The following is a 57,073-nucleotide window of genomic DNA, read 5'->3' as shown; positions in this document are numbered from 1 at the left end:
TCGAGGCGCCGGGGCGCCAGCCGCGGGGGAGGAAGGCTTGGGGGCTGCTCGGCTATCTGTTGCTGGCCGAGCGGCCACCGAGCCGGCGCCGGCTCGCCGAAATGTTCTTCGCCGACGCCGAAGATCCGTTGGGCGCGCTGCGCTGGACGTTGGCCGAGCTCCGCCGGGCGATCGGCGTACCGGAGCTGCTCACCGGGGATCCGGTGGTGACGACGCTCGACGATGCGACGCCGGTGGATGTCTTGCGACTCGAGGAGGACTCCTTGCTGACGTCGCGAGGCGAGCTCTTGGAGGGCGTCGAGCTGGGGTCGTGTCCCGAGTTCGAGTCGTGGTTGCTGGTCGAGCGTCGCCGGGTGGCGGCCGCGATCGAGGCTCGGCTTCGGCAGCGAGCGATCTCTTTGCTCGCGGCCGGTCGCGCCGCGGACGCGATTCCCTTTGCTGCACAGGCCGTTGCGGCCAACCCACATGAACAGGGCAACCACGAACTCCTGGTCCGCAGCCTCGCGGCCTCCGGCGATCGGGCCGCAGCGCTGCGTCAGATAGCGCTCTGCACGGATCTCTTCCGGCGTGAGCTGGGCGTGGAGGTCACGTCCTCGCTGCAGGAGGCCGCGACGGCAACTCCGGATCCAGCTCCGCCTTTGAGCGGCCGAGCGGCCGCCGTGAGCCAGCTCCAAGCGGGCCGGGCCGCGATCGTCGCTGGTGCTGTTGACGCCGGTCTGCAGTGCTTGCGTCAAGCGGCCGCGTTGGCGGTGCAGTGCCATGACAAGACGCTCGAGGCTCGAGCTCTCGCGGCTCTCGGCGGCGCCCTCGTACACGCGATCCGCGGGCATGACGAGGAGGGCGCGATCGTCTTGCACGAGGCGTTGCTGGTCGCCGAGGAGGCCGGCGAGCGGGCTACGTCAGTGCTCGCTCTGCGCGAGCTCGGCTTCATCGAGGTGCAGGCCGGGCGGCGGAAGACCGGCGAGGACTCGCTGACCAAGGCGCAAGCGCTGGCCGAAACCGATGCCGAACACGCCGCGATCCTTGGCGTTCGGGGTATGAATGCCTCCGACCGGTCCGACTACGCGGCCGCGTTCGAGCACCTCGGGGCTTCGGTCGAGCTCGCGGCCCGCTGCGGCGATCGCCGGCAGCAGGCGTGGTCGCTGTCCCTCGTCGGGCGCGCACATTTGCTGCGCTCGGAGTACGACGAGGCCGCTTCGGCGCTGAACGAAACGCTCGACCTGGTGCAGCAGGAACGCTGGATCGCCTTCCAGCCTTGGCCGCAGGCGCTCGCTGCCGAGCTCGACCTGTACGCCGGGAAGCTCGACACCGCCTTCGACGGGTTCGAACAAGCGTGGGCGTTGGGCTGCCAGTTGGGCGACCCGTGCTGGGAAGGTATGGCTGGTCGTGGTCTCGCTCTGCTGAACGCCAAGCGCGGCGACCATCCCGCGGCGGCGCAATGGCTCGACCTCGCCTTGACGCGAGCCAGCACCGAACCGGACCGCTACCAGTGGGTCCATGCCCACGTCCTGGACGCCGCGATCACCGAGGCCCTCGCCCGCTCCGACCACGAACGTGCCCGGATTCTTGCCGCTCAGCTCTCAGCACTGGCCGCCCGGTGCGACCTCCGCGAACTCCTGGTCCGCGCGCAGCTTCATCTCAGTCGCCTGGGAGATCCCCGGGCCGCAACCTCGGCCCGCACCCTCAGCACCACCATCGACAACCCTGCATTGCACTCAGTCGTAGGCGGCGTCGGTCAGCAGTTCTGAGCTGCGGTCCGGTTCGTTCAGGACCGCACGGATCACGTGGCGCTGGTCCCAGCGGCCGCTCGCCCACGCCAGCGCCTTCGCCAGGCCGTCGAACGTGGCCGCGTGGGGAGCGCCCTCTGCATCCACCCACCACGACACCTCGACACCGTCGACCATGAGCTCCTCGTGTTCCCACCACGTCGGCGGAACCTCGGGCACCAGCTCACGGACGATCGCCGGCACGTCGGCCGCCGTACCCGCACCGTCGATCTTGCCCTCGGCAACTTCCTGCGCCATCGGGACGTCGAAGAGATCGCTCAACCCGTCCGCAGCGGCGCCGGAGGCCACCACGAAACCGCCCAGATCCGCACGCTGCAACCACATCGGGCCGTCGACGACGACCGCGCGGCCGGCCTCGATCACGTGGGTCAGGCCGTCGTCCGCGAGGACCCGGACGTGCTCCGGAGCGTCGCCCGGGAAGAGCGACAGCGTGCCGAGGTGCCGCCAGAGACGCAACAGATCGCTCTCTTCCACCTCTCGTTCCGGCTCCGCCAGTCGTTCCAGCAGCAGACCGATGCCGTCGGCATCGAGATCGCCGACGTCGCGGACCAGACCGACGGCCGTCCGCACCTCGGGGTCGAGCCCGGCCGTCCACGGCGGAGCTTCGTCCAGGAACTGCGCCAGTACCGGCTCGGCCTCCGGATCGGCCCTTCCCGCCAAGGGTTCGCCGTCTTCCAGGAGCACCCGGTCGCGGATCCACCAGGCCGCGTACGACGGTACGCCGAGGGGACGGTCGTCCGGCCCCACGACGCGGACCTGGGTGACGAGTGCGCGGCGGAGATCCGGCGACGCACCGAGCAGTTCGAGGACGCGCGGCCAGGCGTCGTCGGTGATCCAGTCGAGATCCCGGATGGCCATCAGCTCGCCGACCGTCGCGCCGTACCGCGATCCGTCAGGCGCGACGTCGTACGCCCAGTCCTCGATGCCGTCGAGGTCTTTGAGTGCCTCGGGCAACTGATCGAGCGCGACGTCCGAGGCCGTGACGAGACCGAGTGATCCGAGGACGCCGACAGCCTCGAGTGCGGGTTGTCCGTGGCGATCGAGCAGCTCGCGGGCGACCGGCGCGACCTCCTCGTCGTCGAGGACTTCCTCAGCTCCCGATCCGGGAATGACGAGAGCGTTTGCCGGGACGAGGTCGCCGTCGGCGTCGCGGAGTCCCAGGTCGGAAAGCCACCAGAGTCCCTCTGCTTGCGACGGGTCCGCGGCGACCAGGCTGAGGACCGCGTGCGCGATGGCATCGGGGTCGTCGGCCTCGATCGAGTGCTCGACAGCCGTGCGTACGAAACTGTCCTCGAGCAACGACCGCGGGGTCGCGGAGAGCGCTCCCAGCCTTTCCAGCGCCGGGTCGACGGCTTCCGGGTGAACGACGCGTACGCCGTACTCCCCGAAGGCGGCGAGGATGTCGGTGGGGATCTCCGGACCCGGCAGCAGCAGACCGCGGGCGCCGCGGACGAGTCGGCCGTCGGCGAGCGGGACGGGCAGGGTGCCGAGAGACTCACGGAGCAAGGCATCCGTCACCATGCCGGCCAGCGAGGAGTAGAGGTTGCGCCACCACTCCGGCGCCTCGTCCGCCGCCACTCCCCCGAGCTGATCCACGACCTCAGCCAGCTCGAGCCGCCGCACGTGGAGCGCGTCCAACGCCAGCCGATCCTGTCGTGTCGACCGGATCAACCCGCGCACGATCGGCGCGAGGACGGCGTTGAAGGAATCGTCCGCGCCCTCGACGACCACAGCATCAAGCGGCCGCAGGAGAGCGCGATCCTCGACCGCCCGCACCATCGGCGTCCCGGGAAGCACGGCGAGGATCTCGTCCCGGATCGCCCGATCCAACGCCCCCGCCGCCAGACCGGTCGGCACAAGATGCAGCACGTCGGCCCCGTCTTCAGCCCGCTCCCGCAACAACTCCCCGTAGGCCACCCCTGTTTCCCGCACAACGCGATCCGCCAGGGCTCCCTTCGCCACATGCCTCCGCGTCGGATCCAACGGAAAACTTGCCAATAGCAACGCAGGCAGCGACAACGCCTCGTCGGTCGGCGTCGGTGCCTGGACCACGCCTGGAAGCTCAGTGGTGTGATCACGCGGGATTGCCCAGACGACTGACCAGCTTGGCCTGGTGCGTTCCTCGGTGGGGCGGTCGGCGAGGAGTCGTTCGCGTTCTTGCTCGTCGAAGACTCCGGCGGCGCGGTGGACCCACCAGCGGGACTCGGCGTCGGCGAGAACCCTTCGGCTGTCCTCGGTTTCGATCTCGATGCGTTCGAGACCTGGGAGCGCGAGCAGGAGCGCATCGCCGGCCTCGTCCAGCAGACGGCGCACGAGTGCGGCCGCGGCCTCGTCCCGCAGCGGCAGGATCACCGCGGTGTCGTACCCCTCCGGCGGCTCGCCCTCGGCCTCGAACGGCAGCCGCAGTACCGGTACCTGACCGTCCCGCCGGCGTACTTCGGTGTCGAGCCCGGCCGATCCGAGCCCCGCGATCGCGGCCGCCGTGTCGGCCTTCGAGAACCGCACCCCACCCGTCCGCGACAGGATCACCGGCTCGTCGGTCACCGCGAGTACGGCGGAGAACCCCACGCCGAACCGCCCGATCGTCGGCTCGTCCCGCTTCGCCGAAGCACGCAGCGTCGCGAGTGACTCGACGCCCTCGGCCGACAACGGCGTACCCGTGTTGGCGACGACCAGCGTGCTGCTACGGAACTCGTACAGGACGCGTCCCGGCACACCAGCCCGCGCGGCCGCATCGGCAGCGTTCTGGGCGAGTTCGATCACGAGCCGATCGACGTACCCACCGAGCGCCAGGTCCTCCTCGGCGTTCGCGTCCTCCCGGAACCGCACCGGCGCCGCCGACCACCCGGCCAGCACCCGCTCGCGAATCCCCGCCGTACCGAACCCGTCGTCGCTCACCGGTGCAGTATGCCCCACCCCTCGAGGTGGCAGGTCGCGGATATCGTGGTGCGGTGATCTCACCCGGAAGTCGGTACGTCGCCCTTGGCAGTTCCTTCGCGGCCGGGCCGGGAATCGACCCGATCGTGCACGCGCCGGCGGGCCGATCGGGTAACAACTACGCGCACCTGGTCGCGGCGGAGCTCGGCCTGGAGCTGACCGACGTCACCTACTCCGGCGCGACCACGGCACACGTCCTCGACACCCGGCAGGACGAGGCCGCCCCGCAACTCGACGCCGTCACCGCGGACACGGCGCTCGTCACGATCACGGTCGGCGGCAACGATCTCGAGTACGTCGGGACCTTCATCCGCGGGAGCTTCCTGAACACGTTGGCCAAGCCCGCCACCATCCTCGGCCGCCGCGTCGCGAACCGGATCCGCGCGCGGGTCAGTTATCTCAAGGACGAGGCGGCGTACCAGGCGGTCGCGGATTCCCTGGTCACCGTGGTCGAGAACGTGCGGGAGCGGTCTCCGGGCGCCCGCATCCTGCTGGTCGACTACCTGAGTCTGGTCGGCCCGAGTACCCGGCCACGTCTCGACGTACCGCTGAACGAGGAACAACTGCCGAGCGTTGCGATGATGGCCGACGGCCTGGCCGCGGCCTTCGCGAAAGCCGCGGCCACCACAGGCGTCGAGCTGATCGCGGCGTCGGCCGCGAGCCAGGATCACGCGATCGGCTCGGCCGAACCGTGGACGACCGGGTTCACCCTGCGCCCGCCCAGCCTGGGCGGCGTCGTGCCGTACCACCCGAACGCGGCCGGCATGCGCGCCGTCGCCGACCTGGTCGTGCGAACGCTGCGACGATGACCGAACAGGTGCGCCAGGCAACGGAGTCGGACGTCGATGCGGCCGTCCAGACGCTGACGCGGGCGTTCGAGGACTACCCGATGACCCGGGCCGGGCTCGATCCGGACGACTACCTCACCCGGCTGACGCAGTACAACCGCCGCGTCCTCACCGGCATCGGCCTGCCACACGGCCGCGTCTGGGTCACCGACGACGTCAGCGCCGTCGCCATCTGGACCACCCCGGCCACTCCCCCGGATGCCTTCTCGCAGCACGCGGAGGTCTTCAGCGAGCTTGCCGGATCGCGCGCATCCCTCGCCGCCGAGTACGGCCAAGCGATGGGCATCTTCCGCCCGCGCGTTCCGCTGTGGCTCCTCGCGATCCTCGGCGTCGACCCCGACCGCCAGCACCAAGGCCTGGGCCGGGCGGTCGTCACACCCGGCCTCGCTGCCGCGGACCGCGCGCATCTGCCGGCGTTCCTGGAGACTCAAGACCCCTCGAACCTCATGTTCTACGAGTCTCTCGGCTTCACCACCATCGCCGAGCTGCAACTCCCCCACGACGGCCCGATGCACTACGCCCTCTACCGCCCACCCACCTGAGCTACGCGCGTCACTTTCGTACGCACGTCAGGACGGGGTGTGGACGTATGGCGTCGTGGTGGTGACGGCCAGGAAGCCGAGGCGCTGGAGGATCGGGGAGCTGTCGTCGGAGGCGTCCACATGCAGGTACTTGTGGCCGAGTTCCGCGGCGCGGGCGGCTCGGACTGCGACCAGGGCCTTGTAGATACCTTTGCCCCGCCAGTCCGCGAGGGTCGAGCCGCCCCACAGGCCCGTGAACTCGGTGCCCTTCTTGTAGACGGCCCAGGCGGCGGACACGACTTCACCGTCGGCTTCGGCGACGTAGATGTCGGTCAGGCCCGTGGCGTGGCGGCGCGCGAGGTCGTCGGCGAGCCAGGACCAGTTCTCGTTCCAGACCGTCGACTCCATCGCGGCGATGCGCTCGAAGTCCGCCCGGTCGCCGGCGAGACGGATGGTGACGCCGTCGACGGACTCACGGCCGCGCAGTCGCTCGACGATGTCGGCGCTCTCGGCGACGAGAACGGTCTCCTGCTCCTCGGGCTCGAACCCGGCAGCGCGGAGCCGCTCCGGCAGGTCGGCCGGCTTGTCGTGACCGCGCAGCTTCCACTCGACCGCCTGGCCCTTCGCGGCGAAGAAGTCCCGCTGCCGCGCGATCAGCGCGTCGATCTCGGCACTGTCGAGTCCATCGAGAGAGCGGTAGCTGACGAACCCACGGCTCGGGTACTCGACCCGGATCACCGGCCCGTCCATACTCGTCGGCACGTCCGCGCTCTCACTCGTTCCCCGCAGCTGGTCGTCGTACACCGCCAGCAATTGCCGGGCTTGCTCGTCCTTCGAAGCATCAGTCACGGGACGACTCTTACACGCCCAGGCTCCACTCCGCGTCCCATTTCGTCGTACTCACGCCGGAGTCTCAGCTCTGCCGGGCGTCCTTGACGAACACGATCCCGTCGTTGCCGGTCAGTTGCGCCGGGTCCAGCGGGGCATAGCCGTACCACGGGGACACGCGGGGGGCGGGTGTCACGTCGCCGAGTATTGCGGCCAGTCGGCGGGAGTCGACGACGCACTGATCCTCGGAGAGCGCGTACAGGAGTCCTTCGATGGTGCTCGGAGGCGGGGTGTCCACTCCCTGGTGGCGGATCGTGCCGAGGGCCGTAGCCAGGAAGGCGTACCCCTCTCCCAGTTGCGCGCTGACGATCGCGCCGGCGCTCCACCACTCCACCGGCAGGTTGCCCATCCGCATGGTGCTCTTGTCCCGCTGGAGGTGGCCGTTGTGGGCGTTCACCAACGTCGGGCCGCGTTCGGCGAGAGCGAACAGGTTGGCGGCCATCATCGAGTCCCGTACCCCGAGCAGCCACGCCATGCGGCTCGGTGACGCGTCCGCCATCCAGAAGTGGTACCGCAGCAGTCCGGTAGCAGTGCGCCCGTACAGACGTGCTCGGTCCCAGTCGTCCGGTGCGGACGTCGCGATCAGCTGTGGTGTGTACGCGTCGAGCAGAGCCACTAGGTCGTCTGCGAGCAGCCGGAGCTCTTTGGCCTCGGGCGTCTGGCCCGCGGAGCGGGTTGGGTCCATCATCGCGGCGGGGTTGGTCCACTGGTCGTCGGCGCCGAGCAGGCGATCGAGCGTTTCCGCGGTGCACGGGAGCAGGTCAGCCTCCACCCTGGCGGTGAGATAGGCGTGGAGTTCAGTGAGGGCCTGCCGGGGGCTCGCGGCACCGGTGATCTCCAGCGGGCCGTCGAACCCGGCGAAGCGCAGTTGCTCGGACGCGGGCCGATCCTCGTTGTACTCGCGCATCCAGCGCACCAGCTCGCGGTTGCCGGGGAAGGCGCCCCACTCGTGGCTGAAGCCGCGCTCCATGACCTCGTCGAGGACGCCCGTACCCGAGGTGACGTACTCGTCCACGACCCGGCCCATCAGGCAGTCGCTCTCGATCGCGATCGTCCGGTAGCCCTCCCGCTCAACGAGCTCCCGGAAGAGCTCGTTGCGCACGTCAAGCAGCCCACTCTCGCCATGCGTCGGCTCGCCCAACGCGAGCACCCGCGGTCTCGCCGGAAGCAAGCTCATGACGGCAGCAGCGTCGACGACATGGACGGCGTCTGTGATGGCAGCATTCATACCCTCAACGCTATCGTTGAACCAATTATGAAGACTTCAAAACGATCCGTCAGCACCACTGCAGTGCGAAACCTTCAAAGCCACGTACGCCTGCACATCCAAGTTCTGCCAACGGGCTTCCTTCACTCGGCTTGACGCATGCCGATATGGGCATATGATGGCGGTCATGGCACGAGCAGCGACGACGTCGGACGTCTTCAACGCGATCGCCGAGCCGCAGCGCCGGGACATCCTGGCGCTGCTGCGGGCGGGTGAGCGGCCGGTGACGGAGTTGGCCCGGGAGCTCGGAATGACCCAGCCGGGTGCGTCCAAACACCTGCGGGTGCTCCGGGAGGTCGGGTTGGTGCGGGACCGCAAGGCAGGCAAGCAGCGCCTGTACGGCCTTGACGCCCGCGGGCTGCGACCGATCCACGAGTGGACCGGTGGGTTCGAGCGGTTCTGGAACGAGAGTTTCGACCGGCTGGACACGTACGTGCAGGACCTCAAGCAGACACGGAACGAGGAGTAGTGGATGAGCGCGACAGAACAAGGAACGCCGGCGCAGTCGGCGACGGCCGACCGGGAGATCGTGATCTCCCGGGTCATCGATGCCCCGCGGGAGCTGGTGTTCGAGGCGTTCACCGAGACCCGGCACCTGTCGCGGTGGTGGGGACCGGAGGGGTTCAGCACCACCACGCGGTCCTTCGAGTTCCGCGTCGGCGGGGCATGGGACTTCGTGATGCACGGACCGGACGGGACGGACTACACCGAGTGGATCTCCTGGACCGACATCACTCCGCCGGAGCGGATCGAGTTTCTGCACGGTGAGTCCCGCGGCGACCCGAACGCCTTCGAGTCGGTCCTGACCTTCGCGCCCGACGGTGCGGCGACCCGGATCGAGATGCGCACGGTGTTCCCCACCAAGGAGCTGCGCGACGAGGCGGTCGACAAGTACCACGCGATCGAGGGCGGCCGGCAGACCCTGAGCAACCTGGCTACGTACGTCACCGAGATTGTTCGGAAGGGAGTTGAGGGCTGATGGCCGGAAAGGTGTTCTTCGGCGTGTCGATGTCGCTGGACGGTTTCATCGCGCCCGAGTCCCCCGAGGAGTTGATGGGGCAGCAGTGGATGGAACTGCAGCAGTGGATCTTCCCGCTGCGGTTCTTCCGGGAGAACCTGAAGCTCGGCGAGGGCGGCGAGGAAGGGCGCGACAACGACATCGCGCGGGAGACGCATCTACGCACCGGCGCGAGCGTGATGGGCAAGCGGATGTTCGACGCCGGCGAGAAGATGTGGCCGGAGGAGGCGCCGTTCCACACGCCGGTCTTCGTCGTGACGCACACCAAGCGTGACCCGTGGGAGCGGCCGGGCGGCACGACTTTCCACTTCGTCAACGACGGCATCGAGACCGCGCTCGACCAGGCCCGCGAGGCCGCCGGCGACCGGGACGTGCGCATCGCGGGCGGCGGCGCGACGATCCTGGAGTACGTGAACGCCGGCCTGGTCGACGAGTTCTCGATCGCACTCTCCCCCGTCCTGTTCGGCTCCGGAATCCGCCTCTTCGAGGGCGTGGACGCGGCCCGCGTGGCCTTGGAGCAGGTCCGCGCGGAGTCGTCGCAGCGCGTAACCCACCTGACCTACGCAGTCCGGCAGCGGTAAGCGTCTGGACCTCAGCGCTCCCCCGCCGAGTCGGTTCGCCAGTTGGCGAACCAGAAGCGCCAGCTGATCTGGCTGCGGGCCGGCTTTGCGTGGGCGTTGGTGCGGCCGCGGCCGGCGGGCTCGCTGAGGCCGTGTTTGTGTTCGCGGTTGGCGTTGGCGAAGTGGCTCAGCGACACCATCAGGTTCAGCGGTTCCATCGGTCTGTCCTCCGGTTGCTCGGTGCGTACAACCAGAGGTCGGACCAGACCGGCCGAACTTGACATACCGCGCTAAGAATCCTTCTCGGTAACCAGGACCAGGCGCCGGAGAAGCTGGTCGAGACGGGTTCGGTCGGTCGCGGGCAGGTGGTGGATCAGCTCCTCCTCGAGCCGCAGGATGTCGCTGATGCCTCGCTCCCAGAGCTCGCTGCCGGCGCGGGTCAGCGTGGCGACGACCTTGCGGCGGTCGTCGCGGTCGTGGGTGCGCTCGACGTACCCACGTCGCTCGAGAGCGTCGAGCCGGTTGGTCAACGCCGCCGGCGACATACCGAGCTGCCTGGCCAGCTGGCCCGGCGTCGCGCGGTACGGCCTACCGCCGCGACGGAGCATGTGGAGCGTCTTGAATTCCCACAGCTGTAGCCCGTACGCCGCCAGCACGGCCTCCCGCCGGCGTTCGAGATACCGCGTCAGGACCTGCAGGCGGACGGTGATGCCTTCGACGTCGCGGTCGAGATCGTCCAGCTGTCCGGCCCAGAGGTCCACGTGCGCATCCACGAAATCCTTCACCCGTCCAACTTTTCAGCCAGTGAAGCTTAGTTGTCAAATATTTCGGCGTCGAAATACCGTTGAGGTATGAGCCACCTTGTAGCCGCCGCTGCCGTCACGGCAGCCACCCACTTGATGCGCGCCGGCCAGTGGACCGCCGCCACCGACCTCTTGACCGCCGTCCAGACCGACGATCCCGCCGAGCGGGCCGAACTCGCCCTGGCGCTCGCCGAGGTCGCCGTCGACCAGGACTTCGGTCACCAGACCGATCACACCCCGGCCGCTCTCGCCGCCGCCGAAGACGCCGCCGAAGACGCCGCCGACGCCGTACTCAATGGATCGTGGGACCTGTCGATGCTGAAATTCCGGAAGGACTACTCGATCGCGCTGTCCCAGTCAGGTGATCGAGATCTCCGCGAGCGCGCGCTGACGCTGATCGAGGAGGCTCCGGACGAGGCCCGGCGGGGCACGGCCAGATTCTGGGCCGGTGTGATGGCCGACAACGTCTACGAGCGGCCCGCGGAGGCCGTCGAGCACTACGAGGCCGCATTGGAGTTGGGTGAGAAATGCGACGACGAGTTGCTGATGGCGCAAGCGCTACGGCACCTCGGGCACCACGCCCACACTGCCGGCGATCTGGCGCTCGCGCGGATGCAGTGGGAGCGGTCGACCGAGCTGCTGCAGAAAGTCGGTCACCTGCGCCCCACGCTCGCCCAGCAGGCCGCCCTCGCGGTCCTGTTGCGCGACGAAGGTGATGCCGCGGGATCACGGGCCCTGGCGACCGAGGTCAACCGGTGGGCAGGTCAGTTGGGCATCCCGTTCATCGTCCAGGAGACCGCCGAACTCATGGCCTGAGCGGTACGGCGAACTCCGCGGGGACGCCGGCGCTGACGGCCGCATGGTCCGGTGGGCGGTCGGGCGGCGTGAGGCCCACGGACCGGAGCAGGGCGTCGGCGTCCAGGGACGTGAGGTTCGCGGCGTGGAGGATCCACGGTGGGTGGTGGTTCGGGAGGTACCAGGTACGGCCGGCGCGGTGGACGTGCAGACCCCAGCGCGCGGTGAGGAAGTCCTCCAGCGGGCCGATCGGGAGTTGCGCGCCCATGTCGACGGCGACTGCAGCTTCCACGGGATCGCCTGATCGACGCAGGGTCGAGGTGTAGGTGTGGTGGTCGCCGTTGCGTTCATGATGCATGCGGGCCCAGCGGTACGGGAGGCCGAAGACGGTTCGGGCCGCGGCGACCACGGCCAGGCGGTTGGCGTCGAGGCTGAGGAAGACGACGCCGCGGCGGCCGGTGGTGTCGATGGAGTACAGGCGGATGTTCGTTTCGAGGAACGAGCCCAAGTACGGTACGGCGGGACCGTGGGGCAGGCCGGTGTCGACCATGCGGAACGGGATGAGGCCGACGTACGTACGGCCTTCGAAGGTGTCCGGGTGGGTGCCTGGCGGGAAGAAGTGCGCGACCTCGGCCGGGTCGACGGCCCAGTGCAGGAAGGTGAGATCCAGCCAGCGCTGTCGCAGGATCCGCGGTCGATTCAGCTCAGGCGCCGCCGGCCACGTAGCGTCCAAGAGTCAGTCGGCGGTTGGGTGGACTTCGCAGGCTGGCTTGCCGTCGTTCAGTTCGCAGACGAGGTACGGCGTACTGCCCGGCTCCCCCGGGCGCCACGGCATGACCGCGTCGCCGCTGAGTAGCGCACCGAGGGTCTGGAGTTCCGGGTCGCGTTGCTCGGCGTGATGGCGGTACCCGGCGCCGCCCAGGGCCAGCGCGATCGCCATCCCGAGCAGGTTGACCTCGGTCGGCTCCTCCGGAATCACTGCGTCCGCAGCCGGCTCGAGCTTGATGCCGTGTTCCGGGACCTCGACGATGCGCGCGACGTACCTGCCAGCAGTCATGCCACCGAGAGTAGCTCCAGAGGTCAGCAACTGTCCGCCACTGCGAGCCCTGGAGGTCCCCGAGCTCGTGGTCGGGGACCTCCAGGACTTCTTCGCCGAGTTCTAGGACGAGAAGGCGGCGTCGAACGAAGCGGTCGGCGGGTCGAAGGCGAGTGAGCGGACGAACTGGACGGCCTCGGCGGCGCCGACCAGGCGGTCCATGCCCGCGTCCTCCCATTCCACCGAGATCGGGCCGTCGTACCCGATCGTGTTCAGCATCCGGAAGCACGCCTCCCACGGGACGTCGCCGTGGCCGGTGGACACGAAGTCCCAGCCGCGGCGCGGGTCGCCCCAGGCGAGGTGCGAACCCATCCGGCCGTTGCGGCCGTTGCCGACCTGGCGCTTCGCGTCCTTGCAATCGACGTGGTAGATCCGGTCCTTGAAGTCCCACAGGAAGCCGACCGGATCGAGGTCCTGCCAGACGAAGTGCGAAGGATCCCAGTTCAGCCCGAACGCCGGGCGGTGACCGATCGCCTCCAGGGTCGCGGTCGTCGACCAGTAGTCGTACGCGATCTCCGACGGGTGCACTTCATGGGCGAAGCGAACCCCGACCTCGTCGAACACGTCCAGGATCGGGTTCCACCGGTCGGCGAAGTCCTTGTACCCGGCCTCGATCATGGCCGGCGGGACCGGCGGGAACATCGCGATCGTCTTCCAGATCGACGATCCGGTGAAGCCGACGACCACGTCGACGCCGAGCGCGCGAGCGGCCCGGGCGGTCGTCTTCATCTCCTCGGCGGCGCGCTGCCGGACGCCCTCGGGGTCGCCGTCGCCCCAGATGTGCGCAGGCAGGATCGCCTGGTGCCGCTGGTCGATCGGGTCGTCGCAGACCGCCTGCCCGAGCAGGTGGTTCGAGATCGTCCACACCTTCAGGTTGTACTTCTCCAGGATGTCGCGACGGTCGCGCACGTACGCCTCGTCCTCGGCAGCACGCCGTACGTCGAGATGGTCACCCCAGCAGGCGATCTCCAGCCCCTCGTACCCCCAGGACGAGGCCAGCCGGGCCACCTCCTCGAACGGCAGGTCGGCCCACTGGCCGGTGAACAACGTGATCGGTCGAGCCATGTCCTCTTCTCCTCCTCAGACTTTCTTCTGGTACGTCGTCCAGCCGGGGCGGGCTGTACAGGCGAGGGCCGGGCGGGCCGGCCGAAGGGTGTCCCCGGCGGCGCCCGGAGCGCGGGGCGCCGCCAGGGACGGCCGCCGTGGGAGATCCGCTGCCAGGTGCCCTGGATGGGGCCGAACCAGCCGGGGCGGCGGCAGGTGTACAGGTGCGATCTCCCACGGCGACGTCATCAGGTCAGCCGTGACTTCAGGTCTTGGCCGACGGCGGTGAGCAGCGTCCGGGCCGGTACGTCGCGGACCGTGCGGGCCTGGGACAGGAACAGGTCGAGTGCGACGGCGGCGACCAGTCGGCGGGTGGCACGGGATGCGATGCCGAGCTGGACCTTCATCACGGTGGCCGTTGCCAACGGCAGCTTTCCGGCCGCCCGGTAGCGATCGACCAGCTTGACCGCCTCGGCGTACGACGCCACCACGGTGAACGGCACCGTGGTCACCGAGCTGTTGCCGGCGGCATCGGCCGCGGTAGCAGTCAGCGTATGTACGCCGAGACCGAGCAAGGCGCCGTCGAGTTGCCCAGTCGTCGGCCGACCGTCGACGGCGAGGGTGACGCCGGCCGGACCGGACAACGCATCCGAGGCCGTCGCGGCGACCGAAGCCACCGAGGCCACACCGAGTGAACCCTGCAGGCCGGTGACGGCTGCCGTGGGTGGTGTCTGGTCGATCTTGACCGTGACCGTTGACGGCTCCGAGACGTTGCCGGCGGTGTCGCTGGCGCGGATCGACAGCGTGTGGGTTCCGTCGGCCGACAGCGTGATCGGTGCGGTGTACTCGGACCAGTTCGTGTCGTTGAGCTTCTGTTCCAGGTAGAGCTGGCCGGGTTGGTTGTCGATTGCTTGCGCAGAGACTGTTACCGGCGACGTCCACCAGCCCAGCAAGCCGGATGGGGTTGCTGGGTTCAGGGCCACGCTCACAGTGGGGGCTGTGGTGTCGCGGATCTGCTTGAAGTAGTCGAACTTCGCGGTCTTCGATGCTGTCTGGTCGACGCCGAACGCGTAGACGCCGAACCTGGCCGCGGCCAGGGCGGTGTTGGTGACGGGTGGGAGTGCGGTCCAGGCGAGGCCGTCCGCGCTGTAGGAGCCGGTGAACGTCGAGCCGGACTTGGTGAGGCGGAGGTGCCAGACGCCTTGCGTGGGAGTGGCGGCGTTGGGTTGCGGTGACTGGACGACGTCGGCGACCTCGCTGCGGAGTTCGATGCCTCGTGTGACGGTCGACCCGGCGGCGTTGGTGGTGAGGTAGTCGAGTTTCACGTAGTTCGCGTCGTCGGCGTACACCATCAGGCCCGCTTGCTGGTACGCCTCGTCGAAGGCCGAGCCGTCGACCTTCGTCTCGATCGTCCAGTCGCCGTCAGGGGCCGGTTGGAGCATCAGGTTGCGCGGGTTCGTCGCCGTACCGCCGTAGATGTCGCCCTTGCCGGTGTCGATCTCGAGCGAGTCACCGGTCACCCGGTACGCCGCCGGATCCGGCCGTACGACGTCCGTCCACCGGCACGCGTCCAGCGTCGTACCGGCGAACTCGTCGTCCGGCGCCGGCTGCTCGGCCGTGTCGTCCGGCGTGATCGTGAAGTAGTCGAACGACGCCGCGATCGGCAGCGCCTCGGTCCGGTTGGCCAGCCCGAACACGCCGATCCGCGGATTGGTGATCCCGGCCAGCTGCTTCGTCTCCGGCATCTCGGTGAACGTCGCACCATCCGGGCTGTACGCCGCCTTCAGCGAGGCACCGTCCGACGTGAACCGCACCCACACCGTGTCCGGGTACGCCGCACCCAGATTCGCCGTGTTCGACGCGGCCACCTCGTTCGGTACGCCGCCTTCCTCGCGAATGAACTGGAAGATCCGGTCAGCCGCCGACACCGTGGTCGAACGGCCCTGCAGCACCATCTTCGCGTAGTTGTCGTCGTCGCCGTACACGATCAGACCGGCCTGCTGGTAGGCCAACCGGGCCGGCAAGGTCACCTTCGTCGTCGCCTGCCACGGACCGGCCGGCAACGGCTGCAGCACGATGTTCGGCGTGCCCGTGTTGCCGGTGCCATAGATGTCGGTCGCGGTCAGCGGGATCGACAGCTTGCCATCGGCAACCGCCAGCTCCTGGTTGCCTCGGACAACCGACGACCACCGGCCGGTGTCCAGCGCGGCGCCGTCGAAGCCGTCTGACCGGCCAGTCAGACAGGTCGGCAACGACGGCGAATCCACTGTGACGTCGACCGTCGCAGTTCCGGCGGCACCCCGCGAGTCGGTCACCGTCGCAACCGCGATGTGCGTTCCCGGCGTCGTGAAAGTGTGGCTGACGGTCTGGCCGGTAGCAGTACTGCCATCGCCGAAGCTCCAGGTGTAGGTGAGTGGGAGGTCGCCTTCGGGGTCCGCGGCAGTCGCGGCGAAGTCGACCTTCAGCGGAGCCTTGCCTTGAGTGGGCGAGGCCGTAACGGTGACCGTCGGACGTTGGTTCTCCGTGACACCCTTGCCGATGAAGTGGACCCAGTTGACGTTGAGTTGTCCGGTCGTCTTCACGAAGTACAGCGGCCCGCTCGTCAGCGACGCACCGCTAACGGGAGCGGTGAAGTCGCCGTAGGTCTGCCAGCCACCGGTCGGCGACACCTGAATCGTCGCAACCACAGGACCGTCAACCGATCCCTGCCGAACCTGCACCGTCGCGCCCGCGTCGGGTGATGCGGCACGCAACGAGATCTGGTCGATGTTCGTCAGGTTGGTCGGCTTCCAGCCCCACCAGTCGCCGTCCTCGATGAACCCGATGTTCTTCCCACCGCCGGCGGTGTCACCGGTGTCCTCGACCTGCACACCACCCGTGGATCCAGGCCCACCCGTCTCGCTGAAGTACTCCGCCTCCCGCGTCTTCGGTTGCAGCTGGACCACCTTCTGCGTGGTGATCTTGCCGGTCCCCGGCGCACCCTTGTCCGTATACGTCACAGTGACGATGCCGAAGATGTTCGCGCCGACATGTCCCTGGTCGCCGGGCAGCGGGAACGTCCCCTCACACCCGTGGTACTGCTCGTACCCGTGCGCGTGCTCGTCGTGGCCGAGCGCAGGCTGGGTGATCACGTCGTCGCAGTCGACCACACCGTCTTCGGGATCGGTGACCGTCACCTTGTAGTGGATCGTGTCGCCGAAGTCGAAGAACCCACCGTCGACCGGTGCCTGCACGGTGATCGCCGGCGCGGTGTTCCCGGCGGTGATCGTCCGGTTCGACACCGCCGTACGGCCGTCCGGATCGCTCACTGTCAGCCGTGCTGTGAACACACCGGCCGCGGCATAGGTGTACGACGGCTTGGCCTCGGTACTGTCCGTCGTACCGTTGCCGTCGAAGTCCCATGCGAGCGTCACCGGCTGCCCGTCCGGATCACGCGATCCAGTCGAGTCGAAGGCCACCGCCAGCGGAACCGGCCCGGACGTCTTGTCGGTACTGAGTTGTGCGATCGGCGCCCGATTCCCTTGTACGTAGTCGATCCGGTAGATTCCGGAGTCGGCGTTGTTGCCGCCGAACCCGCTCCCCCACTCGATCACGTACAGCGCGCCGTCCGGCCCGAACTGCAGTGCGTGCGGCCGGATGAAGTTCAGCTTCTGCAGCATCCGGGACACGTCGGCCACGCCAGTACGGTCGTCGTTCAGCTGCACCGAGAACAGCCGGCTGTCGTTCCAGTCGGCCCACACCGCCTTGCCGTCGAAGTACGCCGGCCATTTGCGATCCGATGTACTCGTGGCGTCGTACTGGTAGGCCCCACTCGTCATCGGCGCGCCACTGCCGCCGATCTCCGGTACGCCGGTCGTCGACTTCCCCATCCACAGAGTGGCCGGGATGGCTGTCGGAAGCTGCGTGATGCCGGTGTTGTTCGGCGACTCGTTGACGGGCGCGTTGCAGTTGAAGGTGGCTCCCGACATACCGGTCGCGAAGTCGTAGTCGTTGTACGGCGTGTTCGCGCCGACGCAGTACGGCCACCCGTAGAAGCCGGGCTTGTCGAGGATGTTCCACTCGACCCGGCCATCCGGTCCGCGCGTCGGCGAGACCGCACCCGCGTCCGGGCCGTAGTCCGCGACGAACAGGTGGTTCGTGGTCGGGTCGATCCCGATCCGGAACGGGTTGCGGAAGCCCATCGCGTAGATCTCCGGCCGGGTCTTCGCGGTACCCGGTGGGAACATGTTACCGGCCGGGATCGTGTAAGAACCGTCTTCCGATGGGTGGATGCGCAGGACCTTACCGTTCAGGCTGTTGCTGTTGGCAGCGCTGCGCTGCGAGTCCCAGGCCGCGCGACCCGCCCGCTCGTCGATCGGTGCATACCCGTCCGAGTCGAAGGGATTGCTGTTGTCGCCGGTGGCGACGAAAAGGTTGCCGTTGCCATCGAACTCCAATGCGCCACCGGCATGGCAGCACTGGTCCCGCTGCGTGTCGATCCGCAGCACCTGCTGCTCACTCGCGAGATCAAGGGTGTCACCAGTCACCTTGAACCGGGAGACGCGATCGAAGGGTTCAGCCCCTGCCGGGGAGTAGTACAGGTAGACGAAACCGTTGGCGGCAAAGCCTGGGTCCAAGGCGATTCCGAGCAGCCCGAACTCCTGGCCGGTGTAGACGTTCAGCGTCCCGGCGGTCACCACGGACCCGTCGGTCTTGACGATCTTCACCGCGCCGTTCCGGTCGATGTAGAAGACCCGGCCATCCTGAGCGACGGCCAGTTCCATCGGGTTCGATGTGTCGTCGTCCAGCGTCACCTTCTGGTAGCTGTCGCTGAGCGACGCACCGCAGTCCGCCGGCTCCACACCGGCCGCCGTCTTGATCCCCCCGAGCAACAGCTTCCGGAAGGCGGGTTCGGCGTACGACGAGATCGTGTGGCCCATACCCGTGTACCAGGCCCGGCCGCCGTCGTAGTCCTGGCACCACGTGATCGGATGCTCCGGGCCCATGTTCCCGCCCGTGTACGACGTCTCGTCGAGTGAAGCGAGCACGTGGACCGTGTCGCGCGGGTTGGTGCGGTAGTTGTACCACTCGTCGGTCCGCGGCCAGCTCGTCGGCGCGTCGGCCGTCGACGGGTGCGCGTGGTCTTCCACCTTCACCGTCGCGTCCGGCGTACCGGCGGGGTGGCTGTCGAAGTAACTGCCGACGAGCTGGCCGTACCAGGGCCAGTCGTACTCGGTGTCCGACGCGGCGTGGATACCGGCGTACCCGCCACCGCCGCGGATGTACCGCTCGAAGGCGGCCTGCTGGTCCGCGTTCAGGACGTCACCGGTCGTGGACAACCAGATGACGACCTCGTACTTCGCCAGTTCGGTGTCGTTGAACATCGACGCGTCCTCGGTTGCGGTGACCGTGAAGTCGTTGGCCGCGGCGAGCTCGGTGACGGCCTGGATCCCGGCCGGGATCGAGTCATGCCGGAACCCGGCGGTCTTGCTGAAGATCAGGGCGTTGAACGTCTCGTCGCCGTGCCCCGGATGGGCGCGGGCCGGCAACGGGGTCAACAGTGCCGCGATCAGGGCGAGCACGAGAAGGCACAACAACGTGCCAGGTCTGCGTAGCTGGATCATGCGGAGCTCCTCATGGGGACGGACAAGGGGTGCGCGCTCCATCACTACGAATCCCGTGCTCTGCCCTGCGCGGGAGTACTACAACCGGATCAGCGGACGCCGAGCAGGTGCTCCATCGCCAACTGGTCCAGCCTTTCGAACCCGAGACCGCGCTCGGCCAGCGCTTCCCGGTCGTACTTCTCGTTGCGCAGATCCGCCAGCGACTCACCCTCGGCCAGGGTGGGCTCCGACAGTTCCGCGACCCGTGCGGCGGCCAGCGCCTCCGCGACCTCGGGGTCGGCGCGGAACGCCTGCACCTTGTCGCGCAGGATCAGGTAGTTCCGCATGCAGCCGCGGGCGGTCTCCCAGACACCGTCCTCGTCCTCGGTCCGCGGCGGCTTGTAGTCGAAGTGGACGTACCCGTCGTACGCCGGGTGGCTGCCGGCTCCCTGGAGCACGTCGACTGTCCAGAAGGCCTCCCGCAGGTTCCCGGCGCCGAATCGCAGGTCCTGGTCGAACCGCGGACCGTGCTGCCCGTTGAGGTCGATGTGGTACAGCTTCCCGTGCCACAGCGCCTGTGCGATGCCGTGCGCGTAGTTCAGGCTGGCCATCTGCTCGTGCCCGACCTCGGGGTTGATGCCGACCAGCTCGGGGTCCGCGAGATCGTTGATGAAGGCGATCGCGTGCCCGATCGACGGCAGCAGGATGTCGCCGCGCGGCTCGTTCGGCTTCGGCTCGATCGCGAAGCGGATGTTGTAGCCCTGCTCCCGCACGTACGCGCAGAGCAGGTCCATCGACTCCTTGTACCGGTCGAGCGCGGCCCGCACGTCCTTCGAACCGCCGGACTCGGCGCCCTCACGCCCGCCCCACAGCACGTACGTCGTCGCCCCCAGCTCGGCCGCGAGGTCGACGTTGCGGAGCACCTTCGCCAGGGCGTACCGCCGGACCTGGCGATCGTTGGCGGTCAGGCCACCGTCCTTGAAGACCGGGTGGCTGAACAGGTTCGTGGTCATCATCTCGACGCCCAGACCGGTGTCGGCCAGGGCCTTGGTGAAGCGCTCGAGCACCTGCCCGCGAGTGGCGTCGTCGGGTACGACGTCGTCGTCGTGGAACGTGACCGCCGCGGCGCCGAGCTCCGCGAGCTTCTCGACGGCGTGCACCGGGTCCATCGCGGGACGGACCGCCGTACCGAACACGTCGACGCCTTGCCAGCCGACGGTCCACAGACCGAAGGAGAACTTGTCGTCCTTGGTCGGGGTGTAGCTATTCATTCGGGGATCTCCTGCCATTGTCGTGAAGCCGAACTGGCCTCGACCGCGGCCAGCACCCGCTGGACGCGCAACCCGTCGGCGAAGGACGGGACCGGATCGGCGTCGTCGGCGATCGCGGTGACCAGGTCGACGACCTGATGGGTGAACCCGTGCTCGTAACCGAGCAGGTGGCCGGGCGGCCACCACGCCTCGACGTACGGGTGGGCGGACTCGGTGGCGAGGATGCGGCGGAAGCCTGCCGTCCTCGCGTCTTCGGTTGCGTCGTAGAAGTGCAGGAGGTTCATGTCCTCGAAGTCGAAGGCCAGGCTGCCCAGGCTGCCGTTGATCTCGATCCGGATCGCGTTCTTCCGGCCGGTGGCGAAGCGGGTCGCCTCGAAGACGCCGAGCGCGCCGGACCGGAAGGTCGCCAGGAACACCGCGGCGTCGTCGACCGTGACCGGTCCGCGCTCGGTGCCCGCCGTACCGGCCAGGCCGGAGTGCTCGGCGGCGACCGGGCGCTCCTTGACGAACGTCTCCAGCCGGGCGCTCACCTCGCCGATGGTGTCACCGGTGATGTACTGCGTCAGGTCGATGATGTGGGCGCCGATGTCGCCGAGTGCGCCGGAGCCGGCCTTCTCTTTGTCCAGCCGCCAGGACAGCGGCGCCTCCGGGTCGGCGATCCAGTCCTGCAGGTACTGCGCGCGGACGTGCCGGATGGTGCCGAGCTTGCCCTCGGCAACGAGCTGGCGGGCCAGCCCGATCGCCGGCACCCGGCGGTAGGTGAACCCGACCATCGACCTGATCCCCTTGGCCGCGGCCGCCTCGGCCGCGGCGGTCATCGCCTCGGCCTCCTCGACCGTGTTGGCCAGCGGCTTCTCGCACAGGACGTGCTTGCCGGCCTCCAGAGCGGCGATCGCGATCTCGGCGTGGCTGTCGCCCGGCGTGCACACGTCGATCAGCTGGATGTCGTCCCGGCCGAGCAGCTTGCGCCAGTCGGTCTCGGTCTCCTTCCAGCCGAGTTTCGTCGCGGCCGCCCGGACGGCCTCGGCGTTGCGGCCGCAGAGCACGTTCATCGCAGGGTCCAACGGCAGGTCGAAGAAGCGCGGTGCGCTCCGCCAGGCCTGCGAATGGGCCGCGCCCATGAACGCGTAGCCGATCAGGCCGATGCCCAGGTTCGTCATTGTTCTCCCTTAGCTCTCAAATGCTGTGGGCAGGTACTGGTCCACGTTGTCCTTCGTCACCACCGGTGCGTACAGCTGCACCTTGCGTGGCACCTCGACCTCCACCAGGTCGCCGAGGGCCTTCTTCTGTACTAGCAGACGGGCCAGCCGGACGCCGTCCGCACCCTGTGTGGACGGGTAGATGACGGTGGCCTTCAGCAACGAATTGCCGGACTTGATGTCCCGCATCACGTTCGCCGAGCCGGCCCCGCCGACGACGAGGAACTCCTTGCGTCCGGAGTTCTTGATCGCGGCCATCACGCCGACACCCTGGTCGTCGTCGTGATTCCAGATGGCGTCGATCTTCGGCGCCGCCTGGAGCAGGTTGGCCGCGGCCTTCTCACCGGACTCGACGGTGAACTCGGCGGCGACCCGGTTGCTCACCTTCAGCCCGCAGTCGGCCAGGGCCTCCTTGAAGCCGCGGCTGCGGTCCTGGGTCAGCGGCAGCGAGTCGATGCCGGCGATCTCCGCGACCACCGCGTCCTTCTTGTCCTTCAGTTGCTGGCAGACGTACGTACCGGCCGAGACGCCCATGCCGTGGTTGTCGCCGAGGACTGTCGTCCGGGCCGCGAACGGGCTGTCGAACTCGCGGTCCACGTTGACGACGGTGATCCCGGCCTCCATCGCCTTGATCGCCACGGGGGTGAGCGCCGCGCCGTCGAACGGCAGCAGCACGATCGCGTCAACCTTCTGGTTGATGAACGTCTCCACCTGGCTGATCTGCAGGTTCACGTCGTTGGTGCCCTCGGCGACCAGCAGCTCGACGTCGGAGTACTTCTTCGCCTCCGCCTGGGTCGCCTTGGTGATGGAACCCATCCAGCCGTGGTCCGCGGCCGGCGCGGAGAAGCCGATCCGGACCTTCTTGCCTGGTTCGTCGTTCTTGCCAGCGGCAACCGCCTGAGTCGCGGTTCCGTTGCTTTCCTCGGCCTTCGGGGTGTTGCTGGTACAGGCGGCGAGCGCGAGCACGCCGAGACCAGCGATGGCTACGCTGATCATGGAACGGGCGGGACGTACGGACATCGTTGTCCTCCTTGTCATGAGCTGGTGGTGCGGGCGGCCAGACGCTGCTGCAGAAGGACGGCGATCACGATGATCAGGCCCTTGGCCACCGACTGAGCGGAGATGCTCAGGTTGTTCAGGGTGAACACGTTGTTCAGGGTGGTGAAGATCAGTACGCCGAACACCGTGCCGACGATCGTTCCCCGGCCACCGGACAGCAGGGTGCCGCCGATCACCACGGCCGCGATCGCGTCCAGTTCGTACAACTGACCATGGGTCGAGCTGCCGGTCGTCGTCCGGGCCATCAGCATCACCGCGGCGATACCGCAGCACAGCCCGGCCAGCATGTAGAGGGCGACGGTGTGACGCTGCACCTTGATGCCGGCCAGCCGGGCTGCCTCGGCGTTGCCGCCGACGGCGAAGGTCCGCCGGCCGAAGGTGGTCCGGTTGAGCAGCACCCAGCCGGCGGCGGCGACCAGCAGGAAGATCCAGACCAGCACCGGTACGCCGAGCAGTGAGCCGCCGAAGAAGTCGACGAACGAGTTGACCGTGATGATCTGGGTCTTCCGGTCGGAGATGATCTCGGCCAGACCGCGGGCGGCCGCCAGCATCGCCAGTGTCGCGATGAACGGGACCACCTTGCCGTAGGCAACCAGCAGTCCGTTCACCAGGCCACACGCCGAGCCGACCACGAGCGCCGTACTGACCAGCAAGATCCAGTGGTAGTCCGCGGCCAGCTGCTGGGTGGCCAGCGTGCTCGCCCAGACCGACGAGAGCGCAACCATCGCGCCGACCGACAGGTCAATGCCGCCACCGGTGATCACGAACGTCATGCCGACGCTGACCACACCGATCACCGCGGCCAGCCGCAGGATCGTCAGCACGTTGGCGCCGGTGGCGAACGTGTCGCCGGCGGTGACCACGCCGACGATGCAGAGCAGCACCAAGGCGACCACAAGGCCGAGGTTGCGTCCGGCGCCGGTCCTCAGCAGGTTAGTGGAGCGTTGGGCCGCCGGCTGGGTGACAGTTGCCTGCGTCGAGGCAGTCTCTGAGGGTGCGATGTCCTCACTCATCACACGGCACTTCCTTCCATCACCAGGTCGAGGACCTGGTGTTCGTCGATGTCTTGCGCGGGCCCGGTGTGGACGGCACGCCCCTCCCGCAGTACGACGACCCGGTCGGCCAGGCCGAGCACTTCCTCGACCTCGCTGGAGACCAGCACGATCGCGACCCCGTTCGCGGCCAGCTTGCGAATCAACGCGTAGATCTCCGACCGCGCGCCGACGTCGACGCCCCGCGTCGGTTCGTCGAGCAGCAGCACGCGGCAGTCCCGCAGCAGCCAGCGGGCCAGCACGACCTTCTGCTGGTTGCCACCGGACAGGTTGCGCACGGGATGGTCCACGCCGGCCGGGCGAACATCCAAGGCGGTCGTGAGCTCCGCGGCTGCCTCCCGCTCGGCGCCTCGGTTCAGGAATCCCCCACGGGCGAACCGTTGCAGGCTGGATGCCGTGATGTTCTTGTACACGGCCTCGTCGAGCAGCAGCGCCTGACTCTTCCGCTCCTCCGGCGCCAGCCCGACCCCGGCCTTCACGGCGGCCTGCACCCGTCCCGGCCGCAGCTCCACCCCGCCGACCTTGACCGATCCGGTCGCGGCCCGGCGAGCGCCGTACACGGTCTCGAGTACTTCGGAACGCCCGGAGCCGACGAGTCCGGCCAGGCCGACGATCTCACCGGCGCGGACAGTGAACCCGATCCCGGCGAACTCACCCGGCCGGGTCAGGTCATCCACGTCCAGTACGACCGGCGCCGTACTGAGGATCTCCTGGCGGGGCGGGAAGACGTACTCGATCGAGCGGCCGGTCATCAGCCGGATGAGTTCCTTCGTGGGGGTCTCGCGAGCGTCGAGACCGGTGGCGACGGTCGCGCCGTCCTTCAGCACGGTGACGCGGTCGCCGATCTGACGGATCTCCTCGAGCCGGTGCGAGATGTAGACGACGGCCACGCCGCGCTCGGTGAGGCCGCGGATGACGCGGAACAGGTTCGCGACCTCCTCGGGATCGAGGACCGCGGACGGCTCGTCCATCACGATCAGGTGCGCGTCGCGGGAGAGCGCACGGGCCATGCTGACGACCTGCTGGCCGGCCGACGGCAGCGAACCGACCGACCGGTGCACCGGGATCTCGCCATGACCGAGGCCGCGCAGGATCTCGCGGGCCCGGGTCGATGCCTCGTGCCGGCGGCTGAAGCCGTAGCGGGCCGGCTCGTGCCCCAGAAAGATGTTCTCGGCAACGGTCAGGTCGGGGACCAGGTCGAGCTCCTGGTAGATCGCCGCGATCCCGCGGTCGATCGCCGCGGTCGGGCTGTTCAGCTGGACCTCTTCGCCGTTGATGTGGATCGTGCCGGCGTCGGGCTGGTGCGCGCCGGTCAGCACGCGGATCAGCGTGGACTTGCCGGCGCCGTTCTGCCCGAGCAGGCAGTGCACCTCACCGGCGCGGACGTCGAGGTCGACACCGTCGAGCGCCCGTACGCCCGGGAACTCCTTGACGATGCCCGTCATCATCAGCAGGTCGGTCATTGCGCGACCCCCGGCTCGGCCCGGCCGATCACCGTCGGATCGACGAAGACCTGGTCGAGCGAGATCTGCGCGCCACCGCGCACCGCCGCGGCGAAGCCGAGATCGGACCGCACCACCCGGCAGCCGCCGCCGTCCGGCGCGATCACGCGATCGCGGATCGCCTTCTCCAGTGGTTCTTTCAGCCACGGCCCGAGGACGGCGAAGTAGCCGCCGAGCACGAGCACGTCCGGGTTCAGGATGTTCACCAAGATCGCTCCCCCAATCCCCAGCCAGGTACCGACGTCCTTCAGCGCGGTCAGCGTCCGCGCGTCCCCCGCCTCGGCCCGCCGGGTGATCCCGGCCAGCCGCTGCTCCACGTCCAGCGACGGATCCCGGACCGGATCGTCCCTGTCCGTTGCCTTGTGCAACAGTGCGGTCAGTCCGACGACGGTCTCCCAGCAGCCGGTCCGCCCACAGCCGCAGGTCCGCCCGGGCGGCGCCACCGGCATGTGCCCGACCTCGCCGCTGTACCCGTGCCCGCCGCGGAGCAGATGCCCTCCGGTCACCATCCCGCCACCGACACCGACCGCGCCGGTCAGCAATACGAGATCCTGTACCTGGTCGGACTTCCGAATCTCCGAGTACTCCGCCAGCGCCGCGAGATTCGCCTCGTTGTCGACATGCAACCCGTACGACGGTTCACCCAGCCGCGAGCGCATCTCCTGTGTCACCGAGACCTCGCCCCAGCCCAGGTTCGGGGCCAGCTTGAGCTCACCGGTGTCGCCTTCAACCAGACCCGGTACGGCGAGCGTCACGCCGGCGAGCTGTCCGCCGCGCGCGTCCACGGCCGCCACGGCTTCCCGGACCAGGTCCGCCAACCGGTCGAGCGTCGTACCCGGGTCGAGAGGAGCGACGTCGACCGGAACGCGCTTCTCGAGCACGATGTCGCCGGCCAGGTCGAGGGCTGCGACGGCGAGGTAGTCGACGTTGATCTCGGCGCCGACGCCGCAGACGCCGGAGCCGTCGAGCTCGACGAGCTGGCCGGGGCGGCCGAGGGCTCGGGTCGAGTCGGCCGGGCCTTCGCGCAGCAGACCGCGCTCGACCAGCTCGGCGACCAGGCTGCTGACGGTGGCCTTGTTCAGGCCGGTGTCGGCAGCGATCCGGGCGCGGGACCGGGGGCCGAGGTCGCGGACGTGCCGCAGGACCACCGAGAGGTTGTTCCGGCGGAGCGAGACGTGGTCGGCGGCGACACCCCGGTTGCCCGGGCGGCGACCGTCGCTCAACGTCATCTGGCACCCCTTCCAGAATTTGTCTGTTGAGCCAACAAACTAAGTTTCAGCGGGAATCACGTCAAGGGGTTGCGACGATCACTTTCTTGCAAGACTCTATTCAAGATTTCCTACCGCTCGACCTACCAGACGGCGCACGCGAATCTCGGCAACGGACGGCCCGCCCCGCGGTTCTGTACGACGCCACCCGAGGGCAACCAGATCGCGAAGGCCGCCGAGACCGGCGCGTGGGTACCGGCCGGCTCGGGCATCCGCGCGCTCGACGAGGACGGTACGGCGTGCTCCTCGGACTACTACCTGCGCCTGACCAACGACGGCGGCCGCATGTTCAAAGGCCAGGCCCCACTAACCGAAACCCGACCGACAGCCCCGATGCCGGCCTAGAAGAGCTCCATGCTGTCGGAGGCTGCGGTGATGACAGGGTTGTCCAGGTAGAGACGGCATGCGATCGCGTGGCCGGCGCAGGTGAGGAGTGCTGGGCCGGCCGCGTCGACTACTCGGTAGGCCACCGGGTGCTCGCAGCGCTCGACAGCGCCCTCGTTGGCCCGGCCACACCCGAGGACGTGGCAGGTGCTCGTCTCACCGGCGTTCATCAACGTCAGCCCGTGCTCCGGGCAGACCCCCCAGCCGACTCCGCAGGCCTGGCCTTCGTTCGCGGCCAGGCGAACCAGCTTGCCGGCGGTGACCTCCAGCTGGCTCGCGATCTCGCGGAAGGTGCTGGCGGCCTGGTCGAGGTCGCGACGGAAGCGCCGCAGCTCGACTGATTCGGGCATCCCCCGAGTCGCGGCCTGCAGGTCCTCGGACAACGTCATCGCGGCGACCGCGATCTCGTCGACCCGGACAGGCGTGTTGAACTCGCCGAGCGTCGTACCGGCCGGCCTTCTCGGGCGGTCACGGACCTCCGAGGTCCAGTCGCTGCGTGCAGCGGCTTTCCGACCCTCGCTCTGGCCCTGGTCCTGGCCCTGCTCCAGCGGGATCTCGGCGACTTGCTGGTCGGCCTGCCAGCCGGCGTCCGGACGCGGGCCCGGATCGGCCGGCTTGTCCGCCGGAACTTGTCCGAGCTGAGCTTCCGGTTGCGGACCGTGACCATTGGTCCCGTTCGCCGCCGCGGTCCCGTTCACCGGGACCCGGCTGTCTTGCGCTGTCCGCCCGTTCATACAGCCTCACTCGTCAAGTGCCTGGCCATCGCCATGCGCGCCCCCTGATGTGCCTCCGGTGGCCGATCGTGCCACGTTTGCGGCGCCTGAGACCAGAGCAAATAGCCGCGCGTCACCCACCGCTCTCCTCCCCTTGCACACCGCAACGATTCACCCCAGATGACGGGACAGTTCCCCACTCAGCGTCCGCTGAATCACACGCTGTGCATTCCTCAACGTTGCTCTAACATTTCCCCACGGACAGTCACTGTAGCCGGTCAATCCGTAGTAATGAGGCGGTTTTTCAGGAACTCGACAGTCCGATTTCGGGCCGCGAAAGCCGAGTTCGGCGGCTCCTCGCGGACTTCGGCGGTGAGCACCGAGTGAGCGGACCGGCTGTAGCCGTCGGCGTTGCCGGGCGCGGAGTCCAGCTCGATCACCTCCAACGCATCACCGAGCTGCGCCCGCAACGTGGCGAACCGCTCGGCCGGTGCCATCCGGTCCTGACTGAAGCGCAGGCCGAGCAGGCACAACCCGTCCGACCGCGTCCGCTCCTTGACGACCTCGAGCTCGGCCTGGGACAGGCCCGGATCACGTCGCAGCCGTGGCGTCACCGCGAACGGAGTCGACGGCTGGCTCAGCACCGGGGCGGTGACGACGTCCTCGACCGCTGTGGCCAGCGCGAACCCACCGCTGAAGCACATCCCGATCACGCCGACCCCGGGTCCCGGCGTACGCGCGGCCAGGTCGGTGGCCACCGCCCGCAGGTACCGCGTGATCGGGCGCTCGGCGTTCGCCGCGAAGCAGCGGAACTCCTTGGTGACACACAGCCGCGCGACGATGCCCAGCACGTAGCCAGGGGTCTCGGGGCGTCCCGGCGTACCGAACGGCGACGGGATGACGACTGTGAAGCCCTCGTCGACGAGGTGGTCGCCGAAGCCGACCACCTCGGGTGTGAGGCCGGGGATCTCGGGGATCAGCACGACGCCCGGCCCAGCGCCCTTCTCGAAACAGTCGTAGGTCAGGCCGGCCCCGGTGAACGGCGCCCGCCGCCAGCCGGCCAGATCGGAGCTCGGTGCGGCACTCATGGACGACAGCTTAGAGTGCCCGGTCGGCAACAACCTGTCGTCTGAGTAGACGGGTTGAGGCAATCTGCAAGTGATAGCCGGGAAGCCGTTGCCGAATTGCAGCTTTCGGCATCCCATCCGGCAAACCAGCTCGTCCGGCTCCGCCGCGGAACCTGGTGCTTACCGCCCGCCGTTCACGGCTCACCACAACACCACCAAGCCGGAGTACGAGCCGAACGCGGTGATGGTGAAGTTCAAGCCGAAGGCTACGACCTCAGCCCGTAAGGCCGCGGTCTCCAAGTTCGGGGCCACGACCGAGCAGTCCGTGAGCTCGGGCATCGTCAAGCTCAAGGGTGACCTCTCCGCAGCCGACCTGCTCAAGAAAGCGAAGGCAGACCCGACCGTCGAGCTGGCCTCGCTGAACTACAAGCGATGGATCTCCGCCGTTCCGAACGACCTGTACTACGGCACCGATCAGAAGACCTACCTGAACACCGTCCGGGTGCTGCAGGCCTGGGACCTGTCCAAGACCACCGGTAGCCAGATCGTCGCCGTCCTCGACACCGGTGTCGACGCCGGTCACCCCGACCTGGCCGGGCACCTGGTGGCCGGCTACAACGCCACCTCGCCGAACCGTGGACCGATCGACGACAACGGGCACGGCACCATGACGCTCGGCATCATCGCGGCCGGTGCCAACAACGGCCTCGGGGTGGCCGGCGTCGGCTGGAACGTCAAGGCGATGCCGGTCAAGGTGCTCGCGTCGAACGGCGGAGGGTACGACGTCGACATCGCCGAGGGCATCGACTGGGCCGTCGCCCACGGAGCCAAGGTGATCAACATGTCTCTCGGCGGACCGGGAGACAACGCGGTGCTGCACGACGCCGTGCGACGGGCGGTCGCCGCGGGCGTCGTCGTGGTGGTTGCTGCCGGCAATGATGGCTCCGATGTCCTCCAGTACCCGGCGGCGTACCCGGAGTCGATCGCCGTCGCTGCGACCAACGCGGTCGGCGTGCTGACCGATTTCAGCTCGTACGGCGACTGGGTCGATATCGCCGCTCCCGGCTGGAACATCCTCAGCACCGGTGTGCGATCGATGACAGGGTCCGGCTACGCGCCCTACTGGTCCTGCACCGGCACGTCCTGCTCGGCGCCGATCATCGCCGGCGTCGCGGCCCTGGTGAAGAACAAGTGGCCGACGTTCACACCGGCTCAGGTCGCGCAACGGCTCAAGGTCCTCGCGCGTGACGCCGGTCCGCGGGGCACCGATCCGTACTACGGGGCCGGCATCGTGGACGCGTACGCCGCTCTGGGCGGCAAGTGGACCACGGACTTCCCGGTCAACCCGGCGGACGGCAACGACCAGCCCGCGCGGGCGACCGCGCTGTCGGGCTCGACCAACTCGACGATCACCGTCGAAGGCGACGTGGACTGGTACAAGGTCACGTCGGCGGCGGCCCGTTCCCTCAAGGTGTCGCTGACCGGGCCGGAGTTCAACTGCGCCTACTCGTCGAACTTCGGGCCTCGGGTCGACGTGTACGACGAGGATCTGGTGTCGCTCGGGAACGCCGTGATCCCGTACCCGACGACGCCGATCGACCCGAACACGGGATGCAACAAGCCCGTGGCGCTGACCGCGGCCACGACCGTCAGCGTGCCGGCCGGCACCGCGTACATTGCCGTCCGCAACGACAACGGCTCGCGGGACACGCGCGCCTACACGCTGAGCGTCGGCGAGGCCGGCGGTACGGCGAGCAGGGGAACGGACTTCCCGGTCCGGAACGCCCTACCCGCCGATCTGTCCACCGGCCAGGCGGTGTCCACGACGCCCTCGATCACCTTCGCTCGGGCTGTCGAGGCGGGCACGGTGAGCGCGAGTACGGTGCGGTTGGTCAACGGCAAGTCCGGGGCCTCGATCGGCGGCACGGTCGCGTACGACGCGGCGACCAAGCAGGCGGTCATCACGCCGACCACGCCGCTGCTGGACAACACGACGTACAAGATTGTTGTTGCCGGGGTCAACGAAGCTGACGGCACCACGGCGGTTGCGCCGTTCAGCAGTGTGTTCACGACCGTGGACGTGGCGCCGCAGGCGGTGGGATCCTTCGACGCCACCGGTGCGTACCTGGCGGCGAACCTGTCCTGGAAGGTCCCGGCGACGACCGACATCGACCAGGTGATCGTCCGGCGGAATGCTGGGAGCAAGGTGCCTACGATCAGCACTGCGGTGCTGGTCTATGCGGGGACCGGGTCCGCGGTGAAGAACACCGGGTTGTTGCAGGGGACGACGTATACCTATGCGGCCTGGGTGAAGGATCGCAGTGGGAAGGTCAGCCCGGTGGCGGCGACGCAGTTGCTGGGGATGACGTCTGGGATCGCGGTGACGTCGACGTTGGTCAACTACGGGGCGTCGATCACGATCAAGGGCTCCACGGTACGAATCGACAACAAGGCGTACTCCGGGTTGCCGGTCAACATTTACGTGCGGCCGAAGAACGTGTCGACGTTCAAGTTGCTGGCGGCGTTGAAGACGTCGTCGACCGGGAAGCTCAGCTACGTGTACAAGCCGGCGGTGTCGTCGGTGATCATGCTGACGTTCCCTGGCAACGCTGACCTGTGGGGACCCGCACCCCAGACCTCACCGTGCAGGTCACGCCGACGATCTCGGCGACGCTGGCGCCGGCGGCGCTCCGGCTGGGGTCGGTGACGAGGTTCAACGGGTACGTCGCTCCGGCGCACTCGGGCAAGCTCGTCTACCTGCAGCAGTACGGGAACAAGGTCTGGAAGTCGATCGCCTCGGTGAAGCTGAGCGCCACCGGGGCGTACGCCTTCGGCATCAAGCCGTCCATCCGCGGCCAGATCGCCTACCGGGTCTGGTTCCCGGCGGATGCGGACCACACCCAGGCGTACACCGTGAACAAGATCCTCACGGTGAGCTGACAAGTTGCACCACAGCACGCCCCGGCCGGTCGGCCGGGGCGTGCTGCTTTCCGTCCCCGCCCGGGTCAGGGGGCGTAGTGCTGGATCGCACCTCCTTGGGAGAGGTCGACGAGGGTGTGGGCGAGGGCTCGGGCGTCGGCGAGGATTTCGTCGAGGTTCATCGTGGTGAGTTGGCGGTCGCGGACGACGATCTTGCCGTCGACGAGGACTGTGATGACGTCGGAGGGGCGGACCGAGTACACGAGGGCTGCTCGGGGGTCGTGGACAGGTTGGTTGTGCGGACCGGAGAGGTCGACGAGGGCAATGTCGGCTTGGCGGCCTGGTTCGAGCACGCCGATGCGGTCAGCCAGACCGGCCGCCGCTGCGCCACCCCGGGTCGCCAGGCGGAGAGTCTCGGACAGGGTCATCCACTCGGCGTCGTGTTCGCGCTGCTTCTGCGTCAGGGCGACCATCCGCAGGGATTCCCAGACGTCGAGAGTGTTGTGCACGGCTGCTCCGTCGGTGCCGACGCCAACGCGTACGCCGGCGGATCGCAGACCCCTGATCGGCGTCACCTCACCCATCGCGAGCTTGAGGTAGACCTTCGGGCAACTGGCGACGGTCGTGCGATCGGCGTACCGCTGCAGGATGTGCAGGTCGGACTCGCGGATGCCGCACCCGTGGGCGATCAGGGCGCCGGCCCCGAGTACGCCGGTGCGCTCGAGGACCTGCATCGGCGTGACGCCGTGCTTCTCGAGTGACGACCGGGTTTGGTCGTCGGTCTCCGCTGCGTGCAGGTGGATCCGGAAGCCCTCGGCTTGCGCGATGTCCGCCGTACGCCGTAGGTCGTCGTCGGAGACCGTGTACGTCGCGTGTGGTCCGAGGCCGGCGGTGATCCGGGAGTCGATGGTCCGGAGGTCGCGGGCGGTCGCGATCGCCGCGTCGATGGATTCCGGGCCGGCGGAGGAGAAGAACGTGGGCGCGAGGTCGGCGCGGATACCGGACTCGACCGCGGCGGCCGCGATCTGATCGGCGTGGAAATAGTGATCCACGAACGTGGTGACACCGGCCAGCAACATCTCCGCACACGCCAGCCGCGCACCCACGCGCACCCGCTCCGGCGTCAGATTGACCTCCATCGGCCAGATCCGCCGGTTGAACCAGTCATCGATGGAGACGTCCTCGGCCGCACCCCGCATCATCACCATCGGACTGTGCGTATGCGAGTTCACCAACCCCGGCACAGCCAGCAACCCGCCGCCCTCAATCACCTCCCACTCCCCCGACTCGGCCGGCGAGGCGTCCGTCGGGGTGATCGTGGTGATCCGGTCGCCGTCGACACGAATGTCCTGGGCGTCGTCGACGCGGCACTCGCCGGACTCCGGCACCACCAGCACCGCGACGTTGCGAATCAGCACTTGCGACATCCGTCGTCCTCCGATCGATGGTCGTCGTAACGGCAGTCTCGTAGATCAGCAGTCCACGACCCCGTGGAGCCCGCACGACTACAGAACCCAGGTCAGCTAACTGACCTGGGTTCTGTAGTCGCCGGCCGGACTGACTAGGACGTCGTGCGTTTGAGGAAGGCCAGGGCGGTGTCGGCGACCTCGTGCCAGCCCTTGTCGATGGTCAGGGCGTGGCCGCGACCTTCGAGCTCCACGATCTCGGTAATGCCGGGATTGTCTTGCTGTTGCTTGTAGGAGGCGTTCGCGACCGCCCAGGGGACGGTGTTGTCCAGCTCGCCGGAGATGATCAGCAGCGGACCACGGTCGGGGTTCTTGGTGTTGACCTTCGCCTCGGTCCAGGGGTTGAGGTTGGCCGCCGCCGCTTGGAACAGGGGTTTGCCGGCGGCCGGTACCGCGTAGGTCTCGTACAGGTGCTTGGCTTCGTCCTCGTCGACCGCGTTGGCGAAGCCGTAGCGGAACTGGTCGTAGGTGAGCGGGACCGCGCGGCTGCGGTTGGCCGGGTTGCCGAGCACTGGGAAAGCCGACTTCAGCGCGGAGATCGGCAGCGGGAGTACTCCGCGGAACGGAGCCGGGTCGATCGCCACGGACGCCGCGGCCAGGCCGCGGCCGGCCAGGATCTGGGTCAGCAGTCCGCCGAAGGAGTGGCCGACGATGACCGGCTTGCTCTCCAGCCCGCTGATGATTTCCTCGAAATGGTCGGCGACCTGGCCGATCGACTTTCCTGCGAACGCCTCGGGGTGGAGGTTGGCCTCTACCACTGTCTCGGGATCGTCCGGCCAGCCCGGCGTCAGGCTGACGTATCCGTTCTCCTCGAACAGAGTCGCCCATCGGTCCCAACTGCTCGGCAACAGCCAGAGCCCGTGAATGAACACGACGGGCGGTCGCGCCGTGGCGTTCGCGTGCTTGCACTGCTCCAACTCGTGTTCTGTGATCGTCCGGGCGCTCTTGGATGCGTCGGATCCGGAGTCAGACATGGATGGCCCCTAGCTTGGAAGGAGAAGTGATCGGTCATCGGGCAGCTCTCCCGTGCTGTGAGCTGCCGCAGGTTGAGGGAGTCAGAGGGTGGTGATCAGGCCACCGTCGATGACGAAGTCGCTGCCGTTGACGTTGGAGGCTCGGTCGCTGGCCAGCAGCAGGGCGAGGTCGGCGACCTCTTGTGGTGTCGTGAAGCGACCGGTCGGGCTGTCGGCGGCGGCGCTGCCGGCGACCTCGTCGGGATGCAAGCCGCGTGCTCGTGCGACGGTTTCCGCGACGCCCCCGGTGCCGAGCCAGAGGTCGGTCTGCACCGGACCGGGGCTGATCGTGTTGACCCGTACGCCCCGCGGTCCGAACTCCTTGGACAGCGACTTGCACAGGTTGCTCAGGGCTCCCTTGGCCGCGCTGTAGTCGATCACGGTGGGATCGGGCAGCGAAGCGTTGACCGAGGCAATGGTCACGATGCTCGGGCTCGGCCGCCCGAGCATGTGTGGCAGGGCGGCACGGATGCTGCGGAGCGCGGCCAGGAAGTTGATCGTCAGGGTCGCCGTCCACTCCTCGTCGGTCACCGCCAGAAATCCGTCGAGCCGCGGCCGGACGGCGCCGACGTTGTTGACCAGGATGTCCAGGCCCTGGTGTCGACCGGCAGCCTCCTCGATCAGGTAGCTCGGGCCGCCCGCCTCGGCCAGGTCGACCTTGACCGCGTGGACCGCGAAGCGGTCGGCGAGGAGGTCGAGCTCGTCGCTGCCATGCAGCGCACCGGCCACGACCGTGACACCCTCCTCTGCCAGTGATCGGGTGATCGCGAGGCCGATACCCTTGCTGGCGCCGGTGACCACGGCGACCTTGCCGGTCAGATGAAGCTCCAAGGCGATCTCCAGCTCGTCGGACGACCTGTCGATTCCGACGGTAGGCCCGCCGAGCCTCCGTCGACACCACGTGATCACGTAGTCCGGTCCGGATTGCTTGCCGCCCCGGCTGGTCCCGGGCGAGTATGAGTGCGGGCCGTACCTAGGGCCGCCGTCTGGCGCCTGGAGCGTCCACCCGACGCTGGAGGAGCCATGGACGACGCAGGAACGGGAACGCGCTCGGGAGCTGTACAGCACGTCCTCGACAGGGTCGAGCACGGCGGCCACGGATCGCGCACGGTCTCGGATGCGATCCAGCTTTCGTGGCGGCGCTCCGCCGACGCCGGGCTACCTCCTGACCACGTCTCGGTCCCGTTCGACCCCGACGTCGACAACGACAGCAGGCTTCGTTGGGCCGCGGCGCCGACCCTGGCTGCCGTCAGCGCTGACCTGGTCGACCTACCGGTGGCGTTGCTTCTCAGCGACCACACCGGGCACTTGGTCGAGCGATGGGCCGGTTCCAGCAAGACCTCGGACGTGATGGACCGCATCGGTGCAGCACCTGGCTACGTCTGCCGCGAGGAACTGGTCGGCACCAACTCGATCGGCCTGGCACTGCTGACCTCCGGACCGACCGTCGTCCTGGGCTTCGAGCACTACGCCGACAACCTGACTGCCGTGTCGTGTGCCTCGAGCGCAGTGGTCCACCCGGCAACCGGACAACTGCTCGGCGTCATCAATGCGACCTGTCCCGGGACGATCTACAACGCGGTGATGCCCGCGTTGGTCGGCCGCGTCGTGGCCGAGACTCGCCGCCGGCTGCTCGAGGAATCACGTGTCCCCTCACCGGCACTCCGCGCCGCGTTCCTGAACGCACGACGCAGGTCGAAGGGCGCACTCGCCGCCGTCAGCGCCAACACCATGTTCTTCAACACGGCCGCCGGCCCGATCCTCACCGCCCCGACCGATCGCGCCCTGCTGTGGGGCTGGGCCGAGCAGGCGATCCGCGATCACAAAGGAGCCCTGCAGGCAGTCGTCGCCTACTCCTCCGGCCCCAGGACCACACGCTGCGAACCCGTGTACGACGGCTCGACCCTCGCCGGAGCCGTCGTCTGGATCGGCCGACGGACGCACCCCGCGCCCACCGCCGAGATCCTCGACGCGGGCTCCGTGGGCCGTTGGTCGCTCCTCACAGACTCCGAACGAACCATCGCCGAACACGTCGCGCGCGGACTCACCAACCGGGAGACCGCCGCCCTCCTGTTCCTCTCGCCCCACACGGTCGATTACCACCTTCGGCAGATCTTCCGCACTCTCGGCGTACAGTCCCGGGTCGAGCTCGCCCGCATCGTCGGACGGACACGTCGGACGGACCCACCCTGAAGGTTCAGGGGAACAAATGTTCGAATCTCGTGTAGGCTGAGGCCATGGGTGCTGATCTTCAGGGCTCGTTGCTGGGTGCGTTCGAGGATCCGGCGTTGGGATCGCTGGACGGGCTCGGGCGGACGGAGCTTGGGCGTGGTGCGTGGATCGATGTGTTGCCGGGGTGGTTGACCGGGGCAGATCAGGTGTACGAGCGACTGGCGCGCGACGTGCCGTGGCAGGCGGAGCGCCGGCAGATGTACGACCGGGTGGTCGACGTGCCCCGGTTGCTGTGCTTCTACGGGGAGACCGAGGATCTGCCGTTGCCGATCCTGGACGAGGCCCGGGATGCGCTGAGTGCGCACTACGCGGAGGAGCTGGGCGAGCCGTTCCAGACCGCCGGGTTGTGTTTCTACCGCGATGGTCGGGACAGCGTTGCCTGGCATGGCGACCGGATCGGGCGCGGGAACCATGAGGACACGATGGTGGCCATCCTCTCGGTGGGTGAGCCGCGCGTGCTCGCGCTGCGTCCCCGGCCGGGGTCGTCCAGCGGGCCGGTCGGCTCGACGGTGCGGTATCCGCTCGGGCATGGGGATCTGATCGTGATGGGCGGCTCGTGTCAGCGGACTTGGGAGCATGCGATCCCCAAGGCGTCGGGGCGCGTCGGTCCCCGGATCAGCATCCAGTTCCGCCCACGCGGCGTGCGCTGACCCCCACCTGGCGTGCGCGGAGACCCACGGGGCGTGTGCTGACACCCACTTGGCGTGTGATACCCACATGGCGTGCGCGGAGACTGACGCGGCGTGCGCTGGCATTGGTCACGCCGCCGCGGGAGTTTGCAGGAGTGGCTGGTAGACGCCCTCGATCGCGGCTATGTAGAAGCCGAGCAGGCGGACGTCCGCGGCCCTGCAGATGTGCGTGGCGGCTTCGGCCCACTCGTTGTCCAGGTCGGGCCAGGACGCGGGTCCCGGGCGGCCCAGGGCGAGGATGAGGGCCGCGCCAGGGGTGGTGTGCACCGCGGGGATGACCGGGCGCAGGGCGGACGAGCAGACGTCCGCGGTCCCGATGGTGGGCGCGAGGTAGTCGAACTCCGCCGGCAGGTCGATCAGCACGGTGCCCCGATAGCGGTCGTCGGGGTCGCACAACAGCACGGCGAAGGTGCCTCGCTGGCGGTCGCCGAGGCTGACCATCAGGTCGACGACGTCGGCGGCCAGCGCGGGGTCGGTGAGGGGTTGGGTGGTCCAGGTGGGGGTCAGGTGATGGAAGCTCATACTCCAAAAGGTGCCGTGATTCCGACCCCGATTCTGAGTTATCCACAGACCAATGTGGCCCATCATTCCTGGCCGGAAGTGGACCTGCCTGCTGGGCCGCTGTGCTTCTAGGCTCGAGTCATACCGAGCCGAGGGAGACTCCGATGAGCATCACGACAGACCGCGTCCGGTCGGCGCAGGAGGGCACGAGCCAGGCGGCCGGCGGCCGGAAGCTCGGCCGCATGCTGCCGCCCGCTGGCGCTCCACGGGATCTGGCGTTTGCGCAACTGGCGAACTCGGTCGGCGACGGGGCGTTCATTGTCACCTCGGCGCTGTTCTTCACTCGGGTGGTCGGACTCTCGACCGCCGAGGTAGGCCTCGGCCTGACGATCGCCTGGCTGGTCGGGTTCCTGACCGGCGTTCCGCTGGGCAACCTCGCCGACCGGCGCGGCGCGCGCGGCATCGCGATCGTGCTGGCGCTGACGACGGCAGCGTCAGTCGGGTCGTTCCTGTTCGTTCGAAGCTTCGCGTTGTTCCTGGTGGCGGCGATCGTCTATGCGTGCAGCCAGACCGGGCTCACCGCGGCCCGTCAGGCACTGCTTGCGGGGCTTGTGCAGCCGGCCGAGCGCACCCGGATCCGCGCGTTTCTCCAGTCCACGGTCAACGCCGGGCTCGCGGTCGGTGCCCTGCTCGGTGGGATCGCACTGCGCTTCGACACCTCAGCGGCGTACCTGACGATCTTCGCGGTGGACGCGCTGAGCTTCCTGATCGCGGCCGGCCTGATCCGCCGGGTCCCGTCGATCGCGGTCAGCACGCGGGTCAAGGGTGAGCCGCGGCTCGCGGTCCTGCGCGACCGGCCGTACGCCGTCCTCGCGCTGCTGAACGCGATCATGCTGCTGTTCATGCCGCTGATCAGCCTGATCGGCCCGCTGTGGATCGTCACCCGGACCAGCGCGCCCAGCTGGGTCGTCGCCTCGCTGATGATCGTCAACACCCTCGGAGTCACGGTCTTCCAGGTCCGGATCGCCAAGAGCGTTCACAACCTCCACACCGCCACCCGCTCGGTCCGGTACGCCGGGATCGCCATGCTGGCCGCGTGCGCAGTGTTCGCGTTGTCCGCCGCCAAGCTCAACGCCACAACGGCAGCCGCGGTCCTCGTGGTTGCCGCCGCACTCCTCACCCTCGGCGAGATGAAGCTGGCGTCCGGCGCGTGGGAGATCAGCTTCGGGCTCGCTCCGGCCGACAAGCAGGGGCAGTACCAAGGATTCTTCGGCACCGGTCCCGCGATCGCCCGGATGCTCGGCCCGGCGCTGCTCACCACCGTTGTCCTCGGCTGGGGTCCGATCGGCTGGATCCTCGTCGGTGCACTGTTCCTAGGGACCAGTTGCGCAACTGGTCCCGCCGTACGATGGGCAGTGCGGACGAGGGCCGTCAACGAGGACGCCACGCCGTCGCTGGTAGAGGAGAACGCTGCCTGATGGAGATCCCCGGACTGGTCGAGATCACGACGTACGACGAACTCCGCGAAGTAGTCCCGACCCCACTGGCAGCCGCGGCCGGCAAGGCCCGCAAGGAGCTGCACGAGCTGGACCGGCAGTGGCTCGCCGCGTCACCGTTCTGCCTGATCGCCACCTCGGCGGCCGACGGTAGTTGCGACGTCTCTCCCAAGGGCGACCCGGCCGGCTTCACCAAGATCTTCGACGACAGTACGATCGCCATCCCGGAGCGGGCCGGCAACCGGCGCGTCGACGGGTTCGGCAACATCCTCTCCAACCCGCACGTCGGACTGATCTACTTCGTCCCCGGCCGCGGTGACACGCTGCGGATCAACGGACGGGCCCGGATCGTCAAGGAGGCGCCGTTCTTCGACGACATGATCGTCAGGGGCAACCGGCCGCAGCTGGCACTCCTGGTCGAGATCGAGGAGATCTTCCACCACTGTTCCAAGGCGTTCCTGCGGTCGCAGCTGTGGAAGCCCGAGACCTGGGAGCCGGACGCGATGCCCAGCCGGGCCCGGATCTCCAAGGCGCTGGAGCGTCAGGACCAGGAGCTGGCCGAGCTCGAGCAGTACTACGGCAAGGCGTACGAGGAGAAGATCTACAACGTCAAGTACTGATACCGCACCGGGCGCAGACCGGGATACTCCGTGGCGACGATGACACCTGCCCGCCCGCGCTCTACGGTTTCGTACTGTGACCACGACTGAGCCGCTGCGCGACCCGACCCTCGGGGCCCGGGTCCGCCGGATCGCGCTGCCGCTGGTGATGGCCTTCGTCGCGGTGGTCGGCTCGTTCGGAGCGGCCAACGGGCAGCCGGATCGCCGTCCCGCCGACTGGTTCATGGTCCTGCTGCTGCTGAAGGCGTCGCTGGCGCTGTACTGGCTCCGGACCCACCCGATTCCGGTGCTGTGGGCAACCGTCGTCGCGACGCTCATCTACATGCTGATGCAGTACCCGTACGGCCCGGTCATCTTTCCCTTCATCATCGCCGTCTTCACCAACATCCGGCTCGGCAACCGGCTCGCGGGCTGGTCGGCCCTGACCGCCCTCTACATCGGTCATGTCGGCGGCCGGATGCTGCTCGGGATCAACGAGGACGGCGTCTACCAGATCCTCCTGGTCGGCACGTGTTTCGTCGTACTGGGGTTCGTCGCCGAGCTCTTCCGAGCGCACCGCGACCGCGTGACAGCGGCAGCGCGGACGCGGAAGGAGGCCGAGCTGCGGCAGGCTGGTGAGGAGCGGTTGCGGATCGCGCAGGAGCTGCACGACGTGGTGGCACACCACATCTCGTTGATCAACGTGCAGGCCTCGACCGCGCTGCACCTCGTCGATCGGCAGCCCGAACAGGCCGGTCCGGCGCTGTCGGCGATCAAGGACGCCAGCAAGGAAGCACTGGTGGAGCTGCGGTCGATCGTCGGGATCCTGCGGCAGTCGGACGAGTCAGCTCCCCGGCAACCGGTCGCCGGGCTGGAACGGCTGGAGCACCTGGTCAGCCGCACGTCCCGGGCCGGACTGGAGGTTCACACGGTCATCCGCGGCGAACCGCAGCCACTGTCGACCGGACTCGACCGGGCCGCGTTCCGGATCATCCAGGAGTCGCTCACCAATATCGTCCGGCACGCCAAGGCGACGGCAGCGACGGTGCGGATCCAGTACGGCGACCAATCGCTCGTACTCCAGGTCGACGACGATGGTCAGTCGCTCGCCGGCCCGCCGAACGAAGGCAACGGCATCATCGGCATGCGCGAACGCGCCACCGCCCTCGGCGGCACCCTCACCGCCACCCGCACCCCCGCCGGCGGCCTCCGCATCGTCGCCACGCTGCCCCTGTAAGCCTCACGGCAGACGGACGTGCGAGGGGTTCAGGTCGGCTACCCGCGAGACGCCTAGCAGGGCCATGGTGCGGCGGACCTCCTTGGTGAGGATCTCCGCGGCCCGGGCGACGCCGCGTTCACCGCCGGCCATCAGGCCGTAGAGGTACGCGCGGCCGACCAGGCAGGCGTCGGCACCAAGGGCGATCGAGGCGACGATGTCCGCACCCGACATGATGCCGGTGTCGAGGTAGATCTCGGCGTCGGTGCCGACGGCTTTGCGGACCTCGGGGAGGATGCGCAGCATCGTCGGGGCACGGTCGAGCTGACGGCCGCCGTGGTTCGACAGCACGATCGCGTCGGCGCCGGCGTCGACCACCCGGCGCGCGTCCTCGACGGTCTGGATGCCCTTGACGATCAACGGTCCGTCCCAGATCGAGCGCAGCCAGTTCAGGTCTTCGATCGTCATGGTCGGATCGAACAGCTTGTCCAGCAGCTCGGCGACCGTACCGTCCCAATTGGACAGCGACGCGAACGTCAGCGGCCGCGTGGTCAGCAGGTTGGCCCACCAGGCCGGGTGCAACGACGCGTCCAGCACGGTCTTCGCCGTGAGCGACGGCGGGATGGTGAAGCCGTTGCGGACATCGCGCAGCCGCGCGCCGGCGACCGGTACGTCGACCGTCAGCATCAGCGCCTCGTACCCCGCGGCCGCGGACCGCTTGACCAGGTCCTCCCCCGCGTCCCGGTCCTTCCACACGTACAGCTGGAACCACTTCCGCGCCTTCGGCCCCGCGGCCGCGACGTCCTCGATCGACGTCGTGCCCATCGTGGACAGCGCGTACGGGATCCCGAGCTGCTCGGCGACCTTGACGACCGCGCTCTCACCCTCGTGGTTCATCATCCGGGTGAACCCGGTCGGCGCGAACGCGAACGGCAGCTCCGAACGCCCGCCCAGGATCGACGTCCCGAGGTCGATCTCGGAGACGTTGCGCAGGATCGACGGCTGCAGCTCCATCTCGGCGAACAGGTCGCGGGCCCGGCGCAGGCTGATCTCCGCCTCGGCCGCGCCGTCGGTGTAGTCGAACACCGACCGCGGCGTCCGGCGCTTGGCGATCGCCCGCAGGTCCGCGATGGTGAGCGCCTTCTCGAGCCGGCGGTCGGTCCGGTTCACGGTGATCGGCTTGGGCCGCAGCAGCGGCTTCAGCTCGGACCATTTGGGCAGCTGTCGATCGGTCATCAGGACTCCGGGGCCGGCAGGAGGGACGATCAGGCGGTACGGCGAGCCGCCGCCTGACCCTGTGGTCGGACCACACCATACCCTGTGGTCCGACCACACGGGTAGGGTGTCCGCGTGAAGAACTACGAGCTGGTCCTGCACCGGGTCGAGGCGGACCTGGCCGCCGGGCGGCTGCGGATCGGCGGTCGGCTGCCCGGTGAGCGGGTGCTGGCCGAGCAGCTCGGGATCAGCCGGCCCTCGGTCCGCGAGGCGGTCCGGGTGCTCGAGGCGATGGGCGTCGTACGGACGGCGACCGGGTCCGGGCCGGAAGCCGGTGCGGTGATCGTGGCGGAGCCGGTGTCGCCGCTGACCGCGGTACTGCGGTTGCATCTGGCAACGAATCATCTGCCGATGGACGACGTCGTACAGACTCGCGTTCTGCTGGAGTCATGGTCGGCCCGGGAAGCGGCCGGACGGGAGGTGGCGGCCGGAGAGCTCAAGGTGGCCGAGGAACTGCTCGATCGGATGGACGCGACCGGATTGACCCCGGAGGAGTTCCATCTGCTCGACGCGGAGTTCCACGTGGCGCTCTCGGGGCTCGCCGGCAACGTGCTGATCGCGGCGGTGATGGCGTCGTTGCGGTCAGCGATCCACGGCTATGTGATGGCCGCCGTACCGAATCTGCTGGACTGGGAGGCGACGGCCGTGGGGTTGCGAGCCGAGCACCGGGCGATCGTCGAGGCAGTTCGCGGTGGAGAGCCGGATCGCGCGGCCGAGTTGGTGACCGCGCACATCCGGGGCTTCTATCAAGCGGCTCAGCTTTAGATCGACTTTGGTCGGTGGTGGGCGGGTGAGGTCGCGGCCTAGGGTCGCGACATGGAGAGTTGTGTGACGCCTCGGCCGAGCCGGGCGGCCACTGTGTCGGCCGTGACGGCCATCGGGCTGCTGTCGGCGCTGACGATCGTCGGGCGGGCGTCCGACGCCACGCAGCACCACCGGCTACCGCTCGACATCGTGGTCGGGGTTGTCGCGACGGGGCTCATGCTGCTGTTGCCGCGCCGCCCGATCCCGACGGCGATCGCGCTGGGTGTCCTGGCCGCCATCTCCCCCGCGGCGACGCCTGCGTCGACGGCCTCCACCCTGACCATCGCGCTGCGGTTCCCATTGCGCACCGCGATCCTCGTCGCGTCGTTCCAGGCCACGGCACACCTGGTCCAAGACCTGCTGTATCCGATCGGGAATCTCCCGTTCCTCTGGTTCGCGGTGCTCGACTTCGCCATCCACGCCGCGTTGCTCGGCTGGGGGCAGTGGATTCAGGCCAGGCAGCAGCTGCTCGGCTCGCTGCGAGAGCGTGCCCGCCGGGCCGAGGCCGAGCAGGGCCGCCGGGTCGCCGAGGCGCGGACCCTCGAACGGACCCAGATGGCCCGCGAGATGCATGACGTACTCGCGCACCGCCTGTCCTTGCTGGCGACGTACGCCGGTGCCCTCGAGTACCGGCCGGATTCGTCACCCGAGCGGCTCGCCCAGGCCGCCGGGGTGATCCGCACCGGCGTGCACCAGGCGCTCGACGAGTTGCGCGAGGTGATCAGCGTGCTCCGCGACACCGAGATCGACGACCTCCCGGGAGGCCGGCCGCAGCCGACGTTCGACGACGTTCACGCGCTCGTCGACGAGTCCCGGCAGGCGGGTACGGCGATCTCGTACGACGACCGTGTCACCGACGCCACCTCGTTGCCTCCGGCAACCGGGCGGACGGCGTACCGGATCGTGCAGGAAGGACTCACGAACGCCCGCAAGCATGCGGCCGGTCATCCGGTCACGCTCACCGTCGCCGGCGCACCGGGTGACGGGCTGCGGATCGAGCTGACCAATCGGGGGTCCAACGGGACATCGCTGACGCCGGGCAGCGGGACCGGGCTGGTCGGGCTGACCGAGCGGGTGCAGCTCGCCGGCGGCACGCTGGACCACGGCCGGGTGCCCGGTGGCGGCTTCCGGCTCGAGGCCTCGCTACCGTGGCCCACATGAGCGAGCCGACTATTCGGGTGCTGGTTGTCGACGATGACGCGTTGGTGCGGGCGAGCCTGGAGATGATGCTCGACGGCGCGAACGGGATCGCCGTGGTCGGCCAGGCCGCCGACGGCGACGAGGTACCGGCCGCGGTCGACGCGCACTTTCCGGACATCGTGCTGATGGACCTGCGGATGCCGCGGGTGGACGGGATCGTCGCGACCCGGCGGCTGCGGGCCCGGACCAACCCACCGGACGTCGTCGTGCTCACCACGTTCGACACCGACGAGAACGTGCTGCACGCACTCCGCGCCGGGGCAAGCGGGTTCCTCCTGAAGGACACGCCACCGGCGCAGATCGTCGAGGCAGTACGGCGCGTCGCGGCCGGCGACCCGATCCTGTCGCCTGCGATCACCCGGCGGCTGATGGACCGGGCCGCGACCCAGGCCGACGCGCACACGGTCGCGCAGGCGTCGCTGCAACGACTGTCTCCCCGCGAGTACGACGTGATGCTTGCGGTCGCCCAGGGCAAGGCGAACGCGCAGATCGCGTCCGAGCTCTACATGAGCGTGGCGACGGTGAAGGCGCACATCTCCCACATCCTCACCAAGCTGGAGCTCGGCAACCGCACCCAGATCGCTCTCCTGGCCCACGACGCCGGCCTGGCCTGAAGCATGCTCTAGCGTGAGCGCATGATCAGAGTGCTGCTGGCGGACGATCAGGCCTTGGTGCGGGCCGGGTTCCGCTCACTGCTGAACTCCGAGGATGACATCACGGTGGTCGGCGAGGTGTCGGACGGCGCGGAAGCGGTCCGGGTGGCGCGGGTGGAGAAGCCCGACGTGGTGCTGATGGACATCCGGATGCCTGGCATGGACGGGCTCGAGGCGACCCGGCAGATCGGCGCCGACGCGGAGCTGGCCGACGTACACGTGGTGATCCTGACGACGTTCGACCTCGACGAGTACGTCTTCGAGGCCCTGCGAGTCGGGGCCAGCGGGTTCCTGGTGAAGGACACCGAACCGGTCGAGCTGCTGCAAGCGGTCCGGGTGGTCGCGCGCGGCGACGCGCTCCTCTCCCCCGGCGTTACGCGGCGGCTGGTCGCGGAGTTCGCGTCCCGCAGCCGGCAACCCCATGCCAGCAAGGAACTCGACGTCCTGACCGAACGCGAGAGGGAGATCGTCGCCCTCGTCGGCGAAGGCCTCTCGAACGACGAGATCGCCGAGCGACTCGTGCTCAGCCCGGCAACCGCCAAGACCCACGTCAGCCGAGCGATGATCAAGCTCGGCGTCCGCGACCGAGCCCAGCTGGTCGTCGTCGCCTACCAAACCGGCCTCGTCAGACCAGGCTGGCTGGGCTGATCTACTCCAGCGGCGGTAGGAGCGGTCACTCCCCCGGGACGACGCCGTACGTGGTCGTCGACCGGCACGCTCTGGGGTATGGATGCGCTAGTTGAGGTCACGGGTCTGACGAAGAGGTACGGCGACACCCTCGCGGTCGATGGTGTCGATCTGACGGTGCGGCCCGGAGAGGTCTACGGGTTCCTGGGGCCGAACGGTGCCGGGAAGACGACGACGCTCCGGATTCTCACCGGGCTGATCGCCCCGACGAGCGGTGTGGTGCGGGTGCTCGGTGGCCGCCCGGGACAGGCCGACGTACTGGGGCGGACCGGGTCCATGATCGAGTCGCCGGCGTTCTACCCGTACCTGTCCGGCCTGGACAACCTGCGGTTGCTCGCCGAGTACGCCGAGGTGCCGCACCGGCGGGTCGACGAGGTGCTGGAGCTGGTCGATCTCGCGGATCGCGCGCGGGACCGGTTCTCGACGTACTCCCTGGGGATGAAGCAACGGCTCGGGGTCGCCGCGGCGTTGCTCAAAGATCCGGAGCTGGTGATCCTGGACGAGCCGACCAACGGGCTCGACCCGGCCGGCATGCGTGACATGCGCCGGCTGATCCGCGAGCTCGGCTCCGACGGCCGGACCGTGCTGTTGTCCAGCCACCTGCTCGGCGAGGTACAGCAGATCTGCGACCGGGTCGGGATCATCGACGCCGGCCGGATGGTTGCCGAGCACAACGTCGAAGAGCTGCGCGGCGAGCAGGAACTGGTCGTGCGAGCCACCCCGAAGGACCAGGCGCAGGCGATCCTGGCCCGCTTCGGCACCGTGCACCAGTACGACGACACGCTGCGGGTCCAGGTGGATCCGGACCGCGCCGCCGAGGTGAACCGGGTGCTCGTCGAGGCCGGACTTGCCGTGTTCGAACTGCACAGCGCCGAACGAGCTCTGGAGGACATCTTCTTCGAGCTCACCACCACCAAGGAGAGGTCTGATGTTGGGTAGCTACAGAGCCGAACTGCTGAAGCTCCGCAAGCGATCGGCGGTCTGGGTGCTGTTCGGCGCCGGCCTGGTGCTGAGCCTGATCTTCGGCTACCTGCTGCCGTACCTGGGCTACGCGACCGGCGACGAGAACCCGCAGACCGACGGGATCCCGCGCGGTGAGATCCTCCGCGGCATGCTGCCGGAACGCGTGCTGGACAACACGATCGGGGGCTACCCCATCTTCGCCGGTGCACTCGCGCTGGTGCTGGGTGCGATCGTGATCGGCGGCGAATACACCTGGGGCACGCTCAAGACCATCCTCACCCAGCGGCCCGGTCGCGGGTCGGTGCTGGTGGCGCAGTTCCTCGCGCTCGCGACCATGATCGCGGTCTGGGTGCTGGACATCTTCGCCGCCTGCGCGCTGTGCAGCATCGGCATCGCGGCCGCGGAAGGTGGTGCGATGGATTGGCCGGGACCGGTCGACCTGCTACGCGGTCTCGGCGGCGGCTGGCTGGTGCTGATGATGTGGTGCCTGGCCGGCGCGGTCCTGGCCGTTGCCTTCCGCAACGTCGCGTTGCCGATCGGGCTGGGCGTGGTGTGGATCCTCGGCATCGAGACGTTGCTGGCCGGCGTGGTGAGCAGTCTGCTGCCGGACCTGAAGTTCCTCGCCAACGTGTTGCCCGGCACGAATGCCGGCTCGCTGGTGTTCAGCGTGACCGGCATGGCCGCCGCCGACGCACCGCCTGGAGTTCGCGATGCGGTCGGTGGCGGACGTGCCCTGCTGACCCTGGTGGGCTACTGCGCGATCTTCGCCGTACTGGCTGCCTGGACCACCCGGCGCCGGGACGTCACTTGATCCCGGCGTGGACCAAGGCGAGCTCACAGAACATCGCGTTCGCCCAGGAGAACCACTCGCGGGTGTAGACGGTCGGATCGTCGACGTGGAACCCCTCGTGCATCAGACCGGTCCCGCCCGTGGTGTCGCGGAGGAGCTCCAGCAACCGCTGGCGCTCCTCCGCCGACGTGCTCGTCAAACCCTGCACAGCAAGGGCGATCGGCCACACATGGTCCGGCGGAGTGTGCGGGCTGCCGATCCCGGCGGCGTGCGTACCGCTGTAGTAGTACGGGTTCTCCGGGCTCAACAGGAGCTTGCGAGTTGCGGCGTACGTCGGATCGTCGGCGGCGGCGTAGCCGGTCAGCGGGACCCCCAACAGACTGGGCATGTTGGCGTCGTCCATCAGCAGGGTCGCTCCGGCGCCGTCGACCTCGTAGGCGTAGACCTGCCCGTGTTCCGGGTGCTCGACCGTGCCGTGCCGGGCGATACCGTCGTCGATGTCGGCCTTGAGCTCCTTGGCTCGCGCGGCCAGCTGCTCGTCCGCGAACACCTCGGCCGCGATCTCCTGCAGGTAGCCGAGGACGACGGACGCGAACATGTTCCCGGGAACGTTGAACCCGAGCTCGGTCGCGTCGTCACTCGGCCGGAACGCGCTCCACGACATCCCGGTCGGCCGGGTCAGCCGGCCACGTCCCTCGCGGACAAGGGTGTCCGACGGCAACATGTCCGGCTCGTCGCGCTGGAACCGGTACGGCGACCTCGCCTCGTGATCCTGCTCGACGGTCCACAGCTCGATGATCGCGTCGGCCGCGGCCCGGAGCCGCTCGTCGATCACATCAGCCCGCCCGGTGATCCGCCACAGCCGGTACGCCAGCTCGAGCGGGAAGCACAGCGAGTCGATCTCGTACTTGCGCTCCCACACCCACGGCGACATCTCGGTGTCGTCGTCGACGTGACCGGCGCCGTTCGCATCCCGGTTGAACGCGTTCGCGTACGGGTCGTGGACGACGTACTCCAACTGCCGGTGCAGGACGCCGATCAGGATCTCCTGCAGCTCGGGGTCGTCCTTACACAGCAGCAGGTACGGCCGGAGCTGGGCGGCGGAGTCGCGCAGCCACATCGCCGGGATGTCGCCGGTGAGCAGGAACGTCGTCCCGTCCGGCAGCCGCTCGGCGACGGCGGGCAGGTTGTCCGCCATCGAGCGCCGGAACATCTGCGCGATCACCTTGTCTCCGGTCGCCCGGTGCACCGCCTCCGTGGCGCGAGCGAGGACCTCGGGATCGATCATCAACACTTTCACCTTTCAGCGACGAGTTCGCGGCTGTCCAACAACACCGAGGGATTCGGCGAGAACGTTTGGTCGAGGACCAGGCTGGCCGCTCCGATCGCGCCGACGTCGACGCCGAGCGCCGTACTGGCGACCTCGAACGGGTGCACCGAACGGACCAGGAATCGCCCGTCCAGCGAGGCGCGGACGGCGTCCCCGAACAGGGGCGCGAGCTGCTCCCAGTGCGGACCGCCGAACACCACCCGCTCCAGGTCGAGCAGGTTGGCGATGTCCTCGACCACCTTCGCGATTCGCTGAGCGAGTGCGGCGACGATCTCACGCGCCGCGCCGGGACCTGCCTCGGCCAGGGCACACAGTTTGGCGAAGGCCGTGTCCACGGCCTGACGGTCGTCGAGGTCGATGCCTTGGGCAAGCACTCCGGCCCGGACCGCCTGCTGCACCAGGTAGCGCGGCTGGCTTGTCTCGCCGACACAGCCACGGCGGCCGCAGTAGCAGACCGGGCCGTCCGGATCGACGATCACGTGACCGATCTCGCCCACGTTGCTGGACGAACCGCGGACGACCTCGTCGCCGATCACCAGGCCGGCGCCGACGCCGGTGCCGAGGTAGAAGAACACGAAGCTTCCGCCGCCACCGGCCCACTTCTCGGCCGACGCGGCGGCGGTGACGTCCTTGTCGAGGAGCACCGGAAGTCCGGTCCGCTCGCGCAGTTCGTCCCGCAGCGGAACCAGGTGCCACGCGGACAGGTTCGGCGGGTTGACCACGACTCCGCGCTCGACGTCGATCGGACCGGGCGCTGCGATCCCGACACCCGTGATCCGGTCGCGCACTGCGCCGGACTCGGTGATCACGTTCTCGATCGTCGCCGCGATGCCGTCGATCAGTACGCCGGGGTCGTCGGCGTACGGCGTATCCACGCGACGACGGGCGATCACCTCGCCGGTCAGGTCGAGCAGCACCACGGTCACGACAGCTGGGTCCAGGTGGACGCCGACGGCGTACTGGCCGGTGGGTTCGAGCTCGAGCAACGTGCGCGGCTTGCCCAGGCCGGCGCCACGCAGTCGCCCCGCTTCGCGAACGAGCCCTGCGTCGAGAAGCCGGCGGATGATGTTGGAGATCGCCTGCCCGGACAGCCCGGTCGTCTCGGCGAGCTCCACTCGGCTCAGCTGCTGACTACGGCGGATCGCATCCAGCACCACGGCGTCGTTGAACCCGCCGACACGATCCAGATTCGTGCCTCGGCGTACGCTCACAACTTCCCCCAGGTCAGGTGGCAGTCGGGTCCGCACCCCACGGACGTGACCAGTCGTAGTGGATGCTCTCGGTCCCCGTGCGCCACGCGTTGGGTGTGGTGTTCACGAGCCAGTCCAGCGGCTCGATCCCGGACGCGTCACCACCACTGAGCGCCAACCGTATACCGTCGCTCAGCGCGCGATCCGACCGCTCCGCCCGGGCCGTTGGATCGATCGAAAGGAACAACGCCGTCCCCGAGCGCGCGACCAGCTCGAGGAACCGCTGGTTCAGTTCCCACGGCGTCTGCGGGGTGCACGGGACGCAGTCGGCGTCGACGGTGAAGAACCGGTTGTGCTGCGGCAGCCGGAACGCGAGCGTGTTGACGCCCATCTTCCGGGTCCGCTCCCAGTCCCGGCCGGACGTGTCGTCACCGGTCCGCTGAACGTCGACCAGCCCGGCCGCGAGATGCCCGACGGTGTTGCAGCCGATCAGTACGACGTCCTCCGCGGCCGCCCGGATCTCGCGGTAGAACACGAGCACGATCTCCGCCGTCGTCCGGGTCGGATCGTGAAGCTGCCAGCCGTCACTGGTCAATCGTGAGCCCATCGCCGGCCCGAACCGGCCGAACACGTCGTACGTGCTGAAGTCGTGCTTCACCAGCTCGAAGCCCCAGTCCTTGAACCGCCGCAGATCCGCGCGGACCAGCTCGAGGACCTCCGGGTACGACGGATCGAGAGCGCGCCCCGGTTTGTCGTGCGGCCCGGGACTGGCCCACGGACCCGGCTCGCGAGTCAGGAGAGGACGGAACCACAGGCCCGGCCGGGCGCCGATCGCGGTGATCGCGGCCGCGGTGCCGGCCATGTCGTCGAAGACACCCGGCGTACCAACGTCCCACGGGCCGCCTGACGCGATACCGCCCGGGTACCAGCCGTCGTCGACCACGCTGAACGGTTTGACCGGGTGGCCGTCGGCGAGCTCGACGATGGTGGCCGCGTCCGTCAGGACCGCCTTCTCGTCGAAGTTCTCGCCGTACGCGTAGTACCAGTTGTTCGCCCCGACCACCGGCGCGGGCTCAGGTCGCGCCGGTAGCCGGGTGCTCATGGAGGCGACCGCTGCGTTCAGGGTCTGCCAGGGTGTTCCGGCGTCTTGGAACCACCGTACGTTCGCGGCGGTAAGAGTGCGCCAGTTCAGCTGGGTCGGGCCGCCGCCGTTGCGGAGATCGAGCCAGAGCGTGAAGCCGTCGGCGTCCACGGTCCACGAGCAGAAAGCGTTCGGCTGGACGTCGACACCGGCACCTGTGGTCGCACCCGTCCGCGGGTCGTGAGCGAGGAAATACCACGGCAGCAGTCGCTCAGGTTGCTGGTGGCGCCACTGCAGGTCGCCGTACGAGCGTTCCCAGGCGTCACCGAGGATCAAGGCGTCGGAGGGGAGCCGTTCGGACCAGCGGACCGCGACGCGGGTGACGGTCGCCGCAGTGACGTGGATGGCGCCATCCGACCAGCCGACCTCCACACCGGCGCCGGACCAGGTCGTGCCGGTCCGGACCGTGGTGGTCAGCCTGTCCGAGGGGCCTGCCTGGACGAAAACAGCGCTCGGTTCTCTCACCTGACTCCCTCGTGGCGACTTTCCCCACAGACTTTAGTTAATGGTCAGAAGAACCGTCAAGACTCTCCACCGCGGCGACGAGACGGTCGACATCACACTGGTCGGTGTACGGCGCGAGGCCGGCGCGAACGGCTCCGGCAGGACCGAGGCCCAGGTGGCGGGCGGGCTCGTAGGCGTAGAACGAGCCGGCCGGAGCGTTGACGCCGGCTCGAGCGAGGTGCTCGGCGACCGCTGCCGGCGGGTGGCCCTCGACGGTGAAGAGCAGGGTCGGCGTCCGCTGTGCGGCGTGGCCGTGGAGGGTGACGCCAGAGATCGCGGCGAGGCGGGACTCCAGGTCGTTCCGGAGCGCGTCCTCGTACTCCTCGACCAGCTCCAGCGAGCTGAGGAGCCGCTCGCGCCTGGTCGATCCAGTTCCGCCGAGACCGGCCAGGAAGTCGACGGCGGCGGTCGTGCCGGCCAGCAACTCATACGGGAGGGTGCCGAACTCGAAGCGCTCCGGTACGGCGTCCGACGACGGCAGCAGCTTGTCCGGGTGCAGCGTCTCGAGCAGCTCGGGCGACGCGGTCACCACCCCGAGATGCGGTCCGAAGAACTTGTACGGCGAGCAGGCGTAGAAGTCGGCGTACGACGCATCGACCGGGGCGTGCGCGGTCAGGTGGACACCGTCGACGTAGATCAAGGCTCCGGCCTCGTGGACCTGGTCGGCGATGCTCGTCACGTCGGGCCGGGTCCCGAGCAAGTTGGACGCGGCAGTGACGGCGACGAGGCGGGTGCGGTCGGTGAGGAGCGGCGCGAGGTCGTCGAGTTCGGAGGTGTCGGGGTCGAAGCCGAGCCACTTCACGGTCGCGCCGACGGCCTCGGCGGCCTGCACCCACGGGCGGACGTTGGCGTCGTGGTCGAGCCGGGTCACGATCACCTCGTCGCCTTGGGACCAGGTCTTGGCGAGCGTACGAGAGACGTCGTACGTGAGCTGCGTCATGCTGCGCCCGAAGACGATCCCCTGCGCCGTGGTGCCGAGCAGGTCGGCCATCGCCTCGCGGGCCCCGACGACGATCTCGTCCGCCCGGCGCTCGGCGGCCGTGAGCTGACCGCGATTGGCGAGCGCCGACGTCATGGTCCGGGCCATCGCGTCCGCCACCACCTGCGGCGTTTGCGAACCACCCGGCCCATCGAAATGCGCCGCCCCCTCGTCGAGCGCGGGGAACTGCTTGCGGACAGCCACGACGTCGAAGGCACTCATGGCCGTCATCTTCTCCCGGCGCCCCGGCCTGCTGCCATCGGGTGTCCAATTCTCACCGCGCTTGCCCGATGCCGGATAAAAATCTCCGGACTGTCGGTTCGATAGTGCAGGATGTCAGGAGTGAGCACCGTAACGACTCCTGACAAGGCCCCGCTGCAGGCCTGGCTTCCGACGATGCTGACCCTGGCCGCGATCTGGGGTTGCAGCTTCCTGTTCATCTCCGTCGGCGTGCGGGAGCTCCCGCCGCTCTACCTGGCCCTCGGGCGGGTGCTCGCGGGTTCCGTCGTTCTGCTGGCGATCCTGGCGGTGAAACGCGACTCGCTGCCCCGGGATCCGCGGCTGTGGGCGCACTCGTTCGTCCTGGGCGCGATCGGCTCCGCGATTCCGTGGACGCTGTTCGGGTACGGCGAGCAGCGCATTCCGTCCCTCCTGGCGGGGATCTGGAACGGGATCACCCCGCTGATCGTGCTGCCGATCGCCGTCCTGATCTTCCGCACCGAGACGTTCTCGCTGCAGCGGGTCCTCGGTCTGGTCATCGGGTTCGCCGGGATGCTCGTCGTCCTCGGCGCGTGGCACGTCCAGGCCGGTGCGGATCTGACCGGGCAGGCGCTCTGCATGCTCGCCGCGGTCTTCTACGGGTTGGCGATCCCCTACCAGAAGCGGTTCATCGCCGGGACCACGCTGTCCGGGACGGCGCTGTCGGCCAGCCTGTTGCTGTGCGCAACGGTCCAGCTGGCGATCGTGGCGCCGATCGTCACCCGGCAGGCGCCACCGGTGCCGTGGTCGCTGTCGATCGAGGTGCTGCTGAGTGTGGTCGCGCTGGGTGCGCTCGGCAGTGGGCTCGCGTTCGTGCTCAGTCTGCGCAACATCCGGCTGATCGGGGCCAGCCGGTCGTCGATGGTGACGTACCTGATGCCGGTCTTCTCGATCCTGGTCGGCGTGATCGTGCTCCACGAGCACATCACCTGGTACCAACCGGTCGGCGGTTTGGTCGTGCTGCTCGGGGTCGCGGTTTCGCAGGGATTGCTCAGGACGCCGCGGCGCAAGCCGGTGATCGCGGCCGAGGCGCCGGCGACCACCTGACGTCAGCCGCGGCGGAGGTTGGGTACGGCGGCGATCACGACGGCTGCGAGCGCGAGCACGGTCCCGGCCACGATCGGGAACGTGACCGCCTTGTCGGCCGCCGGGACGAACAGATCGATGAACAGGCTCGCGATCAGCTGACCTGCGATCGTCCCGAGGCCGAGCACGAACACGCCGACCACGCGGACCACGGCCGCCGCCGCGCTGATGAAGATCACGCCGCACGCGCCACCGAAGTACAGCCAAGGCTCGCTCGGCAGGTGGTGCGGCACACCCCGCGTTGCGAGGTCGGCTCCGAAGACGATCAGCAGTGCGACGAACCCGACCACGAAGTTGACCACTCCGGCGGCGACCGCGCCGTACGCGTCCGTTGAGGCGGTCCGCGCGACGCGACCGTTGATTGCTTGCTGGACCGCGGTCCCGAAACCGCCGAGCGCGGGCAGTACGGCGAGCAACAGGCCGTCGGGGTGACTCAGTTGGTCCGACACCGCGAGTACGACGGCGACCAGAGCGATCAGCGCGCCGACAACGCGCAGGGTGGTGAACGGCTGCGGGCCGGCCGGACCGAAGCCAAGGCGGTCGACGATCAGACTGCTGACCGCCTGGCCCGCGACGACCGCGACGGTGAAGACTGCGACGCCGATCACGGAGACCGTGATCGATTGCGTGGCGACGAGGTAGGCGCCGCCGAGTCCGCCGAGGCATTGCCACCAGCGGAGTCCGCCGTACCCGCGCATGGGCTCGCGGATCGCCTGCCAGACCTTGCCGAGCGAGCGCCGTACGGCGGGGACGAGCGCCGTGCCGATGAGCAGGATGAGCAGACCGGAGCCGAACGAGACCAGCGCGGCCGCGACACCGTCGCCGAGTACGTCGCCGAGCTCGCCGTTGATCCGGGACTGGACCGCGACCAGCATCCCGATGCCGAAGGCGGCGATGAGCCCGATCAGATGGTGCTGTCGGGTCGAGGTCGCCGGGCGGGTCGCGGTGGTTGTCACGTCACTATCATGACCGTTCGCGCAATTGCACCTGACAGCAGGTCCACTTTACGACCGCCGGATCAGCGCCAGGTACATCGCGTCGGTGCCGTGCAGGTGCGGCCAGAGCTGTACGTCGGGGCCGTCGCCGAGGTCCGGTACGCCGGGGAACAGCGGGCGCGCGTCCTCTATCGTCGCGTCGTCACGCTCGGCGAGTACGGCGTCGACCACCGCGCGGGTCTCGTCAGGATGCGGTGAGCAGGTCACGTACGCGACCACGCCTCCCGGCCGCACCGAGGTGATCGCCGAGTCCAGCAGGTCCTCCTGGAGTGGCCGCAGTTCCTTCACGTCTTCCGGCGTACGACGCCAGCGGGCTTCCGGGCGACGCCGGAGCGCCCCGAGACCGGTACAGGGGACGTCGGCCAGCACCCGGTCGAACGACCCGGCCGGCCAGGTCGGCTTGGTCCCGTCGCCGACGAGCACCTTGTGGTCGCCCGGGATCGCCCGCAGGTTGGCGCGGACGAGGTCGGCCCGATGCTTGAGCGGCTCGACGGCCGTCAGTTTCCCGTCCCGCTGATCCACGAGCGCCGCAAGCAGCGCCGACTTCCCACCCGGCCCGGCGCACAGGTCCAGCCACTCGCTGTCCGAACCGTCGACCGGCGCCGTCGCGAGCGCGATCGCCACAAGCTGCGACCCCTCGTCCTGAACCCCGGCCCGTCCCGTCGCCACAGCCTCGATCCGTCCAGGATCACCCCCACCCTGCAGCACCGCCGCATACGGCGACCACTTGGCGGCAGTCGCCCCGGCCGCGATCAACTCGTCGACGTCAGCCAGCCCAGGCCGAGCCACAAGCGTCACCCGAGGCGGCTCATTGTCAGCATCCAGCAACTCCTCCAGCCCACTGTCCAGCGCCCGGGCGAACGCCTCGATCACCCAGCGGGGGTGGGCTTTGGCGATCGCCAGGTGGCCGTACAGGTCCTTGTCAGCCGGCGGCGCGACGGTGGTGATCCACTGGTCGAAGGTGCGCTGGCTGATCTTGCGGAGGACGGCGTTCACGAGACCGCTGCGCTTCTGGCCGATCTCGGCGCGGGTGAGCGTGACCATCTCGTTCACAGCGGCGTAGGAGTCGACCCGCATCCGGAGGAGCTGGTGAGTGCCGAGGCGCAGGAGGTCGAGGAGCTCGGGGTCGAGGTCCGCGAGCGGGCGGGACACGCTGCGCGCCAGGAAGGCGTCGTACGTGCCTTGCCAGCGCAGCGTGCCGTGCACCAGCTCGGTGCAGAACGCGGCGTCGCGACCGCTCAGCCGCGACTCACGGAGAGCCTTGTTGAGCGCGAGGTTCGCGTACCCGCCCTCACCGGTGACCTGCCGGATCACCCGGTAGGCGACCCCTCGGACCCGATCCGGCCGGCGCTGCGGCGCCCGATTGCGTGGTGAACGATCACTCACGCCTCCACCTCGCTGGCGCTCGGTTCCGGCGTGAGCGATAACACTGCTCTACACATTGTTCGCTCGCTACGCTCGCTCACGTGGCCGGCCCCAAGCGGTCCTCATCGGTGAGGCGCACACCACGCGCCCAGTCTGCGGCGGCCATCGGCTTCTTGCCTTGCGGCTGCACCGTCACCAGCTCCACCGCCTTGCTGCCGGTACCGACCTTCACGCTCGACTTGGTCGCCTGCAGCTCACCCGGCTTCAGCTCCTCGTCAGTCAGCCGGACGGCCAGCACCTTCAAGCGCTCGCCCCGGAACATCGTCCACGCTCCCGGAGCCGGGTTGCACCCGCGCACCAACCGGTCCACGCGCTGCCCCGGCGCGGCCAGATCGATCTCGGCGTCCTCGACCGTGATCTTCGGTGCCAGCGTCACACCGTCGACCGGCTGCTCACGAGCCTCCAGTACGCCGGCCTCGACGCCGTCCAGCGTGTCCACCAGAAGCTTCGCCCCGGAGACCGCGAGCCGGTGCAGCAGGTCGCCCGAGGTGTCCGAAGGACCGATCGGCTCGGTGAGTACGCCGTACACCGGGCCGGCGTCGAGCGCCTTCACGATCCGGAACGTGCTGGCACCGGTGACGTCGTCACCCGCGATGATCGAGTGCTGCACCGGCGCGGCGCCACGCCAGGCGGGCAGCACCGAGAAGTGCAGGTTGATCCAGCCGTGCCGCGGGATGTCCAGGGCCGCCTGCGGCAACAGGCCGCCGTACGCGACGACCGGGCAACAGTCCGGCGCGATCTCGGCCAGCCGCGCCAGGAACTCGGGGTCACTGGGCTTGACCGGCTTGAGGATCTCGATCCCACCCAGCTCCTCGGCGTACTGCGCGACCGGCGAGGCGACCAGCTTGCGGCCACGGCCGGCCGGCGCGTCCGGACGAGTGACCACGCCGACGAGTTCGTGGCGGCTGGCAACGATCGCCTCGAGAGCGGTGACCGCGGGCTCCGGCGTACCGGCAAAGACGACTCTCACAGGCCGAATCCGTTCGTCGGGTGGGGGGAGA

General features: G+C 68.8%; 51 protein-coding genes (1 of these 51 cut by a window edge). 22 read left to right on the top strand and 29 right to left on the bottom strand.

The annotated features are described in order from the left end of the window. Positions 1-1,748, top strand: partial view of a BTAD domain-containing putative transcriptional regulator gene (locus AB0E63_RS24435; RefSeq protein ID WP_360370461.1) — the 3' portion only. The gene continues 34 nt to the left of window position 1, outside the view; only the last 1,748 of its 1,782 coding nucleotides appear in the window; the start codon falls outside the window, past its left edge; its stop codon occupies positions 1,746-1,748. On the opposite strand, the gene AB0E63_RS24430 is transcribed toward AB0E63_RS24435, so the two are convergent. After that, positions 1,716-4,685: a hypothetical protein gene (locus AB0E63_RS24430; protein WP_360370458.1), complete on the bottom strand. Its 2,970-nt coding sequence runs from the start codon at positions 4,683-4,685 to the stop codon at positions 1,716-1,718. The genes AB0E63_RS24435 and AB0E63_RS24430 overlap by 33 nt on opposite strands. 53 nt (positions 4,686-4,738) lie before the next feature. Here AB0E63_RS24430 and AB0E63_RS24425 point away from each other — a divergent pair, with 53 nt between their 5' ends. Together AB0E63_RS24425 and AB0E63_RS24420 are read left to right on the top strand one after the other, a co-directional pair. Continuing rightward, complete coding sequence (locus AB0E63_RS24425) at positions 4,739-5,533, top strand: SGNH/GDSL hydrolase family protein (RefSeq protein ID WP_360370455.1); 795 nt, start codon at positions 4,739-4,741, stop codon at positions 5,531-5,533. After that, a complete protein-coding gene (locus AB0E63_RS24420; protein WP_360370452.1) occupies positions 5,530-6,114 on the top strand; it encodes an N-acetyltransferase in 585 nt (194 codons plus the stop codon). The genes AB0E63_RS24425 and AB0E63_RS24420 overlap by 4 nt, the downstream gene beginning before the upstream one ends. 27 nt (positions 6,115-6,141) lie before the next feature. On the opposite strand, the gene AB0E63_RS24415 is transcribed toward AB0E63_RS24420, so the two are convergent. Together AB0E63_RS24415 and AB0E63_RS24410 are read right to left on the bottom strand one after the other, a co-directional pair. Beyond that, the gene (locus tag AB0E63_RS24415; RefSeq protein WP_360370449.1) at positions 6,142-6,942 is read right to left on the bottom strand and encodes a GNAT family N-acetyltransferase; all 801 of its coding nucleotides are present in this window, start codon (positions 6,940-6,942) and stop codon (positions 6,142-6,144) included. Positions 6,943-7,006: 64 nt separating this feature from the next. Then, positions 7,007-8,209, bottom strand: a complete 1,203-nt coding sequence (locus AB0E63_RS24410; RefSeq protein WP_360370447.1) for an erythromycin esterase family protein — start codon at positions 8,207-8,209, stop codon at positions 7,007-7,009. Positions 8,210-8,375: 166 nt separating this feature from the next. Here AB0E63_RS24410 and AB0E63_RS24405 point away from each other — a divergent pair, with 166 nt between their 5' ends. Genes AB0E63_RS24405 through AB0E63_RS24395 form a run of 3 tightly spaced genes read left to right on the top strand, consistent with a single transcriptional unit; the run spans position 8,376 to position 9,847 of the window. Then, on the top strand, positions 8,376-8,717 hold the full coding sequence (locus AB0E63_RS24405; protein WP_360370444.1) for a metalloregulator ArsR/SmtB family transcription factor: 342 nt from the start codon (positions 8,376-8,378) through the stop codon (positions 8,715-8,717). A gap of 3 nt (positions 8,718-8,720) precedes the next feature. Further along, positions 8,721-9,227, top strand: a complete 507-nt coding sequence (locus AB0E63_RS24400) for an SRPBCC family protein (protein ID WP_360370441.1) — start codon at positions 8,721-8,723, stop codon at positions 9,225-9,227. After that, positions 9,227-9,847: a dihydrofolate reductase family protein gene (locus tag AB0E63_RS24395; RefSeq protein ID WP_360370439.1), complete on the top strand. Its 621-nt coding sequence runs from the start codon at positions 9,227-9,229 to the stop codon at positions 9,845-9,847. The genes AB0E63_RS24400 and AB0E63_RS24395 overlap by 1 nt, the downstream gene beginning before the upstream one ends. An 11-nt stretch (positions 9,848-9,858) precedes the next feature. Here the strand turns inward: AB0E63_RS24395 and AB0E63_RS24390 are convergent, their stop codons facing one another. Together AB0E63_RS24390 and AB0E63_RS24385 are read right to left on the bottom strand one after the other, a co-directional pair. Then, positions 9,859-10,044 (bottom strand): hypothetical protein, encoded by a 186-nt coding sequence (locus AB0E63_RS24390; RefSeq protein WP_360370436.1) that lies wholly within the window; start codon positions 10,042-10,044, stop codon positions 9,859-9,861. 72 nt (positions 10,045-10,116) lie between these two features. Further along, entirely contained in the window at positions 10,117-10,611 is a 495-nt protein-coding gene (locus tag AB0E63_RS24385) for a MarR family transcriptional regulator (RefSeq protein ID WP_360370433.1), read from the bottom strand. Between the two features lie 66 nt (positions 10,612-10,677). Between AB0E63_RS24385 and AB0E63_RS24380 the strand changes: the two genes are divergently transcribed. Further along, positions 10,678-11,445 (top strand): hypothetical protein, encoded by a 768-nt coding sequence (locus tag AB0E63_RS24380; protein WP_360370430.1) that lies wholly within the window; start codon positions 10,678-10,680, stop codon positions 11,443-11,445. Here the strand turns inward: AB0E63_RS24380 and AB0E63_RS24375 are convergent. The 10 genes from AB0E63_RS24375 to AB0E63_RS24330 form a co-directional block, all read right to left on the bottom strand. Continuing rightward, a complete protein-coding gene (locus AB0E63_RS24375; RefSeq protein WP_360370427.1) occupies positions 11,435-12,157 on the bottom strand; it encodes a DUF2071 domain-containing protein in 723 nt (240 codons plus the stop codon). The genes AB0E63_RS24380 and AB0E63_RS24375 overlap by 11 nt on opposite strands. 3 nt (positions 12,158-12,160) lie before the next feature. Then, positions 12,161-12,481, bottom strand: a complete 321-nt coding sequence (locus AB0E63_RS24370) for a hypothetical protein (protein WP_360370424.1) — start codon at positions 12,479-12,481, stop codon at positions 12,161-12,163. A gap of 102 nt (positions 12,482-12,583) precedes the next feature. Then, positions 12,584-13,585: a sugar phosphate isomerase/epimerase family protein gene (locus tag AB0E63_RS24365; protein WP_360370421.1), complete on the bottom strand. Its 1,002-nt coding sequence runs from the start codon at positions 13,583-13,585 to the stop codon at positions 12,584-12,586. Positions 13,586-13,812: 227 nt separating this feature from the next. Continuing rightward, complete coding sequence (locus AB0E63_RS24360; protein WP_360370419.1) at positions 13,813-19,167, bottom strand: ThuA domain-containing protein; 5,355 nt, start codon at positions 19,165-19,167, stop codon at positions 13,813-13,815. Positions 19,168-19,256: 89 nt separating this feature from the next. After that, positions 19,257-20,417, bottom strand: coding sequence for a xylose isomerase (gene xylA / locus AB0E63_RS24355; RefSeq protein WP_360370416.1), 1,161 nt, complete (start codon positions 20,415-20,417; stop codon positions 19,257-19,259). Continuing rightward, positions 20,414-21,577, bottom strand: a complete 1,164-nt coding sequence (locus AB0E63_RS24350) for a Gfo/Idh/MocA family oxidoreductase (protein WP_360370413.1) — start codon at positions 21,575-21,577, stop codon at positions 20,414-20,416. Before AB0E63_RS24350 ends, xylA begins: the two co-directional genes overlap by 4 nt. Positions 21,578-21,586: 9 nt before the next feature. Further along, positions 21,587-22,636: a substrate-binding domain-containing protein gene (locus tag AB0E63_RS24345; RefSeq protein ID WP_360370410.1), complete on the bottom strand. Its 1,050-nt coding sequence runs from the start codon at positions 22,634-22,636 to the stop codon at positions 21,587-21,589. Positions 22,637-22,650: 14 nt separating this feature from the next. After that, positions 22,651-23,688 (bottom strand): ABC transporter permease, encoded by a 1,038-nt coding sequence (locus AB0E63_RS24340; RefSeq protein ID WP_360370407.1) that lies wholly within the window; start codon positions 23,686-23,688, stop codon positions 22,651-22,653. After that, entirely contained in the window at positions 23,688-25,190 is a 1,503-nt protein-coding gene (locus AB0E63_RS24335; RefSeq protein ID WP_360370404.1) for a sugar ABC transporter ATP-binding protein, read from the bottom strand. Before AB0E63_RS24335 ends, AB0E63_RS24340 begins: the two co-directional genes overlap by 1 nt. Beyond that, complete coding sequence (locus AB0E63_RS24330) at positions 25,187-26,458, bottom strand: ROK family transcriptional regulator (protein ID WP_360370401.1); 1,272 nt, start codon at positions 26,456-26,458, stop codon at positions 25,187-25,189. Before AB0E63_RS24330 ends, AB0E63_RS24335 begins: the two co-directional genes overlap by 4 nt. A gap of 69 nt (positions 26,459-26,527) precedes the next feature. On the opposite strand from AB0E63_RS24330, the gene AB0E63_RS24325 reads away from it, so the two are divergent. Beyond that, positions 26,528-26,842, top strand: coding sequence for a hypothetical protein (locus AB0E63_RS24325; RefSeq protein WP_360370398.1), 315 nt, complete (start codon positions 26,528-26,530; stop codon positions 26,840-26,842). Here the strand turns inward: AB0E63_RS24325 and AB0E63_RS24320 are convergent. Together AB0E63_RS24320 and AB0E63_RS24315 are read right to left on the bottom strand one after the other, a co-directional pair. Then, entirely contained in the window at positions 26,839-27,615 is a 777-nt protein-coding gene (locus AB0E63_RS24320; protein ID WP_360370396.1) for a hypothetical protein, read from the bottom strand. The two genes, AB0E63_RS24325 and AB0E63_RS24320, sit on opposite strands and share 4 nt — an antisense overlap. Before the next feature lie 257 nt (positions 27,616-27,872). Beyond that, a complete protein-coding gene (locus AB0E63_RS24315) occupies positions 27,873-28,682 on the bottom strand; it encodes a dienelactone hydrolase family protein (RefSeq protein WP_360370393.1) in 810 nt (269 codons plus the stop codon). 70 nt (positions 28,683-28,752) lie between these two features. On the opposite strand from AB0E63_RS24315, the gene AB0E63_RS24310 reads away from it, so the two are divergent. Further along, positions 28,753-31,368 carry a S8 family serine peptidase gene (locus AB0E63_RS24310; RefSeq protein WP_360370390.1) on the top strand — a complete coding sequence of 872 codons (2,616 nt, stop codon included), beginning with the start codon at positions 28,753-28,755 and terminating at the stop codon, positions 31,366-31,368. Then, on the top strand, positions 31,365-31,601 hold the full coding sequence (locus tag AB0E63_RS24305) for a hypothetical protein (RefSeq protein ID WP_360370387.1): 237 nt from the start codon (positions 31,365-31,367) through the stop codon (positions 31,599-31,601). Before AB0E63_RS24310 ends, AB0E63_RS24305 begins: the two co-directional genes overlap by 4 nt. A gap of 65 nt (positions 31,602-31,666) precedes the next feature. Here AB0E63_RS24305 and AB0E63_RS24300 read toward each other — a convergent pair whose 3' ends face one another. The 3 genes from AB0E63_RS24300 to AB0E63_RS24290 form a co-directional block, all read right to left on the bottom strand. Next, positions 31,667-33,007: an amidohydrolase gene (locus AB0E63_RS24300; RefSeq protein ID WP_360370384.1), complete on the bottom strand. Its 1,341-nt coding sequence runs from the start codon at positions 33,005-33,007 to the stop codon at positions 31,667-31,669. Positions 33,008-33,141: 134 nt separating this feature from the next. Beyond that, the gene (locus tag AB0E63_RS24295) at positions 33,142-34,020 is read right to left on the bottom strand and encodes an alpha/beta hydrolase (RefSeq protein WP_360370381.1); all 879 of its coding nucleotides are present in this window, start codon (positions 34,018-34,020) and stop codon (positions 33,142-33,144) included. Between the two features lie 81 nt (positions 34,021-34,101). Further along, a complete protein-coding gene (locus AB0E63_RS24290; RefSeq protein ID WP_360370378.1) occupies positions 34,102-34,890 on the bottom strand; it encodes an SDR family oxidoreductase in 789 nt (262 codons plus the stop codon). A 192-nt stretch (positions 34,891-35,082) separates the two neighbouring features. On the opposite strand from AB0E63_RS24290, the gene AB0E63_RS24285 reads away from it, so the two are divergent. Together AB0E63_RS24285 and AB0E63_RS24280 are read left to right on the top strand one after the other, a co-directional pair. Then, a complete protein-coding gene (locus tag AB0E63_RS24285; protein ID WP_360370375.1) occupies positions 35,083-36,252 on the top strand; it encodes a LuxR C-terminal-related transcriptional regulator in 1,170 nt (389 codons plus the stop codon). 44 nt (positions 36,253-36,296) lie between these two features. Further along, the gene (locus AB0E63_RS24280) at positions 36,297-36,941 is read left to right on the top strand and encodes an alpha-ketoglutarate-dependent dioxygenase AlkB (RefSeq protein ID WP_360370372.1); all 645 of its coding nucleotides are present in this window, start codon (positions 36,297-36,299) and stop codon (positions 36,939-36,941) included. A 108-nt stretch (positions 36,942-37,049) separates the two neighbouring features. On the opposite strand, the gene AB0E63_RS24275 is transcribed toward AB0E63_RS24280, so the two are convergent. Next, entirely contained in the window at positions 37,050-37,502 is a 453-nt protein-coding gene (locus AB0E63_RS24275) for a hypothetical protein (protein ID WP_360370369.1), read from the bottom strand. 143 nt (positions 37,503-37,645) lie between these two features. Here AB0E63_RS24275 and AB0E63_RS24270 point away from each other — a divergent pair, with 143 nt between their 5' ends. The 3 genes from AB0E63_RS24270 to AB0E63_RS24260 all read left to right on the top strand — a co-directional run bounded on the left by AB0E63_RS24270 (position 37,646) and on the right by AB0E63_RS24260 (position 40,813). Beyond that, positions 37,646-38,959 carry an MFS transporter gene (locus tag AB0E63_RS24270; protein ID WP_360370366.1) on the top strand — a complete coding sequence of 438 codons (1,314 nt, stop codon included), beginning with the start codon at positions 37,646-37,648 and terminating at the stop codon, positions 38,957-38,959. Further along, positions 38,959-39,597, top strand: coding sequence for a pyridoxamine 5'-phosphate oxidase family protein (locus tag AB0E63_RS24265; RefSeq protein ID WP_360370363.1), 639 nt, complete (start codon positions 38,959-38,961; stop codon positions 39,595-39,597). The genes AB0E63_RS24270 and AB0E63_RS24265 overlap by 1 nt, the downstream gene beginning before the upstream one ends. A 76-nt stretch (positions 39,598-39,673) precedes the next feature. Further along, positions 39,674-40,813, top strand: coding sequence for a sensor histidine kinase (locus AB0E63_RS24260; protein ID WP_360370360.1), 1,140 nt, complete (start codon positions 39,674-39,676; stop codon positions 40,811-40,813). 3 nt (positions 40,814-40,816) lie between these two features. Here the strand turns inward: AB0E63_RS24260 and AB0E63_RS24255 are convergent, their stop codons facing one another. Then, complete coding sequence (locus AB0E63_RS24255; protein WP_360370357.1) at positions 40,817-42,028, bottom strand: alpha-hydroxy acid oxidase; 1,212 nt, start codon at positions 42,026-42,028, stop codon at positions 40,817-40,819. Between the two features lie 114 nt (positions 42,029-42,142). Between AB0E63_RS24255 and AB0E63_RS24250 the strand changes: the two genes are divergently transcribed. The 6 genes from AB0E63_RS24250 to AB0E63_RS24225 all read left to right on the top strand — a co-directional run bounded on the left by AB0E63_RS24250 (position 42,143) and on the right by AB0E63_RS24225 (position 47,185). Beyond that, positions 42,143-42,832: an FCD domain-containing protein gene (locus AB0E63_RS24250; RefSeq protein WP_360370354.1), complete on the top strand. Its 690-nt coding sequence runs from the start codon at positions 42,143-42,145 to the stop codon at positions 42,830-42,832. Positions 42,833-42,883: 51 nt separating this feature from the next. Continuing rightward, positions 42,884-44,032, top strand: coding sequence for a histidine kinase (locus tag AB0E63_RS24245; protein ID WP_360370351.1), 1,149 nt, complete (start codon positions 42,884-42,886; stop codon positions 44,030-44,032). Further along, entirely contained in the window at positions 44,029-44,685 is a 657-nt protein-coding gene (locus AB0E63_RS24240; protein ID WP_360370348.1) for a response regulator transcription factor, read from the top strand. Before AB0E63_RS24245 ends, AB0E63_RS24240 begins: the two co-directional genes overlap by 4 nt. Before the next feature lie 21 nt (positions 44,686-44,706). Further along, positions 44,707-45,372, top strand: coding sequence for a response regulator transcription factor (locus AB0E63_RS24235; protein ID WP_360370345.1), 666 nt, complete (start codon positions 44,707-44,709; stop codon positions 45,370-45,372). A 78-nt stretch (positions 45,373-45,450) separates the two neighbouring features. After that, complete coding sequence (locus AB0E63_RS24230) at positions 45,451-46,350, top strand: ABC transporter ATP-binding protein (protein ID WP_360370342.1); 900 nt, start codon at positions 45,451-45,453, stop codon at positions 46,348-46,350. Further along, positions 46,340-47,185: an ABC transporter permease subunit gene (locus AB0E63_RS24225; protein ID WP_360370339.1), complete on the top strand. Its 846-nt coding sequence runs from the start codon at positions 46,340-46,342 to the stop codon at positions 47,183-47,185. The genes AB0E63_RS24230 and AB0E63_RS24225 overlap by 11 nt, the downstream gene beginning before the upstream one ends. On the opposite strand, the gene AB0E63_RS24220 is transcribed toward AB0E63_RS24225, so the two are convergent. The 4 genes from AB0E63_RS24220 to AB0E63_RS24205 are packed head-to-tail and all read right to left on the bottom strand — an operon-like array spanning position 47,178 to position 52,530. Further along, positions 47,178-48,452, bottom strand: a complete 1,275-nt coding sequence (locus AB0E63_RS24220) for a glycoside hydrolase family 125 protein (RefSeq protein ID WP_360370336.1) — start codon at positions 48,450-48,452, stop codon at positions 47,178-47,180. The genes AB0E63_RS24225 and AB0E63_RS24220 overlap by 8 nt on opposite strands. Positions 48,453-48,460: 8 nt before the next feature. Next, positions 48,461-49,705 (bottom strand): ROK family transcriptional regulator, encoded by a 1,245-nt coding sequence (locus AB0E63_RS24215; protein WP_360370333.1) that lies wholly within the window; start codon positions 49,703-49,705, stop codon positions 48,461-48,463. A 13-nt stretch (positions 49,706-49,718) separates the two neighbouring features. Continuing rightward, the gene (locus tag AB0E63_RS24210; protein WP_360370330.1) at positions 49,719-51,290 is read right to left on the bottom strand and encodes a hypothetical protein; all 1,572 of its coding nucleotides are present in this window, start codon (positions 51,288-51,290) and stop codon (positions 49,719-49,721) included. Between the two features lie 37 nt (positions 51,291-51,327). Beyond that, the gene (locus AB0E63_RS24205) at positions 51,328-52,530 is read right to left on the bottom strand and encodes a cysteine desulfurase-like protein (protein WP_360370327.1); all 1,203 of its coding nucleotides are present in this window, start codon (positions 52,528-52,530) and stop codon (positions 51,328-51,330) included. Between the two features lie 120 nt (positions 52,531-52,650). Between AB0E63_RS24205 and AB0E63_RS24200 the strand changes: the two genes are divergently transcribed. Next, positions 52,651-53,613 (top strand): DMT family transporter, encoded by a 963-nt coding sequence (locus tag AB0E63_RS24200; RefSeq protein WP_360370324.1) that lies wholly within the window; start codon positions 52,651-52,653, stop codon positions 53,611-53,613. Between the two features lie 2 nt (positions 53,614-53,615). On the opposite strand, the gene AB0E63_RS24195 is transcribed toward AB0E63_RS24200, so the two are convergent. From AB0E63_RS24195 to fmt, 3 genes are all read right to left on the bottom strand, one after another. Continuing rightward, positions 53,616-54,608: a DMT family transporter gene (locus AB0E63_RS24195; RefSeq protein WP_360370321.1), complete on the bottom strand. Its 993-nt coding sequence runs from the start codon at positions 54,606-54,608 to the stop codon at positions 53,616-53,618. Between the two features lie 48 nt (positions 54,609-54,656). Then, positions 54,657-56,033 (bottom strand): transcription antitermination factor NusB, encoded by a 1,377-nt coding sequence (locus AB0E63_RS24190; protein WP_360370318.1) that lies wholly within the window; start codon positions 56,031-56,033, stop codon positions 54,657-54,659. A gap of 76 nt (positions 56,034-56,109) precedes the next feature. Next, on the bottom strand, positions 56,110-57,042 hold the full coding sequence (fmt, locus tag AB0E63_RS24185) for a methionyl-tRNA formyltransferase (RefSeq protein WP_360370315.1): 933 nt from the start codon (positions 57,040-57,042) through the stop codon (positions 56,110-56,112). Between the last annotated feature and the right edge of the window lie 31 nt (positions 57,043-57,073).

This window comes from Kribbella sp. NPDC026596 (assembly GCF_040638415.1).
Taxonomy (GTDB): Bacteria; Actinomycetota; Actinomycetes; order Propionibacteriales; family Kribbellaceae; genus Kribbella.
The sequence above is the reverse complement of the archived record's forward strand: the minus strand, read 5'-3'. Positions and strand labels throughout refer to the sequence as shown.

What these genes read in the sequence shown, in the direction of transcription:
- AB0E63_RS24420 (WP_360370452.1), top strand. Translation starts at nt 5,530, where the DNA reads ATGACCGAACAGGTGCGCCAGGCAACGGAGTCGGACGTCGATGCGGCC.
- AB0E63_RS24410 (WP_360370447.1), bottom strand. Translation starts at nt 8,209, where the DNA reads ATGAATGCTGCCATCACAGACGCCGTCCATGTCGTCGACGCTGCTGCC.
- AB0E63_RS24405 (WP_360370444.1), top strand. Translation starts at nt 8,376, where the DNA reads ATGGCACGAGCAGCGACGACGTCGGACGTCTTCAACGCGATCGCCGAG.
- AB0E63_RS24400 (WP_360370441.1), top strand. Translation starts at nt 8,721, where the DNA reads ATGAGCGCGACAGAACAAGGAACGCCGGCGCAGTCGGCGACGGCCGAC.
- AB0E63_RS24395 (WP_360370439.1), top strand. Translation starts at nt 9,227, where the DNA reads ATGGCCGGAAAGGTGTTCTTCGGCGTGTCGATGTCGCTGGACGGTTTC.
- AB0E63_RS24390 (WP_360370436.1), bottom strand. Translation starts at nt 10,044, where the DNA reads ATGGAACCGCTGAACCTGATGGTGTCGCTGAGCCACTTCGCCAACGCC.
- AB0E63_RS24380 (WP_360370430.1), top strand. Translation starts at nt 10,678, where the DNA reads ATGAGCCACCTTGTAGCCGCCGCTGCCGTCACGGCAGCCACCCACTTG.
- AB0E63_RS24370 (WP_360370424.1), bottom strand. Translation starts at nt 12,481, where the DNA reads ATGACTGCTGGCAGGTACGTCGCGCGCATCGTCGAGGTCCCGGAACAC.
- AB0E63_RS24365 (WP_360370421.1), bottom strand. Translation starts at nt 13,585, where the DNA reads ATGGCTCGACCGATCACGTTGTTCACCGGCCAGTGGGCCGACCTGCCG.
- AB0E63_RS24360 (WP_360370419.1), bottom strand. Translation starts at nt 19,167, where the DNA reads ATGATCCAGCTACGCAGACCTGGCACGTTGTTGTGCCTTCTCGTGCTC.
- xylA (WP_360370416.1), bottom strand. Translation starts at nt 20,417, where the DNA reads ATGAATAGCTACACCCCGACCAAGGACGACAAGTTCTCCTTCGGTCTG.
- AB0E63_RS24350 (WP_360370413.1), bottom strand. Translation starts at nt 21,577, where the DNA reads ATGACGAACCTGGGCATCGGCCTGATCGGCTACGCGTTCATGGGCGCG.
- AB0E63_RS24345 (WP_360370410.1), bottom strand. Translation starts at nt 22,636, where the DNA reads ATGTCCGTACGTCCCGCCCGTTCCATGATCAGCGTAGCCATCGCTGGT.
- AB0E63_RS24340 (WP_360370407.1), bottom strand. Translation starts at nt 23,688, where the DNA reads ATGAGTGAGGACATCGCACCCTCAGAGACTGCCTCGACGCAGGCAACT.
- AB0E63_RS24335 (WP_360370404.1), bottom strand. Translation starts at nt 25,190, where the DNA reads ATGACCGACCTGCTGATGATGACGGGCATCGTCAAGGAGTTCCCGGGC.
- AB0E63_RS24330 (WP_360370401.1), bottom strand. Translation starts at nt 26,458, where the DNA reads ATGACGTTGAGCGACGGTCGCCGCCCGGGCAACCGGGGTGTCGCCGCC.
- AB0E63_RS24320 (WP_360370396.1), bottom strand. Translation starts at nt 27,615, where the DNA reads ATGAACGGGCGGACAGCGCAAGACAGCCGGGTCCCGGTGAACGGGACC.
- AB0E63_RS24315 (WP_360370393.1), bottom strand. Translation starts at nt 28,682, where the DNA reads ATGAGTGCCGCACCGAGCTCCGATCTGGCCGGCTGGCGGCGGGCGCCG.
- AB0E63_RS24300 (WP_360370384.1), bottom strand. Translation starts at nt 33,007, where the DNA reads ATGTCGCAAGTGCTGATTCGCAACGTCGCGGTGCTGGTGGTGCCGGAG.
- AB0E63_RS24295 (WP_360370381.1), bottom strand. Translation starts at nt 34,020, where the DNA reads ATGTCTGACTCCGGATCCGACGCATCCAAGAGCGCCCGGACGATCACA.
- AB0E63_RS24285 (WP_360370375.1), top strand. Translation starts at nt 35,083, where the DNA reads ATGGACGACGCAGGAACGGGAACGCGCTCGGGAGCTGTACAGCACGTC.
- AB0E63_RS24280 (WP_360370372.1), top strand. Translation starts at nt 36,297, where the DNA reads ATGGGTGCTGATCTTCAGGGCTCGTTGCTGGGTGCGTTCGAGGATCCG.
- AB0E63_RS24275 (WP_360370369.1), bottom strand. Translation starts at nt 37,502, where the DNA reads ATGAGCTTCCATCACCTGACCCCCACCTGGACCACCCAACCCCTCACC.
- AB0E63_RS24270 (WP_360370366.1), top strand. Translation starts at nt 37,646, where the DNA reads ATGAGCATCACGACAGACCGCGTCCGGTCGGCGCAGGAGGGCACGAGC.
- AB0E63_RS24265 (WP_360370363.1), top strand. Translation starts at nt 38,959, where the DNA reads ATGGAGATCCCCGGACTGGTCGAGATCACGACGTACGACGAACTCCGC.
- AB0E63_RS24255 (WP_360370357.1), bottom strand. Translation starts at nt 42,028, where the DNA reads ATGACCGATCGACAGCTGCCCAAATGGTCCGAGCTGAAGCCGCTGCTG.
- AB0E63_RS24245 (WP_360370351.1), top strand. Translation starts at nt 42,884, where the DNA reads ATGGAGAGTTGTGTGACGCCTCGGCCGAGCCGGGCGGCCACTGTGTCG.
- AB0E63_RS24240 (WP_360370348.1), top strand. Translation starts at nt 44,029, where the DNA reads ATGAGCGAGCCGACTATTCGGGTGCTGGTTGTCGACGATGACGCGTTG.
- AB0E63_RS24235 (WP_360370345.1), top strand. Translation starts at nt 44,707, where the DNA reads ATGATCAGAGTGCTGCTGGCGGACGATCAGGCCTTGGTGCGGGCCGGG.
- AB0E63_RS24230 (WP_360370342.1), top strand. Translation starts at nt 45,451, where the DNA reads ATGGATGCGCTAGTTGAGGTCACGGGTCTGACGAAGAGGTACGGCGAC.
- AB0E63_RS24225 (WP_360370339.1), top strand. Translation starts at nt 46,340, where the DNA reads ATGTTGGGTAGCTACAGAGCCGAACTGCTGAAGCTCCGCAAGCGATCG.
- AB0E63_RS24220 (WP_360370336.1), bottom strand. Translation starts at nt 48,452, where the DNA reads ATGATCGATCCCGAGGTCCTCGCTCGCGCCACGGAGGCGGTGCACCGG.
- AB0E63_RS24205 (WP_360370327.1), bottom strand. Translation starts at nt 52,530, where the DNA reads ATGAGTGCCTTCGACGTCGTGGCTGTCCGCAAGCAGTTCCCCGCGCTC.